This is a genomic window from Gemmatimonadaceae bacterium (genome assembly GCA_016720905.1).
Classification (GTDB): domain Bacteria; phylum Gemmatimonadota; class Gemmatimonadetes; order Gemmatimonadales; family Gemmatimonadaceae; genus Gemmatimonas.
In genome coordinates this window covers 57,672-115,195 of record JADKJT010000030.1, presented here as the reverse complement: position 1 = coordinate 115,195, position 57,524 = coordinate 57,672, and the positions used below count along the sequence as shown (strand labels likewise).

The 57,524-nt window shown below is 64.6% G+C and carries 53 protein-coding genes, 1 tRNA gene and 1 pseudogene (1 of these 55 only partly in view); 33 read left to right on the top strand and 22 right to left on the bottom strand.

What is annotated here, in order from left to right:
* The 13 genes from dnaK to IPP90_19355 all read left to right on the top strand — a co-directional run.
* Positions 1-1,925, top strand: partial view of a molecular chaperone DnaK gene (dnaK, locus tag IPP90_19415; protein MBL0172833.1) — the 3' portion only. 28 nt of this gene lie to the left of the window's left edge; 1,925 of the gene's 1,953 nt are visible here — the last part of the coding sequence; its start codon lies beyond the left edge, outside the window; its stop codon occupies positions 1,923-1,925.
* 184 nt (positions 1,926-2,109) lie between these two features.
* The gene (locus IPP90_19410) at positions 2,110-3,642 is read left to right on the top strand and encodes a trypsin-like peptidase domain-containing protein (protein MBL0172832.1); all 1,533 of its coding nucleotides are present in this window, start codon (positions 2,110-2,112) and stop codon (positions 3,640-3,642) included.
* Positions 3,643-3,781: 139 nt separating this feature from the next.
* Positions 3,782-3,863, top strand: a tRNA-Leu gene (locus IPP90_19405).
* Positions 3,864-3,997: 134 nt separating this feature from the next.
* Positions 3,998-4,894, top strand: a complete 897-nt coding sequence (locus IPP90_19400) for a phytoene/squalene synthase family protein (protein ID MBL0172831.1) — start codon at positions 3,998-4,000, stop codon at positions 4,892-4,894.
* Positions 4,891-5,817, top strand: a complete 927-nt coding sequence (locus IPP90_19395) for a carotenoid biosynthesis protein (GenBank protein ID MBL0172830.1) — start codon at positions 4,891-4,893, stop codon at positions 5,815-5,817. Before IPP90_19400 ends, IPP90_19395 begins: the two co-directional genes overlap by 4 nt.
* Positions 5,817-7,295, top strand: coding sequence for a phytoene desaturase (locus tag IPP90_19390; GenBank protein ID MBL0172829.1), 1,479 nt, complete (start codon positions 5,817-5,819; stop codon positions 7,293-7,295). The genes IPP90_19395 and IPP90_19390 overlap by 1 nt, the downstream gene beginning before the upstream one ends.
* 39 nt (positions 7,296-7,334) lie before the next feature.
* On the top strand, positions 7,335-8,576 hold the full coding sequence (gene tig / locus IPP90_19385) for a trigger factor (GenBank protein ID MBL0172828.1): 1,242 nt from the start codon (positions 7,335-7,337) through the stop codon (positions 8,574-8,576).
* A gap of 41 nt (positions 8,577-8,617) precedes the next feature.
* A complete protein-coding gene (locus IPP90_19380; GenBank protein ID MBL0172827.1) occupies positions 8,618-9,241 on the top strand; it encodes an ATP-dependent Clp protease proteolytic subunit in 624 nt (207 codons plus the stop codon).
* Positions 9,242-9,519: 278 nt separating this feature from the next.
* Positions 9,520-10,782 carry an ATP-dependent Clp protease ATP-binding subunit ClpX gene (gene clpX / locus IPP90_19375; protein ID MBL0172826.1) on the top strand — a complete coding sequence of 421 codons (1,263 nt, stop codon included), beginning with the start codon at positions 9,520-9,522 and terminating at the stop codon, positions 10,780-10,782.
* 71 nt (positions 10,783-10,853) lie between these two features.
* Complete coding sequence (gene lon / locus IPP90_19370; GenBank protein ID MBL0172825.1) at positions 10,854-13,199, top strand: endopeptidase La; 2,346 nt, start codon at positions 10,854-10,856, stop codon at positions 13,197-13,199.
* Entirely contained in the window at positions 13,196-13,588 is a 393-nt protein-coding gene (ysxC, locus tag IPP90_19365; GenBank protein ID MBL0172824.1) for a ribosome biogenesis GTP-binding protein YsxC, read from the top strand. Before lon ends, ysxC begins: the two co-directional genes overlap by 4 nt.
* Entirely contained in the window at positions 13,486-13,827 is a 342-nt protein-coding gene (locus IPP90_19360; protein ID MBL0172823.1) for a hypothetical protein, read from the top strand. Before ysxC ends, IPP90_19360 begins: the two co-directional genes overlap by 103 nt.
* A gap of 30 nt (positions 13,828-13,857) precedes the next feature.
* On the top strand, positions 13,858-14,535 hold the full coding sequence (locus IPP90_19355) for a hypothetical protein (protein MBL0172822.1): 678 nt from the start codon (positions 13,858-13,860) through the stop codon (positions 14,533-14,535).
* Positions 14,536-14,545: 10 nt separating this feature from the next.
* Here IPP90_19355 and IPP90_19350 read toward each other — a convergent pair whose 3' ends face one another.
* Entirely contained in the window at positions 14,546-15,073 is a 528-nt protein-coding gene (locus IPP90_19350; protein MBL0172821.1) for an NUDIX domain-containing protein, read from the bottom strand.
* A gap of 60 nt (positions 15,074-15,133) precedes the next feature.
* Here IPP90_19350 and IPP90_19345 point away from each other — a divergent pair, with 60 nt between their 5' ends.
* Genes IPP90_19345 through IPP90_19330 form a run of 4 tightly spaced genes read left to right on the top strand, consistent with a single transcriptional unit; the run spans position 15,134 to position 20,120 of the window.
* Positions 15,134-16,663, top strand: a complete 1,530-nt coding sequence (locus IPP90_19345; protein ID MBL0172820.1) for a chorismate-binding protein — start codon at positions 15,134-15,136, stop codon at positions 16,661-16,663.
* A gap of 3 nt (positions 16,664-16,666) precedes the next feature.
* A complete protein-coding gene (locus IPP90_19340) occupies positions 16,667-18,202 on the top strand; it encodes an FHA domain-containing protein (GenBank protein ID MBL0172819.1) in 1,536 nt (511 codons plus the stop codon).
* Positions 18,199-18,990, top strand: a complete 792-nt coding sequence (locus IPP90_19335) for a hypothetical protein (GenBank protein ID MBL0172818.1) — start codon at positions 18,199-18,201, stop codon at positions 18,988-18,990. The genes IPP90_19340 and IPP90_19335 overlap by 4 nt, the downstream gene beginning before the upstream one ends.
* Entirely contained in the window at positions 18,987-20,120 is a 1,134-nt protein-coding gene (locus IPP90_19330) for a glycosyltransferase family 9 protein (GenBank protein MBL0172817.1), read from the top strand. The genes IPP90_19335 and IPP90_19330 overlap by 4 nt, the downstream gene beginning before the upstream one ends.
* Here the strand turns inward: IPP90_19330 and maf are convergent.
* Entirely contained in the window at positions 20,033-20,686 is a 654-nt protein-coding gene (gene maf, locus IPP90_19325) for a septum formation inhibitor Maf (protein MBL0172816.1), read from the bottom strand. The two genes, IPP90_19330 and maf, sit on opposite strands and share 88 nt — an antisense overlap.
* A gap of 79 nt (positions 20,687-20,765) precedes the next feature.
* Between maf and IPP90_19320 the strand changes: the two genes are divergently transcribed.
* Positions 20,766-21,956, top strand: a complete 1,191-nt coding sequence (locus IPP90_19320) for a PLP-dependent transferase (protein ID MBL0172815.1) — start codon at positions 20,766-20,768, stop codon at positions 21,954-21,956.
* Between the two features lie 46 nt (positions 21,957-22,002).
* Here the strand turns inward: IPP90_19320 and IPP90_19315 are convergent, their stop codons facing one another.
* Positions 22,003-22,485 (bottom strand): D-tyrosyl-tRNA(Tyr) deacylase, encoded by a 483-nt coding sequence (locus IPP90_19315; protein ID MBL0172814.1) that lies wholly within the window; start codon positions 22,483-22,485, stop codon positions 22,003-22,005.
* 49 nt (positions 22,486-22,534) lie between these two features.
* Between IPP90_19315 and IPP90_19310 the strand changes: the two genes are divergently transcribed.
* Entirely contained in the window at positions 22,535-24,106 is a 1,572-nt protein-coding gene (locus IPP90_19310) for a hypothetical protein (GenBank protein ID MBL0172813.1), read from the top strand.
* A 100-nt stretch (positions 24,107-24,206) separates the two neighbouring features.
* Here IPP90_19310 and IPP90_19305 read toward each other — a convergent pair.
* The 4 genes and pseudogenes from IPP90_19305 to glmM form a co-directional block, all read right to left on the bottom strand.
* Positions 24,207-25,821, bottom strand: a pseudogene (locus IPP90_19305) (peptide chain release factor 3).
* A gap of 18 nt (positions 25,822-25,839) precedes the next feature.
* Entirely contained in the window at positions 25,840-26,727 is an 888-nt protein-coding gene (locus IPP90_19300; GenBank protein ID MBL0172812.1) for a formamidopyrimidine-DNA glycosylase, read from the bottom strand.
* A gap of 131 nt (positions 26,728-26,858) precedes the next feature.
* Complete coding sequence (gene glmS, locus IPP90_19295; GenBank protein ID MBL0172811.1) at positions 26,859-28,685, bottom strand: glutamine--fructose-6-phosphate transaminase (isomerizing); 1,827 nt, start codon at positions 28,683-28,685, stop codon at positions 26,859-26,861.
* A 36-nt stretch (positions 28,686-28,721) separates the two neighbouring features.
* The gene (gene glmM, locus IPP90_19290) at positions 28,722-30,095 is read right to left on the bottom strand and encodes a phosphoglucosamine mutase (protein MBL0172810.1); all 1,374 of its coding nucleotides are present in this window, start codon (positions 30,093-30,095) and stop codon (positions 28,722-28,724) included.
* A 273-nt stretch (positions 30,096-30,368) separates the two neighbouring features.
* Here glmM and IPP90_19285 point away from each other — a divergent pair, with 273 nt between their 5' ends.
* Positions 30,369-31,817 carry an AMP-binding protein gene (locus IPP90_19285; protein MBL0172809.1) on the top strand — a complete coding sequence of 483 codons (1,449 nt, stop codon included), beginning with the start codon at positions 30,369-30,371 and terminating at the stop codon, positions 31,815-31,817.
* Positions 31,818-31,833: 16 nt separating this feature from the next.
* Here IPP90_19285 and IPP90_19280 read toward each other — a convergent pair whose 3' ends face one another.
* On the bottom strand, positions 31,834-32,919 hold the full coding sequence (locus IPP90_19280) for a response regulator (GenBank protein ID MBL0172808.1): 1,086 nt from the start codon (positions 32,917-32,919) through the stop codon (positions 31,834-31,836).
* Positions 32,920-33,085: 166 nt separating this feature from the next.
* Between IPP90_19280 and IPP90_19275 the strand changes: the two genes are divergently transcribed.
* The 7 genes from IPP90_19275 to IPP90_19245 all read left to right on the top strand — a co-directional run bounded on the left by IPP90_19275 (position 33,086) and on the right by IPP90_19245 (position 39,792).
* The gene (locus IPP90_19275; protein ID MBL0172807.1) at positions 33,086-34,255 is read left to right on the top strand and encodes an aminotransferase class I/II-fold pyridoxal phosphate-dependent enzyme; all 1,170 of its coding nucleotides are present in this window, start codon (positions 33,086-33,088) and stop codon (positions 34,253-34,255) included.
* Positions 34,256-34,330: 75 nt separating this feature from the next.
* Positions 34,331-35,335, top strand: coding sequence for a M48 family metallopeptidase (locus IPP90_19270; protein ID MBL0172806.1), 1,005 nt, complete (start codon positions 34,331-34,333; stop codon positions 35,333-35,335).
* A 51-nt stretch (positions 35,336-35,386) separates the two neighbouring features.
* A complete protein-coding gene (gene purD / locus IPP90_19265; protein ID MBL0172805.1) occupies positions 35,387-36,742 on the top strand; it encodes a phosphoribosylamine--glycine ligase in 1,356 nt (451 codons plus the stop codon).
* Entirely contained in the window at positions 36,726-37,562 is an 837-nt protein-coding gene (gene mutM, locus IPP90_19260; GenBank protein MBL0172804.1) for a bifunctional DNA-formamidopyrimidine glycosylase/DNA-(apurinic or apyrimidinic site) lyase, read from the top strand. Before purD ends, mutM begins: the two co-directional genes overlap by 17 nt.
* Positions 37,522-38,838, top strand: coding sequence for a GIY-YIG nuclease family protein (locus IPP90_19255; protein ID MBL0172803.1), 1,317 nt, complete (start codon positions 37,522-37,524; stop codon positions 38,836-38,838). The genes mutM and IPP90_19255 overlap by 41 nt, the downstream gene beginning before the upstream one ends.
* Before the next feature lie 181 nt (positions 38,839-39,019).
* A complete protein-coding gene (locus tag IPP90_19250; protein ID MBL0172802.1) occupies positions 39,020-39,610 on the top strand; it encodes a sigma-70 family RNA polymerase sigma factor in 591 nt (196 codons plus the stop codon).
* A complete protein-coding gene (locus tag IPP90_19245) occupies positions 39,607-39,792 on the top strand; it encodes a hypothetical protein (protein MBL0172801.1) in 186 nt (61 codons plus the stop codon). Before IPP90_19250 ends, IPP90_19245 begins: the two co-directional genes overlap by 4 nt.
* Before the next feature lie 10 nt (positions 39,793-39,802).
* Here IPP90_19245 and IPP90_19240 read toward each other — a convergent pair whose 3' ends face one another.
* The 6 genes from IPP90_19240 to IPP90_19215 form a co-directional block, all read right to left on the bottom strand.
* The gene (locus tag IPP90_19240; GenBank protein MBL0172800.1) at positions 39,803-40,300 is read right to left on the bottom strand and encodes a metallophosphoesterase family protein; all 498 of its coding nucleotides are present in this window, start codon (positions 40,298-40,300) and stop codon (positions 39,803-39,805) included.
* A gap of 8 nt (positions 40,301-40,308) precedes the next feature.
* A complete protein-coding gene (locus IPP90_19235) occupies positions 40,309-40,794 on the bottom strand; it encodes a hypothetical protein (protein ID MBL0172799.1) in 486 nt (161 codons plus the stop codon).
* A gap of 222 nt (positions 40,795-41,016) precedes the next feature.
* A complete protein-coding gene (locus IPP90_19230) occupies positions 41,017-41,619 on the bottom strand; it encodes a UbiX family flavin prenyltransferase (protein MBL0172798.1) in 603 nt (200 codons plus the stop codon).
* Positions 41,620-41,656: 37 nt separating this feature from the next.
* The gene (locus IPP90_19225; GenBank protein ID MBL0172797.1) at positions 41,657-42,628 is read right to left on the bottom strand and encodes a UbiA family prenyltransferase; all 972 of its coding nucleotides are present in this window, start codon (positions 42,626-42,628) and stop codon (positions 41,657-41,659) included.
* The gene (locus IPP90_19220; GenBank protein ID MBL0172796.1) at positions 42,625-44,115 is read right to left on the bottom strand and encodes a menaquinone biosynthesis decarboxylase; all 1,491 of its coding nucleotides are present in this window, start codon (positions 44,113-44,115) and stop codon (positions 42,625-42,627) included. Before IPP90_19220 ends, IPP90_19225 begins: the two co-directional genes overlap by 4 nt.
* A 156-nt stretch (positions 44,116-44,271) precedes the next feature.
* The gene (locus IPP90_19215) at positions 44,272-45,069 is read right to left on the bottom strand and encodes a ubiquinone/menaquinone biosynthesis methyltransferase (GenBank protein ID MBL0172795.1); all 798 of its coding nucleotides are present in this window, start codon (positions 45,067-45,069) and stop codon (positions 44,272-44,274) included.
* 123 nt (positions 45,070-45,192) lie between these two features.
* On the opposite strand from IPP90_19215, the gene IPP90_19210 reads away from it, so the two are divergent.
* The 3 genes from IPP90_19210 (at position 45,193) to IPP90_19200 (ending at position 47,170) form a co-directional block, all read left to right on the top strand.
* On the top strand, positions 45,193-45,795 hold the full coding sequence (locus IPP90_19210; protein MBL0172794.1) for a sigma-70 family RNA polymerase sigma factor: 603 nt from the start codon (positions 45,193-45,195) through the stop codon (positions 45,793-45,795).
* Positions 45,796-45,889: 94 nt separating this feature from the next.
* Positions 45,890-46,477, top strand: a complete 588-nt coding sequence (locus IPP90_19205) for a hypothetical protein (protein MBL0172793.1) — start codon at positions 45,890-45,892, stop codon at positions 46,475-46,477.
* A 12-nt stretch (positions 46,478-46,489) separates the two neighbouring features.
* Positions 46,490-47,170 carry a hypothetical protein gene (locus IPP90_19200; GenBank protein MBL0172792.1) on the top strand — a complete coding sequence of 227 codons (681 nt, stop codon included), beginning with the start codon at positions 46,490-46,492 and terminating at the stop codon, positions 47,168-47,170.
* 86 nt (positions 47,171-47,256) lie between these two features.
* On the opposite strand, the gene IPP90_19195 is transcribed toward IPP90_19200, so the two are convergent.
* From IPP90_19195 to IPP90_19175, 5 genes are all read right to left on the bottom strand, one after another.
* Positions 47,257-47,691 (bottom strand): type II toxin-antitoxin system VapC family toxin, encoded by a 435-nt coding sequence (locus IPP90_19195; GenBank protein MBL0172791.1) that lies wholly within the window; start codon positions 47,689-47,691, stop codon positions 47,257-47,259.
* 4 nt (positions 47,692-47,695) lie between these two features.
* Positions 47,696-47,962 (bottom strand): antitoxin, encoded by a 267-nt coding sequence (locus IPP90_19190; protein ID MBL0172790.1) that lies wholly within the window; start codon positions 47,960-47,962, stop codon positions 47,696-47,698.
* Positions 47,963-48,035: 73 nt separating this feature from the next.
* Complete coding sequence (locus IPP90_19185) at positions 48,036-48,788, bottom strand: SAM-dependent chlorinase/fluorinase (GenBank protein ID MBL0172789.1); 753 nt, start codon at positions 48,786-48,788, stop codon at positions 48,036-48,038.
* A 12-nt stretch (positions 48,789-48,800) separates the two neighbouring features.
* A complete protein-coding gene (locus tag IPP90_19180) occupies positions 48,801-50,042 on the bottom strand; it encodes an MATE family efflux transporter (GenBank protein MBL0172788.1) in 1,242 nt (413 codons plus the stop codon).
* Positions 50,043-50,140: 98 nt separating this feature from the next.
* Positions 50,141-51,307 carry a P-loop NTPase gene (locus IPP90_19175; protein ID MBL0172787.1) on the bottom strand — a complete coding sequence of 389 codons (1,167 nt, stop codon included), beginning with the start codon at positions 51,305-51,307 and terminating at the stop codon, positions 50,141-50,143.
* 277 nt (positions 51,308-51,584) lie between these two features.
* On the opposite strand from IPP90_19175, the gene IPP90_19170 reads away from it, so the two are divergent.
* From IPP90_19170 to IPP90_19160, 3 genes are read left to right on the top strand one after another with little or no spacing between them, the layout of a single operon-like run.
* Positions 51,585-51,992, top strand: coding sequence for a hypothetical protein (locus IPP90_19170; GenBank protein ID MBL0172786.1), 408 nt, complete (start codon positions 51,585-51,587; stop codon positions 51,990-51,992).
* On the top strand, positions 51,992-52,522 hold the full coding sequence (locus IPP90_19165; protein MBL0172785.1) for a hypothetical protein: 531 nt from the start codon (positions 51,992-51,994) through the stop codon (positions 52,520-52,522). Before IPP90_19170 ends, IPP90_19165 begins: the two co-directional genes overlap by 1 nt.
* Positions 52,523-53,596 carry a hypothetical protein gene (locus IPP90_19160; protein ID MBL0172784.1) on the top strand — a complete coding sequence of 358 codons (1,074 nt, stop codon included), beginning with the start codon at positions 52,523-52,525 and terminating at the stop codon, positions 53,594-53,596. It abuts the gene before it with no gap.
* Between the two features lie 28 nt (positions 53,597-53,624).
* On the opposite strand, the gene IPP90_19155 is transcribed toward IPP90_19160, so the two are convergent.
* The 3 genes from IPP90_19155 to IPP90_19145 form a co-directional block, all read right to left on the bottom strand.
* The gene (locus IPP90_19155; GenBank protein ID MBL0172783.1) at positions 53,625-54,665 is read right to left on the bottom strand and encodes a bifunctional oligoribonuclease/PAP phosphatase NrnA; all 1,041 of its coding nucleotides are present in this window, start codon (positions 54,663-54,665) and stop codon (positions 53,625-53,627) included.
* A gap of 580 nt (positions 54,666-55,245) precedes the next feature.
* Positions 55,246-56,694, bottom strand: coding sequence for an IMP dehydrogenase (guaB, locus tag IPP90_19150; protein ID MBL0172782.1), 1,449 nt, complete (start codon positions 56,692-56,694; stop codon positions 55,246-55,248).
* Positions 56,695-56,869: 175 nt separating this feature from the next.
* A complete protein-coding gene (locus IPP90_19145; GenBank protein ID MBL0172781.1) occupies positions 56,870-57,466 on the bottom strand; it encodes a DUF1232 domain-containing protein in 597 nt (198 codons plus the stop codon).
* Between the last annotated feature and the right edge of the window lie 58 nt (positions 57,467-57,524).

Here is a 57,524-nt window from a genome sequence, read left to right as displayed (position 1 = left end):
TCGGCACCACGAATTCCGTCGTTTCGGTGCTTGAAGGTGGCGATCCAGTCGTTATTCCAAACGCCGAGGGCGGTCGTACGACGCCGTCGGTGGTCGGCTTTACAAAGGACGGCGAGCGCCTGGTCGGGCAGATCGCCAAGCGGCAGGCCGTGACCAATCCGCAGAATACCATCTTCTCGATCAAACGGTTCATGGGTCGGCGCGTCACCGAGGCCCAGAGCGATCAGGGCCGAGTGCCATATCGGATTGTGGCCGGACCAAATGATGTCGCTGCGGTGGAAGTGGGTGGCAAGCGCTACACCCCGCCCGAGATCTCGGCCATGATCCTGCAGAAGATGAAGCAGACGGCCGAGGACTACCTCGGGCATTCGGTGTCCAAGGCGGTAATCACGGTCCCGGCCTACTTCAATGACGCACAGCGTCAGGCCACCAAGGACGCGGGCAAGATCGCCGGACTCGACGTGCTGCGCATCATCAACGAGCCGACGGCGGCGGCGCTTGCCTACGGCCTTGATAAGAACAAGAAGAAGGATGAGAAGGTGGCCGTCTTCGATCTGGGCGGCGGCACGTACGACATCTCCGTGCTCGAGCTGTACGATGTCGACGGCACGCGGCAGTTCGAAGTGAAGTCGACCAACGGCGATACGCACTTGGGCGGCGATGACTTCGACCAGCGCGTGATGGACTGGCTCGTCACCGAATTCAAGCGCGACCAGGCGATCGACCTGTCGAAGGACCCGATGGCAATCCAGCGTCTCAAGGAAGCCGCCGAGAAGGCCAAGATGGAGTTGTCGAGCGCGAACAGCACCGACATCAACCTGCCGTTCATCACGGCCGACCAGTCGGGGCCCAAGCACCTCAACTACTCGCTTACGCGCGCGAAGTTCGAGCAGTTGGTGGATGACCTGATTCAGCGCACCCTCGAGCCCATGAAGCAGGCGCTCAAGGATGCCGGCATGCAGCCCAGCGAAGTCGACGAGGTCATTCTCGTGGGCGGGTCGACGCGTATCCCGAAAATTCAGCAGGTGGTGAAGGACTTCTTCGGCAAGGAACCCAACAAGGGTGTCAATCCGGACGAAGTCGTTGCCGTGGGCGCGGCCATTCAGGGCGCGGTGCTGACCGGTGAACAGAAAGACGTGTTGCTGCTGGACGTGACGCCGCTGTCATTGGGTATCGAGACGCTTGGCGGCGTGATGACGACACTCATCCCGCGCAACACGACCATCCCGACGAAGAAAGCGGAAACGTTTTCGACGGCCGATGACAATCAGACCACGGTCGAGATTCACGTGCTGCAGGGTGAGCGCGATCTGGCGATTTACAATCGCACGATCGGCAAATTCCAGCTGACCGGTATTCCGCCCGCTCCGCGCGGCATGCCGCAGGTCGAAGTCACCTTCGACATCGATGCGAACGGCATTCTGCACGTGACCGCGCGCGACAAGGCCAGCGGCAAGGAACAGAAGATCCGCATCGAGGCGTCGAGTGGCCTTTCGGACAGTGAAATCGACAAGATGGTCAAGGATGCGGAAAAGAACGCCATCGAGGACAAGAAGCGGCGTGAGGAGATCGAGGTGCGCAACCGCCTCGACTCGCAGACGTACGAGGTGGAGAAGAACGTGAAGGAGTGGGGTGACAAGGTGTCGCCCGACATGAAGACCCGCATCGATGCGTCGGTGGAGCGCGCCCGCAAGGCATTGCGCGGTGACGACATCGCCGAGATCCGTGCGGCACAGGAAGAGCTGAGCAAGGCCTACAGTGAAGCGGGCCAGGCCTTCTACCAACAGCAGGCGGCCTCGGAGTCGGCGCCGTCGGACGCCGCCGGCGGCGACGCGGGGGCGGCGGAAGGGGCAACAGCCGGTGCCGGCGCCAAGGCGGATGACGTCGCCGAAGCCGACTACGAGATCGTCGACGACAAGAAGTAGGTGGGGGGCTCCGTAGAAGTGCGGAGCCACGAAAGCGAGCGCACAGGAAACAGCTGACGGCGTTTCGGTGTCTCACGAAATGGGGGTCGACCTGACAGATTTGGGTTGGCCCCCATGTTTCACGCGGGTGGCAAACGCCTCCCGGCACGATCGAACCAACCTCTGAATCGCACGGTTCACACACATGGCAGCTCGATTCTCCCGTTTTCGTTTCGCCGCCACGGCGACCGTCAGTTTTGTCTTCGGCGTCTATTTCGCGTCCGGCATGGACTGGACCCGATGGAGTTGGGCACAGCCGTCAACGACCGCCAGGCCGGTCGCCATGCGCGGTTCCGGCGTGCCGGACGGCGCGTCTTTTGCCGATATCGCCGAGCGCGTGACGCCCACCGTGGTGGCAGTGAATACCACGCGCAACGCGCGTACGCGAGCCGTTCGACCGAATGGTCGCGTACCGCAGGGCATGGAGGATTTCCTCCAGCAGTTTGGCGGTGGTGACCCGACGCCGCGACAACAGCGTGGTGAGGGGTCGGGGTTCATCCTGTCCAGCGACGGTTACATCATCACCAACAACCATGTCGTGGCCGACGCCGATCAGGTGCAAATCCTGCTGAGTGACGGTCGGTCGTTCAAGGCGCGGGTGGTGGGTACTGATTCAACCACCGATGTCGCGGTGGTGAAGATCGACGCGAAGGGATTGACCACGTTGCCCATCGGCAACGACGAATCGACGCGCATCGGTGACTGGGTGCTGGCCATCGGCAATCCGCTCGGCCTCGACTTCACCGTGACGGCCGGCATCATTTCGGCCAAGGGTCGGGGCAGTGAAATCGATCTGCCCCGCTCCGGCGGGTTCACGATCTCCGATTTCATCCAAACCGACGCGGCCATCAATCCGGGCAACTCCGGCGGACCACTGGTGAACCTGCGCGGCGAGGTGATCGGTCTCAACAGCGCCATCGCATCGCAGACTGGCTTCTATTCGGGGTACGGCTTCGCCATCCCCATCACTCTCGTCAAGACGGTGGCCGACGCGCTTATCAAGGATGGCCGTGTCCGGTTGCCGGTAATGGGCGTGTCCGTACAGGCACTGCTGCCTGAAGACGCCGGCATCAACGGCCTGACCCGGGTCGCGGGTGTGAAGGTGGGTGCGTTCAATCCGCCTGACGGCGGACCGGCCAAGACCGCAGGGATGGAAGTGGGCGACGTGATCGTATCCATCGACGGCCGGTCAGTTGACCGCGTCAGTTCGCTGCAGCGCATCGTACGCTCGCGCTCGGTGGGTGAGACGGTCAGCGTGGACGTCCTGCGGTACGGCAGCAAGAAGTCGTTCAAGGTCAAGCTGGTTGAGGCCGAGGCGGTGGCGCGGGTTGCCGCAGCAACGACGCCAGCGCCAGGCACCCCTGCCACGGCCGGCAAACTCGGTATTGCCGTTGAGGCCATCGCTCCGGAGTTGGCCAAGCAGTTTGGTATTTCGGCCGACCGGGGTGTGCGCGTGGGTGAGGTCGCCCCCGACGGACCAGCGCGCGACAAGCTGTTCGCCGGATCGGATGTGATTTTGGAAGTGCTGTACCCGACGCCACGTCGCGCCATCAAGAGCGTCAACGACTTGCAGGCGGTGATCGGTGGGCTCAAGACCGGCGACTACGTGAGCCTGATGGTGCTGGCGCTCGGACCGGGCGGGGGGAATCGGGTGGTGAATCTGCGCGTGGGGGAATAGCAGGAACCGCCCGGCGTCGCGCTTCAACAACCCTCAAAGACCGGCGATCGGACCGCGGAATTCACGTCAGATTCCGCGATCCGATCGCCGGTCTCGTTGTGTGTGGAGTCTGACCCCCTATCTTGCGCAAAGCCCGCCTGCGGACGTGGCGAAATTGGTAGACGCGCCAGCCTTAGGAGCTGGTAGGGCAACCTGTCCCGGTTCGAGTCCGGGCGTTCGCATGATTTACAGATGAGCTCGCTATTGACGAAGCGGGAACTCACGTTGCGGTGAGACGTTCAGATCGATGGCATCTTTCATTTCGATTCTGACCGAGTTGCATGTTCCCCGTCTCTCAGCCACCGCGCATTCCTGCATGATGTTTCGCGACTCCAACGCCGATGTGCGTGAATGCGAACTGATCACACAGGCGCACGCTCGCACCTTTTCGCTGGCCAGCAAGCTGCTGCCGGCCGAGAAGCGTCGCGCGGCGTACGCGCTGTATGCATTCTGCCGGATTGCCGACGATCTGGTCGATCTGGCCGACACCGTGGACAGTCGCGATCTGGCGACGCAATTGGATGAGTATCGCGGCTACCTGAAGGCGGCGCTCGAAGGGCGACCCACCGGTGCGGTGTTTCGTGAAGTGGCACGGGTTGTCCGCGTGTTCGAGGTGTCCCCCGCGCCGCTGTTCGAGTTGCTGGATGGCGTCGGTCGAGATCTCGAATCCACGATGTATTCCTCGTGGACAGAGCTCGAGAGTTACTGTCAGGGCGTGGCCAGTTCGGTTGGCGAGATGTGCACCTACGTATTCGGCGTGCCAGGCGGCCCGATCACGCGCACGCGCGCCGTGGCCTACGCGCGCACGTTGGGCACCGCGATGCAGCTCACCAACATCCTGCGTGATGTCGGCGAAGACGCGAAGCGGGGTCGCTGCTATCTCCCGGCCGATGATCTCGCCCAATTCGGGCTGACCACGAGTGAAGTACTGACCAATCGCGAGTTGCCCGGTGATCCGCGATGGCGCCGGATGATGCAGTTTGAAATTGCCCGTGCCCGCAGTCTGTACACCGAGGCGGTGCCAGGGATCGCCTTGCTCGCCCTCGATGCACAGCGGTGTGCCACCGCGTGCGCCACCGGATACGCCGGAATTCTCTCAGCCATCGAAGCGCAGGATTACGACACCATTTCGGCGCGGGCACGACTGGGCAAGCTGGCCCGCGTCGGCATCCTCTGGAGCGCCTGGCGCTTTCGTCCGGAGTCGGTGGCGTGACGGCACGCGCCTGGATGTCCGATGTGACCGTCGTTGACGAAACCGGCCGGCAGCGCGCCTTGCTGCTGCGCGTGGCCGCCATCGCGCTCATCGCGCACGCCGCCTTGAGCACCTTTTCGGCGTTTGCCTTTGCGACCTTTCTGGTGCCGCCGTATCCCGCGTGGCTGCAGACACCAACCAATCAGGCGGTGATGCGCATTGGATACACCTACGGCGGACAGACCACCGTGGTGCTGGGGGCGATTGCCGGATTTGCCTTTCTGGCGTCGGCCGTCGGCGTCGCGCGCTCCGGCCTGGTATTCGCAGCGGCCTTCACGTTGTCGTTGAGCGCCGAGTTGGCTGGCACCGGAACCGGATTCCCGTTCGGCGCTTACGGCTATTCCGACCAGTTGGGCTACAAGATCGCCGGACTGGTGCCGTTCAACATTCCGACATCGTGGTTCTACATGTTGGTGGCGTCGCTCGCCATATGTGGACGCTTTCTGCCGGCCAAGGATGATTCGCGGTCGAAGTGGTGGTGGGCACTGGTGGGCGGCCTCGTGCTCACGGCGTGGGATGTGTCGATGGATCCGGCCATGGTGAAAACCACACATTGGTTGTGGTTCGTGCCCGACCTCTCACAGGCCTCGGCGTTCGCGCAGTTCATCGGAACGCCGTTCTACTTCGGCATGCCGCTCACCAACTGGCTGGGATGGCTACTGACTGGCGTTTTGGTGGCCCGCACGATGCTGGCGCTGGTTCCGCCATCGATGTGGGCGCGCGCGTTGGCCCCGTCGCCGCTGCCCCTGATGCTGTACGCGGTGAACGGCTTGCTGCCGCTCGCGATCTGCTTTGCGCAAGACATGGTGCTGGCCGGTGTGCTGGGGACGCTCGCCATGGGGTGGCCGCTGATCGCCGCCGTGCACGCCCGACGAACCGCCTGATGCGCATCGTGGTGATCGGCAGCGGATTTGGTGGCATCTCCGCAGCCATGCGCATGCAGGCGATGGGCCACGATGTCACCATAGTCGAGAAGCTCGACAAGCCGGGCGGACGGGCCTACGTCTTCACGCAGGACGGTTTCACGTTCGATGCGGGACCAACCATCGTCACCGCACCCTGGGTGATCGATGAGCTATTCGCGCTCACCGGAAACACGACGGCAGACTATGTGACACTCGTGCCGCTCGATCCATTCTACAATATCCGGTTCGGGGATGGGTCGGTCTTTCACTACAATGGCGACAAGGAAGCGCTCATCCGGCAGGTACGCGCGTTCAACCCCGACGATGTGGCGGGCTACGAGCGTTTTCGCGAGGAAGCGTGGAAGATTTTCAACCTTGGCATGCCGCTCATCGACAAATCGTTCACCACGATGGCGTCGATGCTCAAGGTGGTGCCCGACTTGATCCGTCGTCGGTCTGATCGGTCGGTGGCGAGCATGGCGGCCAAGTACATGAAGGATGAGCGGCTGCGACAGGTGTTTTCGTTCCACCCGCTGCTGGTGGGAGGCAATCCATTTCGCGCCTCCTCGATGTACGCCCTGATTCACAAGCTTGAGCAGCAGTGGGGCGTACTGTTTGCCATGGGTGGCACCGGCGCGCTGGTGGGCGGACTGATTCGCGCCTTCGAGGACTTGGGCGGCACGATTCGCTATGAGAGCGAAGTCGCCGAAATCACGTTGGTCCCCGGCGGCAAGCGCACCAGCGGCGTACGACTGGTTGACGGCGAGCACATCGCGGCCGATACCGTGGTGTGCAACGGCGATCTCGCCCAGGCCTATCGCACGCTGCTGCCAGCTGCTGTGCGTCCGTCCATGAGCGATGCCAGGATCGCCCGCTATCGCTACTCGATGTCGCTCTTCGTGATCTACTTCGGCACGAACCGTCGCTACGAGGACATTGCGCACCACGAAATCATCATGGGCCCGCGCTATCGCGAGCTGCTGGAAGACATTTTCGAACGCAAGATCCTGGCGGACGATTTCTCGTTGTACCTGCATCGTCCCACCGCCACCGACCGGTCGCTCGCGCCGGACGGCCACGATTGCTGGTATGTACTCTCGCCGGTCCCGCACCTGGGCGGAGACATCGACTGGGACGCGGTGGGCCAGCGTTACCGCGACCGCATCATGGGCTTCCTCGAGCAGCACTACCTGCCCGATCTGTCCCGGCATCTGGTGACCGAACGTCGTATTGACCCGCGCTACTTCGAAGGGACCCTCAACAGCTACCTGGGGAGCGCTTTCGGGCCGGAGCCGGTGCTGACGCAGTCGGCCTATTTCCGCCCGCACAACCAGAGCCGGGACATCGGCAACCTGTATTTCTGCGGTGCCGGCACACACCCCGGGGCGGGACTGCCGGGCGTCATTTCGAGCGGAAAGATCGTCGCCGAGATGATCGGGCCCTCCGAACGGCGCTGACGACTGCAGTTCTCCCCGCCGCAGTTTTAGTTTTGTCCAATGAACATCACAATCACTCCGACCGAGCAGACCGGGATTTCGCGCCGTCTGCAGATCTCGGTGCCGACCGAGACGGTCGCGTCGTATGAAGATCAGGCCGCCAAGAAATACGCCTCGCAGGTGAGCCTCCCCGGATTCCGGGTGGGCAAGGCACCGCCGTCGATGGTGCGCAAGAAGTTCGCTGAGGCGATCCGTCAGGAAGCCATCGAGCTGGTGATCAACGAGGCATTCAAGGAAGCGGTTGAACGGGAAAGCCTGAAGTTGGCCTCCCAACCGCACGTGCACAGCCTCAAGTCCGAGCCCGGTCAGCCCCTGGAATTCGAGCTGCACTGCGAGCTGCGGCCGGAACTGTCGCTGACCAAAATCGACGGCCTGGGTATCTCCCGTCGACTATCCGCCGTCACGGACGAGCTGATCGAGGAGCAGATCGAAAAGCTGCGCGAGCAAAAGGGCGACTGGACGCCCGTGGAAGACAAGCCGGCACCCGGCGATATGGTGACCGTGATGCTGTCGACCGCCGACGCGGACGGCACGATGCCCGAAGGTCGCGAGTACCGCCTGGTATTGGGCGGTGGTCAGGCGATTGCGGGCATCGAGGAGCTCATTATGGAGGCCGGTCCGGGCCAAACCATTGAACGCCCGGTGCGTTGGCCCGACGATTTCCCGGATGAATCCCAGCGTGGCACCACCAAGAACGCCCGAGTGGTCGTTACCGACGTCAAGCGTAAGTCACTCCCGGCGCTCGACGATGCGTTCGCCAGGGAAGTTGGTGATTTCGACACGCTGGAAGCCCTGCGCGCGGCGGTGCGTGTGGATATGACTGAGCACGCCAGGCGCGAAGCCGACGCCGACGTTCGCGGTCAGTTGATCGAGAAGATTGTTGACGCCAATGCGTTCGAAGTCCCGAACAGCTGGGTGAATCAACTGATCGAAGGCTACATGCAGATGTACGGGGTGCCGGACGCCGAGAAGCAGCGTTTCGCGGTGGAGTTTCGACCGATGGCCGAGAAGCAGGTGCGCCGTGATCTCGTCATCGACACGCTCGCCGAGCGTGAGTCGCTGGCGGCTAGCGCCGCTGACGTCGACACGCGGATCGAAGAGATGGCGAAGGCACGGAACGCAGACCCAGGGCAGGTGTACGCGCAGCTCCAGAAGGCAGGCCGATTGCAGGAAATTGAGCGCGAACTCACCGAAGACCGTGTGTTTGCGTGGTTGCTCGAGCGCAATCCGGTTTCCGCATAACGGTTCGTCTTCCCACTACTCACGACCAGTCGAGGCGTTACATGGCATCGATCTACATGCCGTACATCATCGAGCGGTCCAGCCGCGGCGAGCGGACGTACGACATCTTCTCGCGGCTGCTGATGGACCGTATCGTGTTCCTGGGGTCGCCAATCAACGACGACGTCGCGAACATCATCATTGCGCAAATGCTGTTTCTGGATGCGGACAATCCGGAAAAGCCCATCCATTTGTACATCAACTCCCCAGGCGGCAGCGTGTCGGCGGGGCTCGCGATGTATGACACGATGCAGTTCATCAAGGCGCCCGTGTATACCACCTGCATGGGCATGGCGGCCAGCATGGGCGCGTTTCTGCTGTGTGCCGGCGCGGCCGGCAAGCGCAGCGCCCTGCCGCATTCCCGCATCATGATTCACCAGCCGTCCCAGAATGGCGGTGGCGGATCGGCGTCCGATATCGAAATTCAGGCACGGGAAATCCTGTATCTGCGCTCGAAGATGAACGAACTGATGGCCAAGCACAGCGGGCGTGAAGTCGAGCAGGTGGAACGCGATACCGACCGCGATCGCTTCATGTCGGCCGAAGAGGCCAAGGTGTATGGGCTGGTGGATATCGTGATCTCGCATCAGGCCGAGCTCACGAAGACCGAGCTGACGAAGGCCTAGCCGAACGGTTGGGGCATTGCCGGGTATGAGGCGGCCAAGGGGTACTCCCTTGGCCGTCTTGACGTCTGCCCCTGATTTCGGCGGCTCACACCGGTTTTGGGCCGGAAATGGGGCTGTCGGCTGTCGATTTCCCGTCCCGCTGCCGAGACTCGTCTGGCAGCAGCTCCAGGGTCCTCAGGTATGGATCACGGATTCGCTTGACCCTGCCCGTACGGATGGGTTAACTACGAGAGGGGCAGCCTGTTCGGTCTGCCCGATGCCCACCCGCTTGGACCGACATGTCCCACGACAAGCACCTGCGCTGCTCATTCTGCGGAAAATCCAAGGACGCGGTCCGGAAATTCATCTCCGGACCGTCGGTCTACATCTGCAATGAGTGCATCGCGCTCTGCAACGAGATCCTGGCGGAGGACGAGGAGCGGGAGGTCGCTGAAGCGATCACGCAGGTACCCACCCCTCGCGAGATCAAGGGCATCCTCGACCAGTATGTGATCGGACAGGAGTTGGCCAAGAAGGCGCTGTCGGTGGCCGTGTACAACCACTACAAGCGCATCAACGCCGCCAGTTCGGCGCGGGAAGACGATGTCGAGCTCGACAAATCGAACATCCTGCTGATCGGCCCCACCGGCGTGGGCAAGACCCTGTTGGCTCAGACGCTGGCCCGCATTCTCGATGTGCCGTTCACCATTGCCGACGCCACCACGCTGACCGAAGCCGGTTACGTCGGTGAGGACGTGGAGAATATCCTGGTTCGATTGCTGCAGGCGGGTGACTTCAATGTCGCCGAATGCGAGCGCGGCATCGTGTACATCGACGAAATCGACAAGATCGCGCGCAAGTCGGAGAATCCGTCCATCACGCGCGACGTGTCAGGCGAGGGTGTCCAGCAGGCGCTGCTCAAGATTCTCGAAGGCACGGTGGCCAGCGTGCCGCCGCAGGGCGGTCGCAAGCACCCGCAGCAGGAGTACATCCAGATCAACACGAAGGATATTCTGTTCATCTGCGGTGGCGCGTTTGACGGTCTGGAGAAGATCATCGAGGCCCGCACGGGTCGGCGCCAGATCGGGTTTGGTGACGAGAAGGGTGATGGCAAGGTGACCCCCATCAAGCAGACCACCGTCAAGACGCCATTCGCCGAAGTCGAGCCGGATGACCTGCTGCGCTTTGGCATCATTCCGGAACTCGTAGGTCGCTTGCCGGTGTGCGTGCCGTTGGAAGCGCTGGACGAGGATACGCTGGTGCAGATTCTCAAGGAACCGAAAAACGCACTCACCAAGCAGTACCAGCGTCTCTTTGATCTCGAAGAAGTCAAAATCACGTTCGAGGAGACCGCACTGCGCGCGATTGCCGCCAAGGCCCTCAAGCGGGGCACGGGCGCTCGCGGGCTGCGTGCCATCCTTGAAGAGACGTTGCTCGACACGATGTTCGATCTGCCGACGCGCGATGATGTGGTTGAGGTGCGGGTGACCGAAGCCTCCGTGCAGCATGGCGGTGCGCCGCTCCTCGAGATCGCGCCCAAGCGACAGAAGAAGGAAGCCTGAGTCCGCGTCAGACCCCGAGGACCGGTACGAAGCGCCCACGTGAGCGCCTGCCGGTCCTTCCGCTTCGCGATGTGGTGTTGTTCCCCCACGTCGCCATGCCCCTGCTTATCGGTCGCGCCGGCTCTTTGGCGGCGGTCAGCGAGGCCACCGAGGGTGCCAAGGAACTGCTGATTGTGACGCAGCGCTCCTCCGACGTGCACACGCCGTCGGCGGCGGATCTGCATCGCATCGGGGTGGTTGGGCGACTGCAGCAAGTGACCCGACTGACCGGCGGCACGACCAAGATTCTCGTGGAAGGACTTTCGCGCGTCAAAGTGCAGCGCTTTGTCACCGCGAAGGGCAGCCCGCTATTCGAAGCGCGGGTGATTCCCTTCCCGCTCGAACACAGCGACAGCGAGACGACACACGCGCGGGTGCGTCATGCCATGACGCTGTTCGAGGAGTATGCGGGACTGCAGCGTCGATTGCCCCCGGAGGTTGTGGGATTATTGCAGGGGCTTGATGACGAGGAGCGGGTCGCGTTCGGTATCGCGGCGCACATGCAAGTCACCATCGAGCACCGTCAACGCCTGCTGGAATCGCCCACGCTCGATGTCCTGAGCGATCGATTGGTGCAGTTGCTGGGGAGCGAGCTGGAGCTGCTCAAGCTTGAACGCAAGATCGACGAACAGGTGCGGGGTTCGCTGTTCCAGAACCAGCGCGAGTTTTTCCTGCAGGAGCAGTTGCGGGCCATCCACCGGGAGCTGGGGCAGGAAGACGGCGACGAGGGCGAGGAGATGGCCCGCCAGATCGCCGAGCGCGGACTGCCGGAACCGATCGCGCTACGGGCGCAACGGGAACTCCGCAAGCTACGGCGCACCTCGCCCATGTCCCCGGACGCGGCGGTGGCCCGCGGGTGGCTGGACTGGGTGCTGGGGTTGCCGTGGACGGCGCGCAGCGACGATACGATCGATATCGAACATGCGCGGGCCGTGCTGGATGGTGATCACTACGGACTCGAGGAAGTGAAGGATCGCATTCTCGACTACATCGCCGTCCTCGGCAAAGTCGGCGCGATTCGCGGCCCCATTCTATGCCTTGTCGGTCCGCCCGGGGTCGGCAAGACGTCGCTGGGTCGCTCCATCGCGCAGGCGCTGGGTCGTCGATTTGTGCGGATGGCGCTGGGCGGCGTGCGTGATGAAGCCGAGATTCGCGGACATCGCCGCACCTATATCGGTGCGATGCCCGGGCGAATCCTGCAGGCGATGCGGCGCGCGGAAACGGTGAATCCCGTCATCCTGCTGGATGAGGTGGACAAGCTGGGCAGCGACTGGCGCGGCGATCCGGCGGCGGCATTGCTGGAGGTGCTCGATCCGGAACAGCATCACGCGTTCAACGACCACTACCTCGAGGTGGACTACGACCTGTCGCAGGTCCTGTTCATCACGACGGCGAATACGATCGGATCGATTCCCGAGGCGTTACGCGATCGGATGGAAATCATCCGGCTGCCCGGGTACCTCGAACCGGAGAAACTCGCGATTGCGCGGCGATTCCTGCTGCCGCGGCAACTGACGGCACACGGCATCAGTCCGGAGCTGGTGTCGGTCGCGCCCGACGTCCTCACGGCCATCATCCGTGGATGGACCAAGGAGGCGGGTGTGCGCGACTTGGAGCGTCGACTGGGTCGATTGGCCCGGAAGATCGCGCGGCAATCGCTGAGCGGCGTTGGTGCGGGCACCAAGGTGGATGGTGTGACGGTCATCAGTCGCGAGAATCTGCACGGCATGCTGGGGCCGGCACCGCACGATCCTGACGAACTGGTGTTGGTGGATCAGGTGGGCGTGGCGTCCGGGCTCGCGTACACAAGCGTCGGCGGCGAGCTGCTGGAAATTGAAGTCAGCGTGGTGCCGGGGCGCGGGCGACTGCAATTGACAGGGACACTGGGCGACGTGATCAAGGAGTCGGCGGCGGCGGCGTTGAGTTATGTGCGCTCGCGTGCCCCACAGTTGGGCCTTTCGCCGGACTTCCACCGCACGCGTGACATTCACGTGCACCTGCCGTCGGGTGCGACACCAAAGGACGGTCCGTCGGCGGGGATCGCTATCGCGACGGCGCTGACCAGCGCGCTCACTGGTATTCCCGTACGCGGTGATGTGGCGATGACGGGCGAAGTCACGCTGCGCGGTCGCGTGTTGCCCATCGGGGGTTTGCGGGAGAAGGGTGTGGCCGCGCATCGCTATCACATTGCCCATGTGATCGTGCCGCAGGGCAACTTCAAGGATATTGCCGAACTGCCGGAAGACGTTCGCGCGGCCGTGACCTGGCACCCGGTGCGGACCATGGACGAAGTGCTGGCGCTGGCCCTTCGCACGCCGATTGTGGCCGGTCGCACCGACGTCACCACGGTGGCCGACCGCGTGGACCGGCCCACGTGACCGACGACCCCCTCGTCATTCGGCACCTGGAATACCTTGGGCCGATGGCGACGAAAGAGGGATGGAAGCCGGAAAATGTGCTTCCGGAAATCGCTTTCGCCGGGCGTTCCAATGTCGGCAAATCGTCCTTGCTCAATCGGCTGATGCGTCGCAAGTCGTTCGCGCGCGTCAGCAACACGCCCGGCCGCACGCGCGAAATTCACTTCTTCAACGTGAACCACACCTTTGTGCTGGCGGATCTGCCCGGCTATGGCTACGCCCGCATTTCAAAAGCCCGAAAGGCGGAATGGCGTCCGCTCATCGAGGGTACCTGTCGGAGAGCGCGCACTTGCGCGGTGTGGTGTTGTTGCTGGACGTGCGACGGGACCCAACCGAGGACGATCGGGTGATGCTGGATTTCCTGGCGGATCTCGGGGTACCAACCATTCTGGCGGCCACCAAAGTCGACAAGTTGCGTGCGGCGGAAGTTGGACCACGGATGGCCGCGCTGGCGAGTGACATCGGCACGGAAGCCGATCAGATCGTGGCGTTCAGCGCAACGACTGGGGCCGGCCGCGACGACCTCGCGGCGGCGTTGGTATCATTGCTGGCACAACCGGACTGGAAGTCCTCGGAACCGGCCGAGTAGGCATTCACCCCGTAACCGATGAGGCGCGCGATGCACACCACGCGCAGACTGCTGTGGTTGCCCCTGATGGCGCTGACGGTCGCTTGCGCGACGGGCCACCCGGCCACGGCGCAGGTGCCGCCAGCCGGGCAAACCGGTGCCGCCGGCGATACGCTCGACCCCAACTTCGTGCCCGCCGGTTTCGGGTCGCTCAAACAGGATGATATTGCCCTCAAGGTCGCGCCGTCATCAGGGCTGCAGGTGCGAGCCATTCCGCTGGACGAGCGTCTCATTCGCCTGCTCTCACCGGACTCGTATCGCGCACTGCGCGACCTCGTGGCCAGCAAGCAGCAGGCGGTGCAGACGGTCAAGGAACGCAACCGCCTGCCGTCCTACTCAATCTGGTACGTCAGTTTCTTTGCGCTTGAGCAAGGCGAAACGCGCTTTTCGCCACAGGAGTTCATCATCAGCAACACCGGGCGCGACTTCCGGCCCCTGGACGTTCTTCCACTGAGCGCTGGCTTTGGGGAGTACCGCTTGCGACAACGCGAAGTGCAGTCCGCGCTGTTCATCTTCGACGGTCAGATCGATGTGAACCAGCCGACCACCGCCATGATGGAAGGCACGCCCAGCGTCACCGATTGGAGTCGCGTCCTGCAGGCAATTGAACGCGAGCGATCGCTGGTGCGCAGTCGCGCGGCCGCCATGAGCAAGAAACCCAGTCCGTAAGACGCTCCCCCTACGGCACCAGCAGCACGTCTTCCGCGGCACCCGCGTCGCCGCCCCGCAGCAAATGCATGGTGTAGCGAATGGCCTGGTGCTCCCGTGGCCAGGCCAACACCTTCGTCGCGGCGCGCGGAGATCGCCACGCGCAGTCGTCGTGTTCCGGTCCCAGCGTGACAGTGCATTCGGGCGTCACAATCGCGGCAAACACCAGCGCCATTTGCAGTGTGTCGGTCTGGTGAAGATAGAACGGATTCACCGCAATGCTGTACAGGCGCTGCACGCCCAAACCGGTCTCTTCCCATACTTCACGACGCGCGGCATCCGCGGGTCGCTCGCCAGTCTCGATGCTGCCATGCACCAGTTCCCAGGCGCCAGTGCACCGGACGCCCGGTGCGCGACGCAGGGTCAGCACACGCCAGCGAGCCTCGCTGCGCGGCCGTGACAGTGCCTCGGCCGCGTTCGTAAGGGACACGGGCGCCAGAACGACAACGTCAATGACGCCGGCATCAATGCGTGTGGTGCGGCCGTCGAGCAGGTGCATCTGCCAATGTTACGGACTCGCTTGCCTCGGTGCGAGTAGGCCTGCGAACTTCCATCAACGATGACTCCGCTTTCCGATTTTCTCGCTCGAGCCGCACCCTGCCTCGCGGACGGTGGCTTGGTGCCGGTGTGGCGCGATTGCCTTCTCGACCAATGCTCCCCGGTCGCCGCGTACGCCAAGCTGCGGCGAGGCCCGTTCGGGTTCCTGCTGGAATCGGCGCCGGCCGGCGAAACGTGGGCCCGCTATACGTACCTCGGGACCGAACCGCGAGGTGCCTGGCGGCTGCGGGACGGCGTCGTGGAGGACTGGACGCCAACGGACAGCTGGCATGCCGCGCGCACACCGGCGGACCCGATTGCCGACCTTCGCGACATTGTGCGCGATATGCGTCCGGTCGACGCGCCGGAACTGGGTTCGTTCTGGAGCGGCGCGGTTGGATTTTTCGCCTACGATGTGGTGCGGCACATCGAGCGCCTTCCCCACGCACCGCCGCGCACGTTGAACGCGCCGGATGCGTGCTTCGTCTTCACCGACGCGCTGGTGGTGATCGACAACTGGCGCGGTCAGGCCCGCGTCATCGTGTCGGTGCCGATTCCGCCCGGCGCGAGCACGGACGCGCTGGAACGCTTGCATCGACATGCCACGGCCACGCTCGATGACACGATCGCGCGGTTGCACGGACCTGACGTCCTCGAGCCGCTGGCGCTCGATGCGGGTGCTCCACCTGCGGTGCCGACATCGCGATACACCCGTGAGGCCTTCGAGCGCGACGTCGACCGTATCAAGGAATACATTCTGGCGGGCGACGTCTTCCAGGTGCTGCTCGCGCGACGCATGGAATTGCTGCTCGATTTCAGTCCGACGTCCTTGTATCGCGCCTTGCGGGCGCTGAATCCGTCGCCCTATATGTACCATCTGGTGCTCGATGGTCTGGAATTGGTGGGCAGTTCTCCCGAGTTGCTGGTTCGCGTCGCTGACGGGCGTATCACCGTGCGTCCGATTGCCGGCACCAGGCCGCGTGGTCGGACGGCCGAGGAGGATCAGGCGCTGGCGTCGGAACTGCTGGCCGACGAAAAGGAGCGTGCCGAGCATGTCATGCTGGTTGATCTGGGCCGCAACGATGTCGGGCGCCTCGCGCGGTACGGTACGGTCCGTGTGACCGATCTGATGACCGTCGAGCGGTATTCTCACGTCTTTCACATCGTCAGTCAGGTGGAGGGAGAACTGTCTGACGGTTCCAGCGCCCTGGACGCGTTCCGCGCCGTCTTCCCCGCCGGCACGATGACTGGGGCGCCCAAGGTGCGTGCGATGGAGATCATCGACGAACTGGAACCGGAGCGGCGTGGCCCGTATGCCGGGGCTCTTGGATTCATCAGTGCGGGCGATACGCGCATGGATCTCGCCATCACCATTCGCACCTGCGTCATCGCCGATGGGATCGCTTCCATCCAGGCCGGCGGTGGCATCGTGCATGACTCCATTCCGGCGCGCGAGTGGGAAGAAACAGAGAACAAGGCACGGGCATTGTTGACGGCGATCGGCCGTGTGCGCGCAGCGCACAGCGGCGTGGCCACTGCCTCAGGGCGCTGACCGGTGACCTTCGTCCTCGTTTCCACCTCCGGCGATCGACGCTTTCTGATTGAGGATGGCGTCGTGTTGGTGGCTGGTCGGGACATCTCATGCGAACTCCCCATTCTCGATGCCGGTGTCTCCCGGCGTCAGGCCGAGCTGCGCGCCGATGAAAGCGGTATCACGATCGTCGACCTCGACTCGCGCAATGGCACGTGGATCAACGGTACGCGGGTCAAGACAGGTCGAGCCGTGCCAGGCGACGCCGTGGCCTTTGGCACCGTGGTATTCACCGTGCTCGAACGGACAGACGCCGATCGCCGACCGGCGATCACCGGCAGCACGCTGGACGGCTCGGCCACCGTCGTGCTCGAACGCGCCGTCCCCTCACGGGACACTGCGGTGGCGGAGGTTGCCGGTCAGCGACTGGCCAAGCTGGTGACACTGGCGCAGCGACTGGGCGGCCTGACCAGCGTCGAACAGTTGCTGCCAATCATTGTGGACGACCTGTTCGGCGCCTTCGATGCAGATCGCGTCGCGGTGCTGTTGCAGGGTCCCACGGGCGAGATGGAACTGCGCGTCGTGCGCGACGCGCCGGGCGGTGATGTGGAGCGCTCGGTTCCCCGTGCCATCGTCAACGGCGTGTCCGAGCGACAGGTGGCATTGTTGACGCATGACGCGCTCGAAGACACCCGCACCGCCGGCGATTCCGTGGTACGCCAGGCCGTTCGCTCGGCCATGGCCGCTCCGCTCCTCGGCGATGGTCAAATGACGTTGGGGGTCGCCTATGTGGACAACGTACGGAGTGCGCGCGCGTTTTCAGAAGACGACCTGCATTTCCTGGTGGCCTTCGCCGGAATTGCCGCCGCCGCCGTCGAGCGGGAGGCCACCGCCTCGCGCCTGCGTCACGCGGCGCACGTGCGCGAGAACTTCGAACGGTATTTCTCGCCGCAGTTGGCCGAGCGCATCGCGGCCACCAGCGGGTCGATGGCTCCCGGTGGTCACCGGCAGCCAGTGGTCGTGCTGTTCAGCGATATTCGCGGATTCACGGCGATCGCCGAGTCACTCCCGCCAGTCGCCATGGCCGCGCAGCTGAACGAGTACTTCGGGGCGATGGTTGACTGTGTCTTCGAGCGTGATGGTGCACTCGACAAATTCATCGGCGACGCGCTGCTGGCCTACTGGGGTGCGCCCGAACCGCGCGATGACGATGCGATGCGCGCCGTCCACGCGGCGCGTGCGATGCAGGAGGGATTGCGGTCGCTCAATGCGCGGTGGCGCTCCGAAGGACGTCCCGAGTTGCAGGCAGGGATCGCGGTGCACTGCGGCGAGGCATTTGTCGGAAACATCGGCTCGCCGCGACGGTTGGAGTACACGATCATCGGCGATACGGTCAACCTGGCGAACAAGTTGTGTGCGCGCGCCCGCGGCAGCGAGATCCTGATCACCGATGCGATGCGGGTGGCGCTCGTGGACGGTGCGACGCTGGTCGCGCGCGAGGACATCGTGCTGGAACGACGTGCCGACAATGCGATGGCGGTCTGGGAGGTGTTGCCGTGAACCATCCATCGTTGGCCGCCCTCCCGTTGGTGCGCCGACGTATCGGCGAAGCGGAGGTTGCCGCCACGCCCGCCATCGTTGACGACCTCGCCGCGCTGGTCGCCTCGCACGGCACCGCGTACGAGTGGGCCGCTCAGCAGCCGCAGCCGCGCGCGCTGCGCGGTCGCGCCCCGGTCTACGTGGCCGCACTCCCGGCGTCAAACGATCTTGTCGTCGTGCGCCACGCATGGCATGGCGGCCTCCTCGCCCCCCTCTCGACGGATCGCTTCCGCAATACCCGTCGCGCCGAAGCGGAGTACGCCACGTCGGTCCGGCTCCGTCAGCATGCCGTCCCGACCACCGACGTGCTGGGATTCGTTTCCTATCCGGCCGGGTTCGGTTGTGTTCGCGTGGACGTGGTGTCACGATTGGTCCAGGACGCTTTCGATCTGGGTATGATCGTGGCCGGCCTGGTTCCCGAGATCGACCGCGATGACGCACTCGCCGCCACCAGGACACTGTTGCTGCGATTGGCCGCTGAAGGCGTGGTCCACCCTGACCTCAATGTGAAGAACATCCTCGTGGTGCGCGCGAGTACCGGCCACCTGACTGCGATGGTGATTGATGTCGATGTCGTGCGATGGGACGCCGGCCGGACACCGGCGGACACGATGGAGGCAAACGTCGCGCGATTGATCCGATCGATGCGCAAGTGGCGTCGTCAGTTCGGCTGCCCGTTGTCGGACGACCTCCTGGAGCAATTCGCGCGCGCCGCACGCGCAGGCACCGATGACGGTGCGCGCCGATGACCCACGATACCAACCTGTCGCCATCGCTTCCGCCGACCCGCCTCGATCGTATCGGCATCGTGATGATGAGTGCCGTCGGCGATGCGGTGCACGTCATGCCGCTGATCCACGCGCTCAAGGCCCATGCACCCGCCAGTGTCGTGACGTGGGTGCTGCAGCCGGGACCGGCAACGCTGGTACGCGGCCATCCCTTGGTCGATGAGATCGTGCCCTTCGATCGCGCGCGTGGATGGAGGGCGTTTATCGACGTGCGTCGGGCCCTCGCCGATCGTCCCTTCGACGTGGTGCTCGCTTTGCAGGTGTATTTCAAAGCCGGTCTGGTGACGGCGTTCACGCGCAGCCCGATCAAGCTGGGATTTGATCGAGCGCGTGCACGTGACATGAATTCCGTGTTTACCAGCCATCAGATTCCCCCGCACGTCGGCCAGCATGTCCAGGATCAGTACTTCGAATTTCTGGACGCACTGGCCGTGCCGCATGGCGCGCCGTCATGGACGCTCGGCCCCTGGAACGAGTCGGAACGCCAGTGGCAGCAGGGGTTCCTGTCACAGTTCGATCGGCCCATCGCGCCGATCGTGGTGGCGACCAGCAAGGCGGAGAAGGACTGGATGCCGGAGCGCTGGGCACAAGTGTGTCACGTGTTGTGGCACGAATTCGGCCTGCAGCCCGTGCTGGTGGGCGGACGATCGGCGCGCGAGCTCGCTGCGGAGGCGACCATCCTGCGCGCCGCACCGATGGCCCACTCCGCACTCGGCAGCGGATTGCGCCGTCTGGCCGCCATTCTCGACGGCGCGGCCGTGGCGCTGTCACCCGATACCGGGCCCCTGCATCTGGCGGTGGCCTTGCGGACACCGGTGATCGGGCTCATGGGGTATACGAATCCCAAGCGCGTCGGCCCCTACGACTTCTCCCGCGACCTGCTGATCGATGCGTACGGCGATCCTGGCGAAGATTATCCATTGGACATGAGCTACCGACACGATCGCATGACGCGCATTACGGTCGATGATGTCCATGCGATGTTGGTGCGATGGCAGGAACGTTACTCGGCCGGACGAACGCGCAATGCAGGTGGCTCACCGCCAACCCAGGCGCGTGCGCCGATGTTGCACCGCAAGGGTCCGAAGTGATATTCAACGCCCAGTTCGGCCATGAGTCGAACCAGTCGGCCCAGTGCGAGACCCATGACCGCGAAGTAGTCGCCATCGATGCGTTCCACAATCGTGGCGCCGAATCCCTGGATACCATAGGCGCCCGCCTTGTCCATCGGCTCGCCCGTCGACACATAGTCGGCCATCTGCGCCGCATTCAGTGCACGAAAGGTGACCGACACCGACTCGACGCCCGATCTCGTTCGTCCTTGGTACACTACAGCCACCGCCGTATGCACGATGTGCGTCCGGCCGTTCAAACGCGCCAACATGGCGCGCGCCTCGTCTTCCGAGCGCGGCTTGCCCAGAATGTCACCGTCGATCACCACGATCGTGTCCGACCCGATCACCAGCGCGTCGGGCTCGGTGGCCGCCAGCGCCCACGCCTTGGCGCACGCCAACCGTTCGCAGTGGGGGATAGGTGCTTCGCCGGGGAGCACTGTTTCGTCGACATCCGCAGGGCGTACGTCATGCGGAATGCCGATCAACGTCAGCAGGTCACGACGGCGTGGCGACTGGGATGCCAGGACAACACGCACCGGCATGGTGGAGGGGTAATCGGCAGGGGTCATGCCACTAAGTTACGACGTCGTGCAACGCCCCCGCACCCCACGAGACCGCTTTATGTCCGACGCGCCGCACTTCGAAACGCTGGCCATTCGCACGCAGGCACCAATCAGCCCTGAGCGCGAGCATTCGGTGCCGTTGTATCTGACGTCGAGCTTCCGTTTTGACGACGCGGAGCATGCACGCGCGCTGTTTGCCGAGGAAGTCAGCGGCAATGTGTACAGCCGGTACGCGAACCCGAACACGGATGAGCTGGTCCGGAAGCTCTGCCTCATGGAAGGTGGAGACGACGGGATTGCCACCGCGTCCGGTATGGCGGCGGTGTTCACGGCCATCGCGTCACGGGTTTCGGCCGGAGATCATGTGCTGGCCGCGCGCGCGTTGTTTGGGTCGACCCATCAGATCTTCACTCGCATTCTCCCGAAGTGGGGCGTGCAGAGCGATTACGTCGACGGGTCCGATCATGACGCATGGATTCGCGGCATACGCCCCAACACCAGAATGCTGTTCATCGAGACACCGTCCAATCCCGGACTCGAATTGATCGATCTGGAGTGGTTGGGTGCCCTGGCTCAGGATCGCGGCATTGACCTGGTGGTGGACAACTGCTTCGCCACACCGTACCTGCAGCGTCCGTTGTCGTACGGCGCCACGGCCACCGTGCACTCAGCCACCAAGTACATCGATGGCCAGGGGCGTGTGCTGGGCGGTGCGATCATCGGTGCCGAGGCTTTCATCGCCGACTGTCGGTTTTTTGCGCGGCACACGGGTCCCGCCATGAGCGCGTTCAATGCCTGGGTGCTGTCCAAGTCGCTGGAAACGCTTGCCGTGCGGATGGACCGACACTGCGACAACGCACTCGCCATCGCCAGGCACTTTGAGCATCACGAGTCGCTGGCGTCCGTGCGATATCCCTTCCTGCCGTCGCATCCGCAGCATGCGCTGGCGCGCCGCCAGATGTCACAGGGAGGCGGGATCGTGGTGCTGGTGGTGAACGGCGGCCTGGAGTCGGGACGTCAATTCCTTGACGCGCTCACGATGTGTTCACATTCGCCGAATCTGGGCGATACACGCACCATTGTCACGCACCCTGCGTCGACCACGCACAGCAAACTCTCCGCGGCCGAGCGCGCGGCTGTCGGTATCAGCGATGGCCTGATTCGCGTCAGCGTGGGGTTGGAAAATGCGAGTGACATTATCGCCGATCTGGAGCGTGGGCTTGCCGCCGTCTCGGCCGGGCTCCGTTGACCATGCTAATCGGGGAACATGGCGTTACACCGCTGGCACGCGCCAATCATGGCGGGTCACGATCGACGGCCTCTCGTTCAAGCCAAATCGTTACTGGGCCGTCATTTATCAGCTCAACGTCCATGGTGGCCCCGAATTCGCCGGTCTCCACCGGCAACCCCTGGTCGAGGAACAGCGTGACCAACTGACCGTACAGACGTCCCGCCATATCTGGCGGCGCCGCGCCAATGAAGCTTGGACGCCGTCCTTTGCGGGCGTCGCCGTACAGGGTGAATTGCGACACCACAAGCAGCGCCCCGCCTATTTCGCGCAAGTCGCGGTTCATACGGCCTTCCGCATCTGGAAACAGCCGCAAAGAGGTTATCTTATCCACCAGCCACTTCGCCTCGCTGATGGTGTCGCTTGGAGCGATGCCAACCAGCAGGAGATAGCCCACTCCGATGCGCCCCGAAACCCGGAGCGCCTCATCCGACGACTCATCACGGATTCGCACTTCAGCACGACGCACTCGTTGCAGTAGAATTCGCATAAGTCCGACAGTTTCGCACTCTTTTGTTCTTGCCGAAAGAGCTGAGCCAATGTCAATCCATACGACCGTGCAACCACGCCTTGCGCTTCATTTCGATCTGGTGCCGCGCAGCAGCGCCACCAATGCCGACGCCGCCTTTCTCGATGCCTGTGTCGCGTGGCTGGGGCTTGATTCCAGTCAACAGCTAAGCTGGGAGTCCCCGTCCAATCACACGCTGGACGGTGGTCGCATCCTTCGCTGGGCGCCGTTCATGCACGAAGGCGCGGCGCTGGCGGACATCGTGGTGCACGCACCGGATCCGCTCGACCGCGGCCTCCAGTGGTCAACACATGTGACCTATGTAACCACCTCGGCGGCCAGCGGAGCCGTGCAGCGTCAGTTGTACATCCGGGTGGGAACTGACGGCGGCGTCGGCAACGGCGCCCCGCCACCGGTCCGGCCGCCGCGCCTGTTGTCGGAACTCGATGTGCCGTTCACGCTGGTGTCCAGCGACGGGCCATTGCAGCGCATCCCGACGCAATTGGAAGCGGGTACCCTCGACGCGTTCGTGCGCTTTGTGTTGTGTGATCCTGCACGCACCATGCCGGTGTTGTTGCTGACCGAGTTGCCTGACGGGGGATACGTTCTGCCACCGGAGCAGTTCGCCAGCGAGGTCTTCGGACTCGGCCTGTGCTTCATGCTGCGCCATAGCGACACGTTCGCGCTCTCGGATGCCGTTGGTGGACATGCGCGTTCGGTGTTTCTCGGCAGCGCGCGCGCGTACCTGCCCGGATTTCATCTCGAGGCCGATCCATTCCAGCATCCGCTCGTGCTCGCCCGCGCCCTGGCGCTGCCCGGCGAGCGCCGCCGACTCGTGCAGCGGCTTGCTGAAGTCTCGGTGCATCGTCCGATGTCGGATTCGGTTCTGGTCGAACGCATGCGCGACGAACGCGCGTCCGCGTACGGCAAGCGACCGGATGCATCCAACGCGTTGGCGGCTGCGGAATCCGGATCGGAACTCGATCGCGGGCAGTTGGTTTCGCTCGTTCGTGATTTCGAAGAAGCACTGAAGCAGTCAGAGGGCGAGTTGATGCGCGTCCGCGAACGCTTGAACGAATCCCGCGACCAGCTGGAGACCGAACGCGCGCTCGCACGATCCCTTCGCACCACGCTCGCCGCGCTGAAGGAGCGGCAGCCCATCTCAAAACCCGCCAGCGACGCGCCGGAATCGGTGCTGGAAGCGGTGGAGCGCGCGCAGGCCATGTACGCAGACGCACTGCGCTTGCTGCCTACCGCGTTCGTCGCAGCGCGGGAGTCGGAGTTCCCCGACCCGGACACCGCGTGGAAGTATCTCAAGACGCTGGGCGAGGTCGGCCGTCGACGTCAGGACCGCGCCCTCAGTCGCCCGCTGACCGAGGTCTTCACCGATCTTGGCGTGGACTACACGCCCGGCTCAACCGATTCCGCGTACAAGACGCCGTACGTGTTCCCGGATGGGTCGGCCGAGATCGAGTGCCCCGATCAGCTGCGTCGTGGAAGCAACCCCGACACCGGACTGCGGATTTACTTCTCGTCGTCAGATGACGGGGGATTCGTGATCGGGCACGTCGGCCGGCAAATCGAGATCGCAAAGCAGGTTTGACTGAGTACTGAGTACCGAGTACTGAGTACCGAGTACTGAGTACCGAGTACTGAGTACCGAGTACTGAGTACCGAGTACTGAGTACTGAGTACTTCGTCCGTCAGGGCTGCGCCTCGTGGAACGTGACGCTGGTCTCGTGTTGCAGGGCGCGCCGTAACGCCCAGGCGTCCTGGAAGAGCACCACCACGTTGCCCTTGTGGTCGTAGAGTTGCAGGCGACCCTGACCGTTCGCCACGCGTTCCACATCGGCCTTGGGGCCGGTGAGCCAACGTGGCCAGCGGTATGTCATTTTCTCGAACTTGCACGGCGCGGCGTATTCGTGCTCCAGACGAAACGCCATCACGTCAAACTGCAGTTGCCCGACGGCGCCGACGATTGGCTGTGAACCGAACGACGTTTCGGCGAAGAACACCTGGGCGGCGCCCTCCTCCGTCAGCTGTCGCAGTCCACTGTCAAATTGCTTGCGTTTGAGCGGGTCAGCCGGCACGGCGCGCGCAAAATGCTCGGGAGGAAAACGCGGGATCCCCTGGAACTCCAGCGTCCCGTCGCCTCCCAGCGTGTCACCAATGCGCAGGGTGCCACGATCCATGATGCCGATCACGTCACCCGGCCACGCTTCTTCGATGGCCACCCGATCTCTGGCCATGAACTGCTGCGGGGCAGCCAGACGTATCGGTTTGCCGCTGCGCTGGTGCAACACCTGCATGTTCGCCTCGAAGTGCCCGGACACGATCCGCACAAATGCGATACGGTCCCGGTGCTTGGGATCCATATTCGCCTGAATCTTGAACACGAATCCCGTGAAGTCCGTGCGCGCGGGGGCCACTGGACCAACCGTTGACTCCCGTGGCCCCGGGGGCGGGGCCAGCTCGAGGAACTCCCGCAGGAACGGTTCGATACCAAAGTTGGTCAACGCCGAACCGAAGAACACCGGCGTCAGCGTGCCGTCGATCACGCGCTCATGTTCATAAGTGTGCCCCGCCGCATCCAGCAACTCGATGTCGGTCATCAGCCGATCGAACGCGCCCGCACCCATCGTGTCCAGCAGCGACGGATCATCAATGCCCACAATGGTCTCGTCGGCGCGCGACGCCCCTCGATCGCCGCTCCGCTCGAACAGATGCACTTCGCGCTTGAGACGATCATACACGCCCACGAAAATGTCATTGTCGAACACGGGCCAGGTGGCGGCATAGCAGTCGATGGACAGGTCGGCCTCGACGTCCTGAATCAGCTTGAGCGGATCCTCGCCGTACCGGTCGCATTTGTTGACCAGCGTGAAGATCGGTGTGCGCCGCAGCTTGCACACGTCAAACAGTTGCCGGGTGCGTTCCTCAACGCCTTTTCGATTATCCAGCAACATGATCGCGCTGTCGGCAGCCACCAGTGTCCGATAGGTGTCTTCCGAGAAGTCTTCATGGCCCGGGCGTGTCGAGCAGGTTGAGTTGGTAGCCCAGATACTCGAACTGCAGCACCGACGAGGTGACGGAGATACCACGCTCCTGCTCGAGCTTCATCCAGTCGGACGTGGCGTGACGCGTGGCGCGGCGGGCCTTGACCGAACCGGCCAGATGAATCGCGCCGCCGTACAACAGCAGCTTCTCGGTAAGTGTCGTCTTGCCGGCGTCCGGATGCGAGATGATCGCAAACGTGCGGCGTCGCACGATCTCGCGGGCGAGGGCCGTTTCAGCGGGGGGCAGTACAGCATCTGTCATCCGCCAAAATTAGTCGATTCACCCCTCCAGATCTTCGAGCCGCCTCGGGAAGTCCTTCTTGAGGAGCCGAGACAGCGCCCGATCGGCCAGAATCCGGCCGCCGGTCTGGCAGCGTGCGCAGTAGTTCGTTTCGTTGTCGGCATAGCGTATCCGCTGGACCGGGGCGTGGCAGTCCGGACACGGCTGGCCGAACCGTCCATGCACGGCCATACCATCGTGAAACGCCGTCACGGTCTCCGGAAATGCATCGCCCACTTCCAACCTCAACCGGCTCGTCCATGCGGTCAGCGTGGCCCGTGTGGCCTCACGAATGCGCGCAATCTCGTCGTCGGTGAGCTTGCCGGTGAGCTGTAGCGGCGACAACCTGGCCGCATGCAGCAGTTCGTCGGAATAGGCATTGCCGATGCCACTGAACAGCCGGGGATCGGTGAGCGAGCGCTTCAGCGTGTGATTCTCCCGACGCAGTGCCTCCGCATAGTCGGCCGCAGACGCCTGCATCGGATCAATGCCGCCGCGATCAAAGCCGACCAGTGACGCCTCACCTTCCACGACGTGCACCGACGCGCGGCGCTTCGATCCAGCCTCGCTCAGGAACAGCGTCCCATGCGCAAAGTCGAATGCGAACACGGCCAGCTTTCCCGGTAACGATTTGCCTGGAGGCCGCCATCGCAAACGACCGGCGATCATCAGGTGGATCACGACGAAGCAGTCGTGGTCACAGGCCACCACCAGCCGCTTGCCAATCGCGCGGATACCCACCACACGCGAATTCGCGAGCACCAAGACGTCCGGCCGGACGGTACGCAGCACGAAGGGATTGAGCACACGCACGCCCTGCAACACATGGCCGACTATGTAGGCCTCGAGGCGCTCGCGGTAGACGGCGATATCCGGGTACTCGGGCATAGGCGGCGCGGTGGGTGCGTGAAGACGGGACAGGGGAGAATGAAGACGGGAGACGCCCAATCGGCAAGCCAGTGGCTGCCGCGCGGACGTCTCCCGTCTCCCGTCTCCCGTCTTCAGATCCCGTGCGCCGCCTACTCCACCGTGACCGACTTCGCCAGATTGCGCGGCTGGTCGACGTTGCAGCCACGCTTGACCGCGATGTAGTACGCCAGCAATTGCAACGGGACACTGGCCAGGATCGGCGTGAGCAGATCGACCGTCTCCGGAATGCGGAACTCATAGTCCAGCTTTCCCGCCAACGACGGCTCATCACGCGTGGTGATCGCGATGATCTTGCCCTTGCGCGCTTTCACTTCCTGGATGTTCGACGTGATCTTCTCGAACACGGAATCATGTGGCGCAATACACACCACCGGCATCATTTCGTCGATGAGCGCGATGGGTCCATGCTTCATCTCTGCGGCCGGGTATCCCTCGGCATGGATGTAGCTGATTTCCTTGAGCTTGAGCGCGCCTTCCAGGGCGGCCGGGAAATTGTAGCCGCGACCCAGATACAGGAAATTCGTGGCGCGCTTGAATTCTTCCGCCAGTGCTTCTACTTCATCGGCACGGTCGAGTATCGACTGGATCTGCTCGGGAAGCTTGGCCAGCGCCTGCGCGATCTCGCGACCCTGCGCGACCGACAGGTTGCGCAATCGCGCCAGCTTGAGCGTGAACAGCGCCAGTGCCACCACCTGGCTGCTGAACGCCTTGGTGGACGCGACGCCGATCTCGGGGCCCGCGTGCAGGTAGATGCCGCCGTCATCCTCACGGGCAATCGTGGAGCCGACGACATTCACCAGGCCCAGCGTGCGCGCACCGCGTCGTTTGGCTTCGCGCATGGCAGCCAGCGTATCGGCCGTTTCGCCGGACTGCGATATCACAATGCACAGCGTGGTCGGGGTCACGATCGGATTGCGGTAACGGAACTCCGACGCGTATTCCACTTCCACCGGAATGCGGCACAGCTCTTCGATCATCATCTCACCGATCAACGCCGAATGCCAGCTGGTGCCGCAGGCGGTGATGATGATGTTGTCGACCTTGAGCAAGTCTTCCTTCGAGATGTTCAATCCGCCCAGCTTCGAGAAGCCTTCCTCGAGAATCAGTCGGCCACGCATGGTGTTTTCCACCGTCGTGGGCTGCTCAAAGATTTCCTTGAGCATGAAATGCGGATACCCGCCACGCTCGATCTGTTCGAGGTCCCAGTCGATGCGCGACACCGGCTTGTCCAGCAGCACGGAGTCCAGATCGAGCACCTTGTACCCGTCGCGCGTGATCACCGCGACGTCACCGTCGTCGAGATAGATCACATTGCGGGTGTAGGCCAGAATGGCCGACGCGTCGGAGGCGATGAAGTACTCGCCGTCACCCAGGCCAACCAGCAGCGGGCTGCCTTTGCGGGCCGCCACGATCTTGTCCTTCTCCTTGGACGAGATGACCGCGATGCCATAGGTGCCCTCGACCTGACGCAACGCCTCTATGACGGCGGCTTCGAGGTTGCCGGCATAGGCGGCTTCGATGAGATGCGCAAGCACTTCGGTGTCAGTATCCGACGTGAACACGAACCCGCGCGCTTCCAGACCGGCCTTGAGGACGGTGGCGTTCTCGATGATGCCGTTGTGCACCACGGCGATCGAGCGATCGGTGCTCACATGCGGGTGCGCATTGCCTTCGGTCGGCGGGCCGTGCGTCGCCCAGCGCGTGTGACCGATCCCCAGCGTGCCCCGCGGCGGATTGGCATCGATGACCGACTCCAGACGCGAGATCTTCCCCGCCGCCTTGCGTGTCTCCACGCCCTTGCCGTTCATGATCGCGACGCCCGCCGAGTCGTAGCCGCGATACTCAAGGCGCTTGAGGCCGTCGAGCAGGACGGGGGTGGCGATCTTGTCGCCGACGTATCCAACGATTCCGCACATGGTAGGAGTAGGTCTGAGGAGTCTTGCGAACGTCGGTCAGGTGCCCGCGGCCAGATCGGCCAACGGCTTGCGCGCCTGGGCAATGAGCTGTCGGGCATCCGCTTCCGCAGGCGCCTCGGCAATCACACGAACAATCGGCTCCGTCCCCGAGGGGCGGAGATGCACCCAGCGATCGGCCCAATCCAGCCGAAGGCCATCCTGCGTATCTGCGACCGCGTCGGGGAACGCGGCACGCAACGCGGCATACACCGCGTCGAGTTGAACGTTCGGACGGTCGAGTTTGTCCTTCACGATCACATAGCGCGGCTTGTCCGCCCGCAGGTGCGACAGCGGGCGACCTTCTTCGAGCATCAGTTGCAGCAGCAGTGCAGCACCCACCGGCGCATCACGACCCAGATGCAATTCCGGAAGGATCACGCCGCCGTTTCCCTCGCCCCCGATTGTCGCGCCAAGATCACGCATGGCCATCGCCACGTTGACCTCACCCACCTTGGCAAAGTGGAACGGAACGCCCGCTTCCGCCGCCACATCAGCGACCACCTTGCTGGTGGACAGGTTCGTGACGACCGGCCCCGGTCGATGCTTCAACACCGTGCGGGCCGCGAACGCGAGCGTGTAGTCCTCGCCCGGCGCCTGCCCATCATCGAGCACGAGGGCCAATCGATCCACATCAGGATCGGTGGCAAATCCCACGTCGGCCCCGACGTTCCGCACCAGGGTCGCCAGCTCGCCAAGGTTCTCCGCGACCGGTTCAGGCGGTCGAGGAAAGACACCGTCCGGCGTCATGCCCATGGCGAAGACTTCGCAGCCCAACGCGGTGAGCAACTCGGGCATGATCACCGCACCGGCGCCATGACAGCAGTCCAGGGCCACGCGAAAACCGCGCGCCCGAATTCCGGCCACGTCGAGATAGGGCAGCGCAAGCACTTGATCGATGTGTCGACGAACGGCGTCCGGATCACCGACAACGTCGCCAAGCCGATCCCACGTGGCGCGAGGCACGCCGGCGTCCATGAGCGCGCGCATGTCGCTGCCTTCGGACGCGGAAAGGAACAGGCCGGATGGACCGATGAACTTGAGGGCGTTCCACTCGATCGGATTGTGGCTGGCCGTGATGCCGAGGCCGCCCGCGGCGTGATGATATTCCACGGCAAGCTGAATCGTGGGCGTCGGCACCATGCCGATGTCAATCACCGTGCAACCGACAGACTGCAGCGCGCCGTGAACAATGCGCGTGAACATCGGGCCGGACACGCGGCTGTCACGACCGACGACAATCGTGCGCACGCCATTGCGCGACGCCCACGCGCCGAACGCCGCAGCGAATGTCGCCACGACCTCCGGGGTAAGCCCCGCGCCAACCCGGCCGCGCACGCCGGACACACTCACCATCAGCCCTTCAAATGCCATGCCGTCCCTCATCAGATTCGAATGGCCTGCCAGATCTATCCCGCAGATCGATCGCTGTTACGCATTTGGTATTCGGTGCTTCACTCGTCCTTCTACTGCTATCACGAAACCGGCGTGCAAGTTAGGCGGCCTCTTCCCCCCTACCAATAGTCCCAAGGAAGGGTGTGGCCATGGACCCAGTGGCTGACAGACGCATCTCCATCGCATGGACGATTTCATGGGCGGCCCGTTACGGAGATGGCCCCCGCTGGCACGGTTGGATATGCTCCTCCCATGGCTGATCCGCTTTCCATCCTCCCTTTGGCGCTGGCGGCCGCCGGTGGTCGCGTTGACGACGCACCGTGCCAGCAGCTGATCGCGGCCGGCCTGACGCTGCTACAGCGTTCAGCGCCGCTCGTTCGGGCGCTGGCCGGTCGACGCGCGGCGATCCTGCTGCCGACCGGGCCCGCGTTCCTGACCGCGCTGGCGGCGTGCGATGGGCGAGGAGCCGTACTTCTCAATCCCCTCGCGGCGCCGCCGGAGCTTGCCTGGCAGCTCCAGGATGCGGAAGTCGGCGCGGTCATTACCATTGCCGCGCTGGCAACCCACCTGCCGGCCGATACCCCGATGGTGCTTATGGACGACGTACCGCGCACTGCACGGGTGGTCATTGAAGGCCGAGCAAAAGATGTCGACCTCGGCTCGCATCATGGCCTGGCGCTGTCTGGCACGCGCGACGTCGAGGGACACCACGAAGAATGCGTCATCGTCTACACGTCGGCCATGGCCGGTCGGTTGCGCGGTGCGCGCCTGTCACATCGAAACCTGCTCGCCAACGCACGCTCCGCTGTGCTCGCGATGGGACTCACACCAGATGACCATTCCCTGGCGTTGCTGCCTTTCGCCCACCTCTTCGGGTTGACGGTGAGTGCCGCCGCCCCGCTGCTGGCCGGCGGCCGCATCACGACGATGGCTCGCTTCAACCCTGTCAGAGCGCTGGAACTGATTGAACAGCAGTCGATCACGCGGCTGATCGGGGTGCCGGCGATCTTCGCCGCCCTGGTGCAGGCGATCGAACGTCGCGGCGTCCCCGCGACCAAACATCGGCTGCAGACGTGCATCTGCGGAGGGGCGCCGCTCTCCCCCACGCTGCAGGAGCAATTCGCCGAACTCACCGGTGTGGAGTTGCGGCAGGGGTACGGACTGACGGAGGCGGCGCCGGTATGCCTGGCCAACACCATAGCGCACGACAATCGACGCGGGACGTTGGGCGTGGCGATGCCCGACGTGGCCGTGACGATCCGCGATCCAGCGACCGGTGCCGTATGCCCGACCGGCGTGGACGGCGAGATCTGCGTGCGCGGTCCCAACGTCTTCATGGGATACGTCAGGGGTGCGACCGACGGACTTGCGATCCGCGACGGATGGTTGCACACCGGCGATCTGGGGGCGGCCGACGCCGACGGCGTGATCGTGTTTCGTGGATTGCTCAAGGCGATGTTCACCCACAACGGTTTCAACATCTACCCGCGCGAACTCGAGCGCGTGATCGGTGAACTCCCCGGCGTATTGCAGGTGCGCGTGCAGGCGATTCCGGATCCGGTCCGTGGCCATGACATTGGGGTGGACGTCACCGGCCGCGTCAGCGAATCGGACGTGCGGCGGTGGTGCGAAACGCAGCTGAGCTTGTACAAACAGCCCTCGCTGGTACACGTGCGGTCGCCAGACGATAGTCCGATCTGACTCTCGCGAACGGCAATCAGGCGACGATCTGCAGGCGCACCGCCGGTTGCGGCGAGTGCTCGGGACGCGGGAATCCCTGTTGCTCCAGCGCTCGCTCGAATGCCGCCACACACACCGGATCGAATTGCGATCCGGCACACCGTCGCAATTCGGCGACGGCCACCTCGACACTGAGCCCCGATCGATAGACGCGTCCACTCGTCATCGCGTCGAAGGAATCGGCCACGGCGGTGATACGCGCTTCAAGCGGGATTTCGTGGCCGCGAAGCGCATCGGGTGTGCCCCGACCGTCGAAGCGCTCATGATGCGATCGCACCACCGCCAGCGCGTGCGGCATGTCGCGGAGCAACGGCGCCAGCAGGCGCCAGCCGATGACCGGGTGTTCCATGACATGCGCGTATTCGTCGGCGGTCAGCGAACCATCCTTGTTCAGCACGTCCTCTCGCACGCCGATCTTGCCGATATCATGAAGGCGGCTGCCCAATTCCAGCTGTTCCTGCAACGCCGCGGGCATCCCCAACTCACGGGCAATCGCCATCGCATAGCGCGAGACGCGCGTTGAGTGTCCCCAGGTGTACGCGTCCTTCACTTCGAGCGCCTCGGCCAGCGACTGCAGTGACGCGAGAAACAGTTCCTCATACTTCCGCGCCTGCAGGGTCACCCGCTCCTCGAGCTCCGTGCGATACGCGCGATTCTCGAGCAGCAGGCGTCGTTTGTCCAAGGCCTGCGCCACGCGCGCGCGAACTTCCGTAATGCCAAAGGGCTTGGTGAGATAGTCGATGGCTCCCGCCTCGAGGCACCGGACGGCGATGTTCACGTCGGACACGGCGGTGACCATCACGACGGCGGTATCCGCCCAACGGCGATGGATTTCGCGGAGCAACACCCCGCCATCCATACCCGGCATATGAAAGTCCGAGAGCACCAGCGGTACCGGCTCCGCTTCCAGCAGGGACAGTGCCTCGTCGCCCGAGGACGCTTCCCGGCAGGAGAATCCCTCAGCTTCCATGAGGCGCCGGAGCAGCGTTCGCAGCGGTGCTTCATCATCGACAATGACGCAGCGTCGAGCGCTATCGTGTAACGCACTGCCGGAAGGCGTCACGTCAGGCGGCCGGCCTGGGATCGCGAGGGCCGTCGGGCCAGTGACCGCTGGGCGCCCGATGCGAGACTCTGGGATCGTGTGTTTCGCGCACGCCGGCTCGCCCCACCCGCAACGGGCCGTTACTTTCAGCCTTTCCCTCCTCGCCCGAACGCACCAGCCGAAGACCATGACGCGCATCTACGACGAAGATCTTGCGGGCGGACTCTCCACCCGAGCCATTCACGCCGGTCAGCGCCCTGATCCCCTGTCGGGTGCCATCATGACGCCGGTCTACCTGACGTCCACGTACGTGCAGGACGGGATCGGACTCAACAAGGGATACGAGTACGCCCGCGGAAAGAACCCGACGCGACAGGCGCTCGAACGTAATGTCGCGACGCTTGAAGGCGGCCGGCATGGGCTCGCGTTCGGCAGTGGCATGGGCTGCCTCGACTCGATCATGAAGCTGTTCCGCGCCGGCGATCACATCGTCTGCGGCGAAAACGTCTACGGGGGCACCTTCCGACTGTTCGACCGGATCCTGCGTCATATGGGTCTGTCGTTCTCGTACGTGGACACACGCGATCCGCAGATCGTCGCGGATGCGATGACGCCGACCACGCGCGCACTGCTCGTGGAGACGCCGACCAATCCGCTCATGTGGCTGACCGATTTGGCCGCCATGAGCGACATCGCCAAGCGGCACCAGGCACTGCTCATCGTGGACAACACCTTCGCCACTCCGGTCTTCCAGCGACCGTTGGAATTCGGAGCGGATATTGTGTGGCACTCCACGACGAAGTACCTGAATGGTCACTCTGATATGATCGGCGGGATTGCCGTCGTTCTTGAGGATGATCTGGCCGATCGGCTGCAGTTCATCCTGAATGCCGCCGGCGCCGTCCCCGGCCCGTTCGATGCGTGGCTCGCCCTCAGGGGAACCAAGACGCTGCCGCTCCGCATGCGCCAGCACGACGCCAATGGGCGGCAGATCGCCGCCTGGTTGCTCAACCGCCTCGGCCCCGAGCGCATCATCTACCCCGGACTTCCCAACCACCCTCAGCATGCGCTGGCGGCATCACAGATGTCCGGGTTTGGGGGCATGATGACGCTGGAACTGGGGTCGCAGGACAACGCCAACCGGTTCCTGCAAAAGGTGCGGGTCTTCTCGCTGGCGGAGTCGCTGGGGGGGGTCGAGTCCCTCACCAACCATCCCTTCACCATGACGCACGGCTCCGTACCGGCGGAGGTGAAAGAGGCGATGGGGCTTACCAATGGGATGGTGCGACTCTCCTGCGGCATCGAGGACGTCGAGGACCTGATCGCGGATCTGGACGGGGCACTGGCTGGTCTGTAAGGCGGGCGCTCTGGAACCTCCTGAGCATCCCGCCGTAGTCACGGGTAACCGACCGGTCCCCCAACCCGCCCGATCATGTCGCGCATTTCGCTCACGCAGATTTCCTCCGTCAGCTGGGAGCATCCGGCCGACCGCGCCGCCCTGAATACCCTTCGCTCCATTCCGGGCTTCGACGAAGTGATCCGCCGGATCGCCAGCGTGTTCGGCGAAGCCGGCGTCCGTAACCTGTTTCTGGGTGACGCCGTCCTGATTGGCCCGACGCAGCGCCCGCAGTTGCATGCGATCTATCAAGAGGTCCTGCAGGCACTCGACTGGCCGCAGACCGGGCATCCCGTCCCACAGCTGTATGTGACGCAGACCCCGATCGCCAACGCGGGAGCCGTGGGGTTCGGGAATCCGTTCATCGTGATCAGTTCCGGTACGCTGGAATTGCTCGAGCCCGATGAACAGCGCTTTGTGCTGGCCCATGAAGTCGGCCACATCATCACCGGCCACACCACGTACCGGACCATTGCGTTGATCGTGCTCTTCTTCGGCATGAGCGCGCTGCCTCTGCTCGCCTCGATTGCGTTGTTGCCATTTCAACTCGCGCTGCTGGAGTGGTATCGCAAGTCGGAGCTGTCGGCTGACCGGGCGGGAATGCTGGGCACGCAGGACCCTCGTGGCAGTCTCATGACGTTTCTCAAGCTGGCCGGCGGTCGATCGATGGGTGACGCGATCGACCTCGACGCATATCTCGCCCAGGCGCAGGAGTACGATGTGGGCGGCACCACGTGGGACAGCGTGCTCAAAGCCATGAACACCGCGTTGCGCGAGCACCCGTTTCACACCGTCCGCGTGGCCGAGTTGCAGCGATGGGAACAGTCGGGTGACTACGCCCGGATCATGGCGGGTGAGTACACCAGGCGCGGCGCGGAAGGCGAGCGGCCCCTGCGTGACGATATGCGCGAAGCGGGCGACTACTACACCGAGCAGGCGAAAGCTGCGGCGCAGTCGGTGGGCGATGCCATCGGGCGGGCAACCGATGCCTTCAAGGAGGCCTTCCGATCGGCATCGGGCACGGGCGGTTCAGGGGGCTGACCAGTCTGGCGGTGGCCGGATTCCGTGCGGCCTCCGCGTTAGTTTTGCCGTATGAAGATCCTGCTCATCGGCTCTGGTGGCCGCGAACACGCCCTCGCTGACGCGCTCTCACGCGAGAATACGGCTGTCGAGCTGATTGCCACGCCCGGCAACCCCGGGCTGGCCGAGCTGGCACGCATCGAGCCGATTGGCGTCACCGATTTCCCTGCCCTCATCGCGTTGGCGGAATCGGAGGCGGTGAATCTGGTGGTGGTGGGCCCGGAAGCGCCGCTCGCGGCTGGCCTCGTCGATCAAATGCGATACCGTAGCATCCCGGTGTTCGGTCCGACGATGGGCGCCGCCACCGTCGAAACGTCAAAGGCCGACACGAAGGCCATGATGCTCGCCGCCGGCATCCCCACCGCACACGCGGAAACGCATCGCGTCGCGAGTGAAGCCAAAGAGGCCGTGCAGGCCCGGTTCGGCGCCCCCGTCGTGATCAAAGCGTCAGGCCTTGCAGCCGGCAAAGGTGTCATCGTCTGTCATACCATTGCCGAGGCGTACGCGGCCATCGATCGCATCCTCGATGACAAGGCGTTCGGCGACGCGGGCAACGAGTGTCTGGTGGAGTCGTTCATGACGGGTGAGGAGTTGTCGCTGTTCGCGCTCACCGATGGCACGGACGTGATGCCGATGCTGGGCGCGCAGGATCACAAGCGACTGCTGGACGGCGATGACGGTCCGAATACCGGAGGCATGGGCGCGTACACGCCGGTGTCATTCTGTACGCCCGCGTTGGTGGACGACATCACCGACCGCGTGTTTCATCCGACGCTGCACGCGCTGCGCAAGCGGGGCACACCGTTCACGGGCCTGCTGTATGCTGGCCTCATGATGACGCCGGACGGTCCGAAGGTTGTGGAGTTCAATTGTCGGTTCGGCGATCCGGAGACGCAGGCGATTCTCCCGATGCTTACCAGTAGCCTGCTCGAACCCCTGATGGCCATCGCGCGCGGTGCCCGCGTCAGGCACTGCAGCCCCCTTATGTGGCGGGAGGCCGCGTCGGTGACGACGGTGGTGGCGGCCAGCGGGTACCCGGACGCCCCCACAACGGGTTCGCCCATCGAGCTCCCTTCGTTTGGCGATGACATCCGCGTGTACCACGCCGGCACCACGCGTGATCGCGAGGGCGTGCTGCGCACGAGTGGTGGCAGAGTCTTCGCTGTCACGGCCATCGCCGCATCATTTGCCGATGCGCAGCAGCGCTCACGCGAGGCCGCAGCCCGCATCGGTTTTGACGGGGCGATGTATCGCCGCGACATCGGCTGGCGGGAAGCCGAGCGACGTGATGGCGCCCGACGCGACCTCGAACGTGATGCATGGCAGGCGGACGCCGCGCGTTCGGCCACGGATGCCGGAGCTTCCTGAAACCGAAACGATTGCCCGCGATCTCGATGCGGAGATTCGCGGTGCGATGGTCACGCGTGTCACGGTGTTGCGCGGCGACGTGCTCCGCGAAGGCACCGCAAAGGAGCTGGGTGACCGCCTGCCGGGGATGAGGGTGGTGCGCGTGTGGCGACGCGCCAAGCTGGTCGTGATCGATCTCGAATCGGCAACCGGGACATGGCATCTGGTCGTTCAGCCGCGATTCACTGGCGGTCTGCTGATTGCCCGCGACGCGACGCCGGACGTGCTCGGTGCCTATGTCTGCCTCAGCGTATCGCTGGCAGACGGCCGTCAGCTGCACTATCGCGACATGCGCCGGTTGGGGACCGTCACCCTTATGTCAGCGGACCGCTTCCACGAATACGCAGGCGACCTTGGCGTCGAGCCTCTTGACCCAGCGCTCGGCGACGCCGAGTTTTCGGTTCTTCTTCGGGCTTCCCGGCAACCCGTGAAAGTGATGCTGATGGATCAGCGTCGACTGGCCGGGGTGGGCAACATCTACGCCAACGAGGCACTGTGGAAAGCGGGTATCGACCCTTCACGCGAGGCACGGTCAGTGAGCCCGACCGAGGCGGCGGCGCTTCGACGGGCCCTGTGCGACGTGTTGGAGGCGTCGATTGCGGCGCGCGGCACGAGTTTCCGCGACTACCGGGATGCCCGCGGTGAGCGTGGAGGTTTCGTCGAGCAGCTGGCCGCCTACGGCCGCGCCGGCGCGCCCTGCCGGCGATGCGGGCGCCGTCTCGTGGGGACGCATGCGATCGATGGCCGAAGTACCGTCTTCTGTCCCACGTGCCAGCACTAAGGCGACGGCGCCGAAGTCGTCCGCCGCCACATCACGCGCGAAGGCGCAGCGCGCGAAAGCGCAGCGCGCGACATCGGTGCCGCCGGAACAACTCGACCTCGCCGTGGGGTCGTCCAATGCCGACGTGGCCCGATTGCGTGAGCACGTTCGTCTCAGTGCCCGCAATGTGCCGGGGGTCTATCTCATGCGGGGCGCGCACGGTGACGTGTTGTACGTGGGCAAGAGCACGCAGTTGCGCACCCGACTGTTGTCGTACTTCCGACTGCCATGGCCTGCGCACCGGCATGCGCGGATGTTGCGGGAGACCGCCAGCCTGGAATGGGAAGAACAGCCCAGCGAGTTCGCCGCGTTGCTCCGCGAAGTGCGCCTCATTCGCGCGCACTTGCCGCGCTACAACATCAAGTCCGCGCGACCGCTGCATCGCTGGTGGGTGATCACCGTCAGTGACGGCATCGCACCGCGCCTGCGCGTGCAACGGGCCAGTGCCGCCATGCGTGATCGGCGTCAGGGTCACACCGGCATGGTCGGGCCATTCTCCAGTCGCGCCCCGTTGGTGGAAGCGTTGCGCGTGCTCAACGATGCCCTGGGGTTGCGGGACTGTCCGGATCGCGTGCGTTTGATGCTGCGGGATGCCGCGGAGTTGTTCGACGACGTGCAGTATCCGCAACTGGCGCGCACACCGGCCTGTCACCGGTATGAAACGCGACGTTGCCTGGGCCCGTGTGTCGGCGCGTGCAGTGCCGGCGAGTATCGCGCACAGCTGACGCGTGCCCGTGCCGTGCTCGAGGGCCGTGACGATACGCCGCAACAGACGCTGGTGCGCGAGATGGCCGTCGCCAGCGCCGCCCTGTCGTACGAGCGAGCGGGATGGCTTCGCGATCGTCTCGCCTCGTTGCAGGAACTGGAGGTGCAGCTGTTGCGAGTGCGAGAGGCCGTGGCGCGGCCCAGCGGCGTCTACGCCGTGCCGGGGCGGGACGGCGATGATCGCGTGTACCTCATTCGCCATGGCCGCGTGATCGCTGAAGCGCGCTGCAACGACCTGGTCGCGATGTCCGCGCTGCACGCGCGCGCCACCTCCCCGGACACGACCGCCAGCGGCATCGCGCCCGATCATCTCGACGAAGTGATGATGATCGGTCAGTGGTTCAGAACGCGGCAGTCGACCACCGACCACATCCAGCGAAGCGTGGTCGACGCCCTGTCCTGCCTGCGAGACGTCGTCGCCGAAGGCTCAGGCCGGGCCGAGGGCACCGAATCCGAGGGTGAGCCACGCTGAGTCGGAATTGCGCGTGGTGAGCATGACGACTCCCGCCCTGAACCTGCCCCCACATGCGTTGCGCGTGACGACATCGGCTTTCCCGTGCATATTCCGATGTACAACGGGACAGCCGGGACGGGCGGCACCTGCCGACCCCACCTCGCGACCATCTGTCCGCCGTCTGTTGCAGTGGAGTCCCATGCCGGACCGCACACCTGGCCCTGACGCACGTGAACCGGTGGCCGTGAAGGCGTCTGCGGCCGACGGCGAGACGCGCGCGAGGTCCGCGCTGTCGCTGGAACAGCTGCTGGAAGACGTCTATCCGCAGTTGCGCGCGCTGGCCGGGCACCTGATGCGGAACGAGCGTGAAGAGCACACGCTGCAGCCGACGGCGTTGGTCCACGAGGCCGTCCTGCGCCTCCTCGAGCAGGAATCGGTCTCGTACAACAACTCGCGTCACCTGATCGCCATCGCCGCATCCGCCATGCGTCGCGCACTGGTGGATCATGCACGTCGACGGCGGTCCACCAAACGCGATGGTGGCGTTCGGGTCCAACTCAGCGACGATTTGCCGGCTGCAGCCGACCGCGACCTCGATCTCATTGCGGTGGATACGGCGCTTGAACGATTGGCCGCCATGGATCCGCGTCAGGCCCGCATCGTGGAGCTCCGCTATTACGCCGGGCTCGACATCGACGAGACGGCCGCCGCACTCGACATCTCTCCCGCGACGGTCAAACGTGACTGGGTGCTCGCCAAGGCCTGGCTGCAACGGGAGATCGGGCCGTGACGGCGCGTGACGGCGAGTGGGACTCGGTGAAGCAGTGGTTTCACGCTGCGCTTGAGCGCCCGGCACCAGACCGGTCCAACTACCTCGACGACGCGCTGCGCGAACGACCAGCGCTCCTGCGCGAAGTGCGAAGTCTGCTGGCCGCTCACGAGGAAGGTGCCGCCAGATTCGAACGCGGGTAACCCGAGGTCGTTACGCGTCCGGAATGATCACGTCGTCCGGAAGCAGCTGGATCAATTCCGCATCCACCTGCCGCGCATTGATATACAACTTCGCCACGCTCGGCTGCAGCTTGAATCGGCGAGCTCCGGCCGCACCGGGATTGATGACGGTGCGTCGGGCCGCGCGCACAATCAACTGCTGGTGCGTGTGACCATAGACAATCACGTCCGCGTGCATATAGGCGCCCACCAGACGCGGCGGATTGGGACTGGCCAGTTCATGACCATGCGTGACGACCACGCGCACCTGTTCGAACATCTCGTCGATACGCTCGACCAAGTCTGGACGGCCCGGCGCATCGGTATTGCCCCAGACCGCGCGCACCGGCGCGATGGTGGCGAGCTCGATGAGTACCTCGGGCGGGCCGACATCGCCGGCATGGAGGATGAGATCGACGCCCGCGAGCGCGTCGAAGACTTCGGGGCGCACGAGGCCGTGGGTGTCGGAGATCAATCCAATAGTGAGCACGACGAAAGCTAACCCTGCCCTTCCACTCGACGGCGCTTGAGCTCCGCCAACGCGCTCTGTCCGTCCAGTGTCTCCGGAAAGCGATCGGCCATGCGACGCAACTCCACCATCACGCGGCCGGGATCGTTGAGCGATCCCAGATACAGGTCGATCAGCCGATGGGAGGCATAGAGTTCATCCCCGGGCTGGGCGTCGGGCGCGCGACGAATGCGCTGGAACAGGGCTTCTGCCCGCTTTGGATCTCCGGAAGACATGGCATGCAGTTCCGCTTCGGCGCGCAGCGAGGCCACCGTGTCACCCAATTTCTCGCGCGTCGCTTCAAACTCGGCGGTTGCGTCGTCGAGCCGTCCCGCAGCGACCAGCGCCTCGGCTCGCGAATGCCCGTTCGGTCCACGCGCCCGTCCTCCCGGACTGACGATCGACATGACCAACTGACCGGACAACCATTGCACGAGCTTCGTCGCGCTCAGCCCCGCCACGAGCAAACCCGCCACGATGGTCGGGAGACATCCACAAACGCTGCGTACCCTCAAGTCCCATCATGGTGGCCAGCGCATACCCCACGGGTGAAAGCAGCACGACGGCAAAAACAAACCCGATCAGGCTCGATCGACGCTTCCTTGCGCGTTCACCGGCTACTGCCTGCTCAATCAATTCGGTGTCGGTCACAGCGCAGAATCGTTTTGAAGAGTGGCTCGCATACGAAGTGAAAAGAGTCAGTGGTCGCCGGACCAACGCCGGCCCAGGGAATGCTCAATATCCAAATGGTCGAGAACTCTCGCCACCATGAAGTCCACCAGATCCGCAACCACTTGGGGCCGATGATAAAATCCTGGCGCGGCCGGAATGACGATGGCACCGGCCCGCGTGATCTGCGTCAGGTTCTCCAGATGGATCAGGGACAGCGGCGTTTCGCGCGGCACCACAATGAGACGACGCCGTTCCTTGAGTACCACATCGGCGGCGCGCTCCACGAGGGACCGCGACGTCCCGTGGGCGATGGCACTGACCGTCCCCATCGAGCACGGACAGATCACCATCCCGCTTGTGCGCGCCGACCCCGAGGCGGGCGCCGCGCCGCGATCATTGTCGTCGAACACCGTCACGCAGGCGTCAAATCCCTCCGCGCCAACGTGCTCGCGCAGGGCCGCGCGATCCGCGATATCCGATTCGGTTCGCAACAGACGAAACCCGTGGCTTGATACAATGAGCCAGGTCGGGACACGGTGCTCCACCAGTTGCTGCAGCAGGCGAACCGCGTAGGGCGCGCCCGATGCGCCGGTGATCGCCAGCACGATGGGATGACGCGGTGACGTCATCGGCGCGCTCCCGACGGCGAAATGCATGCCGAGCCGATCACCAGGTCACACCGGTCAAGCGCGCCACCAGCACGACTGCGAAAAATCCAATGGAGATGACGCCATTCATGGTGAAGAACGCCGCGTCAATCCGGCTGAGATCGTCCGCCTTTACCAGACGGTGTTCCCAGACCAGCATGCCGGCCATCCAGAGGACGCCTGCCCAGAGCATGGACTGTGCGGCGGGTGACGCCAGGCCCAGAGGTTGGGAGTAGATCACCGCGGTCAGGCTCAGCACCGACACCACATGGAGCACGCGGGCAAGACGAATGGCCGCCGGCACACCAATCGCCGAGGGAATGGAATGCAGTCCATTCACACGATCGAACTCCGCGTCCTGCAGTGAATACAGCATATCGAAACCGGCACTCCACGTGACCACCACCATGGCGAAGGCGCACAGTTGCCACCACGGATCGCTCCACGTCCCGGTGACGGCCAGATAGCCACCCACCGGCGCAATACTGAGGCCAAGCCCCAGCCACAGGTGAGACCATCGGGTAAAGCGCTTGGTGTAGCTGTACGTCAGCACCCACAACAGGGCTACCGGTGACAGCCACGCGCACAGGGTGTTCAACTGATACGAGGCGTAGACGAACAGCAGTGAGGCCACCACCACCGATGTTTTCGCCTGCCCCACCGTCAGCGCGCCACGCGGCAATTCCCGATTGGCGGTGCGCGGATTCACCGCGTCCACGTCGCGATCGACAATGCGATTGAATCCCATTGCCGCAAACCGCGCGGCGGTGAAGGCCACCAACACCCAGCCAATTACCCGGCCGGTTATCGGAACGACCGTGCTGGCAAACAGCAGTCCCACGAGGGCAAATGGCATCGCGAACACGGTGTGGGGCAACTTGACGAAGTTCGCCAACCGTATCGCCAGCGACGAGCCATCTATGAGTTGCCCGTCCCGCGCGCCCTTGGGTGGCGTGATCGGCGCGTTCACCTGCGGCGCGGCATTCGTCATCGGTGGTCCGTCGCGGGAAGACCCAGCGCACTCCACATGGCGTCGACACGTGTCTTTGTTGCGTCATCCATGCGGATCACCTTGGGCCAGGCCCGCGTGAATCCTTCCTCGGGCCATTTGCGCGTCGCATCGATTCCCATCTTGCTGCCATACGTGAACGCCCGGCTGGCATGATCGAGCACGTCCACCGGACCCATGGTGAATCGCACGTCACGCTCGGGATCCATGTTGTTGAGCGCCGCCCACCACGCCTCCACCGGATTGCGCACGTTGACCTCTTTGTCGACCACCACCAGGACTTTCGCCAGCGACATCAGCCCCTGTCCCCATAACGCGTGCATCACCTTGTCGGCGTGACCGGGATACTTCTTGTCGATGGACACGAATACAAGATTGTGGAACCCGCCCTCGGCCGGCATATGGTAATCCACCACTTCCGGCGTGGTGAGCTTGAGCAGCGGAAGAAAGATGCGCTCCGTCGCATGCCCCAGATAGAAGTCCTCCATCGGCGGCCGTCCCACAATCGTGGTGACGTACACGGGGTTCTTGCGCATCGTCACTGCGGTGACGTGCACTTTTGGGTACAGATCGGCTTCGGAATAGAAGCCCGTGTGATCGCCGAACGGCCCCTCCACCACCAGGTCCTCTGACGGATCGATAAACCCTTCGATGACGAATTCGGCATCAGCCGGCACGTCCAGATCACAACTCACCGCCCTGGCCAATCGCACGGGTTCGCGTCGCAGGAACCCGGCAAACAGGAACTCGTCGATATTCGGCGGCAGCGGCGCGCTGGCCGAATACATGCTGGCCGGATCGCTGCCAATCACGATGCACACCGGCATTTTCTCGCCACGCTCGGCCATCTGCCGCATATGCTCGGCACCCGTCTTGTGACGCTGCCAGTGCATCGCCACGCTCGTCTTGTCCAACTGCTGCACCCGGTACATGCCCACGTTGCGAATACCACGCACCGGATCCTTGCTGATGACGGCCGTCATGGTGAGAAACGGACCGCCATCTTCAGGCCAACAGTGCAGCACCGGAATCTTGTCGAGATCGATGTCGCTGCCGCGCCACACGATGTCCTGACATGCCGGCGTGCCACTCTTCACGCGCGGCGGAAACTTGGAAATCTCCAGCAACCTCGGCAGCAGCGACAGCTTCCCGAGGAACCCATCGGGCACTTTGAGATCCATCAACTGCGTGATGCGCGCGCCAATGGCATCGAGATCGTCAACGCCCAGCGCCAGCGCCATGCGCCGCATACTGCCGAACAGGTTGATGGCCACCGGATACGGCGACTTCGTGCCATCTCGCAACACGGGATGTTCGAACAACAGCGCCTGACCGCCTCCGGATTGCTTGGAGACGCGATCGGCGATTTCCGTGATTTCGAGATGCACCTTGACCGGCGCGGCGATGCGATGCAGCTCGCCAGCGCGATCGATGGCGTCGATGAATTCCGAGAGCGTATTGAGGGGCATCAGGTGGGCCGCGACCCGAATCGGGAAAGACGTCGATTGAAGACTGGAGACTGAAGACGGACGACGGGAGACGGCCAGCCCGCCGGATGTCTTCCGTCTCCCGTCTCTCGTCTCCCGTCTATCCACAGCACAAGCGCCACACGACAACTCACCATTTCAAGCTCCCCCCACGTGAATCGCCGCGATGCCGAACGTGAGCGGTTGCCAGGTGACTGTCGTGAACCCCGCCCCGCGCATGCGCTCGGCGAGCGCGTCGCCCGTGGGAAATTGCGCCACCGACATGGGCAGGTAGGTGTACGCCGAGCGATGCCCGCTGACCATGCGGCCGATGAACGGGAGGACGTTGTGGAAATACGCGTGATAGCCTACTCGCACGATCGCGCTGGAGGGGGTGGAGAATTCGAGTATCACGAAGCGACCCCCCGGACGTACGACGCGTCGCACCTCTTGGAGCCCGGCGTCGAGGTCGGCGACATTGCGAATGCCAAACGCCACAATCGCGCCGTCCACACTCGCGTCGGCCAAGGGCAGCGCCAACGCATCGGCGCCCACCGGAGCCAACACGTGTCGCGCGGCTTTGCCATTGCCGTGTTGCAGCATGGGGACGGCAAAATCGGCGCCAACCACGAATCCACCGAAGCCCGGCTGCCGGGTGAGCATCGCCCCCACATCCAGCGTGCCGGCGCACAAATCGAGATACGTGCCCTGAGGCTGCGCGTGCCACGCCAGCGCCTGCAACGCCTTCACGCGCCAGGCGCGATCGATGTTGAGCGAGAGGACATGGTTGAGCAGATCGTACCGCGGGGCGATGTCCGAGAACATCTGCTGCACGTATGCGCGCTTGCCGTCTCCGCGCGCCGCACGGGCAGCCGCACCGATGGATGCCGGCGCCAGCGTGGCGGACGGCGAATCTGGGGGGGCGTTGGTGGAGCGGTTGTCGGTGGCTACAGGCATCACGAAACATCTCGGACCGGATGAAGACCAGCAAGCGGCCCCGTCGTGAGGGGCCGTGGGGGCTAACGCGAAAAGCCCCCGGTATGGTCCCGAGCCGTCCACGGGACTAGCTTGTCACACCGCATGATGACCTCCGACGAGCTGGCCGCACTACCAGACGCCGACGTCGTTCGTCTCGCCCAGCAGGGGCGCGAACTCGCCTTTCGCGAACTCGTGCGCCGCTACGAACGACCGGTGTTTTCGCTCGTCTACCGCATGGTCCGTGACCGTGAACTGGCGGAAGATCTGTCGCAGGACTCGTTCATCAAGGTCCTGAATCACATCGATCGCTACAGCCCCGAGTTCAAGTTCTCGAGCTGGCTGTTCAAGATCGCGAACAACGTCGCCATCGATCATCTGCGCCGACGGCGGATCGAGACGATCAGCATGGATGGTTCCCCGCATGCCTCCTCGGCGGCCGAGGTGGAGGCGACCACGCTGAACCTCGAGTCCGAGCAGGAAAGCGCGCTGGACGAAATGGAGGCGAAGGAGCTCGGATCGGCCATCGAAAAGGCCATCGCCAAGCTGCGGCCGGAGTATCGCGCCTGTATCATGCTGCGTCATGTAGAGGGGCGCGCGTATGAGGAAATCGCGGCCACGCTGGATCTGCCGCTGGGCACCGTGAAGACCTATATCCACCGCGCGCGACACGAGCTCCGGCAGGCGCTTGAGCCGCTCCGCGAGTGACCAGAATCACCCCGATTGGCGTTCCCGAGTTCTTTCTCAAATCACCCTGAAACTCCCCTCTGGAGGGCCGCGTAGGCCCCGTGGAGGCATCATCATGCAAGAACGACACCTGCGACCTGACGAGATCGAGCTCCTCCTGGATGGGGAGGAGGGCTTCGGCGTTGCGCCCCTACGGGCCCACGTCCGACAGTGCGCGTCCTGCGACGCCGAGTTGGACAAGGCGAGGGAGTTGATGTTGGCGCTGGATACACTGCCCGACTTCGCTCCGTCCCCGGCATTCGCCGATCGCGTCATGAGTCAGGTGCAGGTGTTCGAGCCTTGGCATGCCGCCGCCCTCAATACCGCCCAGCAATTCGTCCCGGCCACCCGCCCAGCCCGCATTGCGGCAGGCGTGTCCGTCGCGATCTCGGCGGGGTTGCTGACAGCCGCCGGTACTTGGGCGCTAGCCCGGGCGGACATCGCGATTTTCATGACGCAGCTTGGGCTCGAACGCATTGGCGACCGCGTGGGTGCCGCCACCAGCGACTTGGCCAGCACACTGCTTGGCCAGCCAGGCGTGGAGGCCATCCAGACCAGCACCCCGGAGATGATGGCACTGTTCATGGGTGGGTTCGTCGCAGTCGCCGGGCTGGGTGTCGTAGGGCTTCGCGCGTTGGCCACGGCCTCCCGCCGCGCGCGCTAAGGGGCGACGGCCATGCTCTCTCTGGCCAATTCAGGACCGTTCGCGGTCGCCGGGATCTTCGGAATCGGGTTGGTTGTCGGCCTGATTGTGCTCACCACCGCTGAAGATTCGCTGATGGCCGTGGCCAAGGCCGCGGTACGTGACATCAGTGCGAGTTTCTGGGTGGGGCTGCTGTGGCAGGCCCTGGCCGTGCCGCTCCTGGCCGTGCTGGTCATTGGTTGCGTTCTCACCATCATTGGCATCCTTGCCATTCCCATCGTGGTGCTGGCGTGGGCGCTCGCGTACGCTGGCGCATTCACGCTGGGCCTCTTGGCGGTGGCCCTGGTCATTGGGCGCGCCTTGGTGGGTCGAGGCAGTGGGACGGGTGTCCGGGCGGCGGCGCTTCGCGGATTGGTCGTCGGGCTCTTCGCTCTGAGTCTCGTGTGGCTGGGCGCCTCACTGCTGGCGTCGGTGCCGGTAGCTGGTGTCTTGTCCCGACTCATTGCGCTGAGCTTCACGTGGGCCGTGGCGACGGTTGGGTTGGGCGCCGTGGTGACGTCGCGCGGCGGTATTGCGAAGATCCGAATGGAAACCACGATGACCGAGATCGCGACGCCCTCGTGGCAGACGCCAACGCCAGTGCAAGGCGTCGTGGCTGCGCGACGGCCGGTCGCCAGCAGTGCGTCATCCAACCCCACGAGCGGCGAACTGTAGTTCCTACGACCGCATGTCCGGGATTCGCCGGTTCATGGTGCTGTTCGACGTCGGACATCGAACGCGCACCTGTGCGCGTTCACCCGCTAAAACGCGCGCAGTGGATTCGCCCAGCGCAGACCGCGAAAGCGCGAGAAGTCGCCGTCGGCGGAGTGCAGCGTGGCGCCGCGTTCAATGCACAATGCGGCGAGGTGCGCGTCGTTTGTGAGGTTGCCCGCCGTTCCCGACTCGCGCAGCAGATCGCGCAAGATCTCCCAGTGCGCTGATGACGGTTCGATGATGGTCACCAAACGATTCCCGAGCCAGCCGTCCACCGTGCTCAGGGCCTGCGCGAGCGTGATGGGTGCGCGATAGACACGCGCATTGGTGGCGATGCGCACGAATCCGACCAAAACGAACCACGAGAATCCGACTGGCTCATCGCCGCGCATGAGATCCGTAAGCCACCGCAGTGCGCGCTCGTGTTGCGGCACGTCACGGTTCGTTGCGTACAGCAGGAGATTCACATCGGGAACGATCATCCGTTCAGCGACCCTGCGTCATTTTCCGAATGATCTCTTCGTCTTCCAAATCCCCGGCCAGTTGCAGGGCCTTCACGAGATTGATGCCCTCTCGAACCTGACCCATACTGAAACTGGGTGCCTTGTACTCGAACTGTTTGACGGGCGCCGCCGGCTCCAGGCCGCGCAGGATCACGCGGTGTAGCAGCGCGCGGAACGAGACCCCCTCGCGATGGGCCTCATCGCGGAGTCGAGTGAGCAGGACGTCGTCGAGATCGATTGTAGTGCGCATGACGTATGCTACTGCACAGATAGGTTGATGTCAACGCATCATTTTATTGCATCAGATGTCGAAATCCTGCCGACTAGGCCGAGTGGAGCACGGCCAGCTGACCCCGCCGGATGTGCCATTCAGCGGCCGCGTTCCCTTCGCGCACCGCGATCTCGATGAAACCGCTCGACCCCACCAGCGCCACCAACTCGCCGGGCTCCGCCTCCCCATAGGTGCGCACAACGCGCACCTGCTGGCCGGCAATCGCCACACGCGTGGCGTTTCGCGCCACGAGGTTGGTGATGACGTTGCCGAAGCGGTCGATGGTGAGCACCTCGCCTTCCAGCGAGCCGTTGTCTTGGCGACGCGGCTGCGGCGTGCGCCGACGCACAGGTTGATGGTGCGGTTCGCCAAGCGAATGAAGTTCAGCACCCATCGCGAGCCGAGCGGCGGCGGGTGCGAACACATCGCGGCCGTGGAATGTGGGTGATGCGCCCGGATCGACCGGCAGCGTGATCACCCGCGCGTCGAGCGCAAAGAGCGCCGGCGACAGCACACCATTGTCAGGACCCACGAGGAACCGGCCATCGCTCTGCACGGCAATGGCCGCGCGCGACGTGCCGACACCAGGGTCGACCACCACGAGGTGCACCGTGCCCACGGGGAAGCGACGCCAGTAGCGCGCGACGGTAAGCCGCGCGTGTTCGACATCGTGTGCCGGCACGTCGTGCGACATGTCGAGCAGCGGCACGCCGGGCGCGCACGACGCCAGCACGCCCTTCAGTTCGGCGACGTAGCCGTCGGCCGTGCCGAAGTCGGTAAGGAGGGTGATCGCCGGCGCAGACATGAGAGGAAAGTACTACACGACGACTCGCCGCCACCGCCCGCTCCCCCACAACAGCGCCATCAGCACCCCGCGCGCCGCCGCCGTCAACGCAAGCGTCCACCATAATCCTGTCGTACCGAACTGCGTCGCTGCCCACGCGCCCACTGGAATGCGCAGCGCGGTGATTGCCGTGCTCCCAATCATCGGCGGCAGCGTCCACCCTGCCCCACCCATCGCGCTCTCCAGCACCACCTCGGCGCCCAGGAACAGCTGCGAGAACGCGGCGATGCGCAGGTACCGCGCGGCTTCGGCGATCACCGCCGCGTCGGTGGTGAACAGCGCCGCCAGTTGCCCGGGAATCAGCACGGTCACGAGCGCCATCATCGCGCCCAGGACACTCACCAGCTTCACCGCGCTCCAGCCGGCCCTGCGCGCACGCTCGACATCTCCCGCGCCGAGGCTCTGTCCAACAATCGCCGCCACCGCGGCACCGGCGCCAACCGACACGACGTACACGATCCCCTCGACGCGAAAGCCAAGACCGAGTGCAGCCAGGGCGGGCGTGCCAAACTGCGTGGTGGTGCGCGTGAGCAGCACGTAGATGAAGCTGAACACCACGCCCGTGGTCGCCGCCGGCGCACCGATGCGCGCGATCTGCCACCACACCGCCAACCGCGGCGCCGCGAACGTGATCATGGCCCGACGACGCAGCAGCCACACACCGATTACGCATGCTATGCCGCGCGGCACCAGCGTGGCCAGTGCAGCCCCGCGCACGCCCATCGCTGGCACTGGGCCCGCACCCAGGATGAGCAACGGGTCCAGTATCAGTCCAGCCACCGTCGTGACGAGCAGAATGTACAGCGGCGTGCGCGTATCACCGGCTGCGCGGAAGGCCGCATCCACCGCGAAGAACGCGAAGATGAGCGGCATGCCGAGCAGGTACATGCCGAGGTAGTGCTCGCCGATGACGGTCACATCGCTGCCGGTCTGCATGAGCGCGAAGAGCGACGTGAGCAGGAACGGGCTCGCGAAGGCGATGACAAGCCCCAACGAGAAGCCGAACACCACGCCGTCGCCGACGGCATGCGCCGCTTCACGCGGCCGTCGCTCGCCATGTCGGCGCGCCGCGATCGCGTCGACTCCGATACTCACCATCTCGCCGATCGAGATGACCAGCCAAATCCAGAACACACTGCCGGTCACCGCCGCCAGTGAGTCAGCGCCGAGGTAACGGCCAATCCAGAACGTGTCGACGGTGTGGAAGGTGGTCATCAACAGATTCGCCGCGATCGCAGGAAACGCGACGCGGCGAATCGTTTGCGGCAGCGGCTCGGAAACGAGCGCGCCTACCGGGGCATTCGGTTCATGGCTCAGCTGGGGTACCGCTCGTCCATGCGCTCGATCACCCGCTGCGCGATGTGTTCCAATTCGCGCGCGGCCTTGGACGCTGGCTCGGCGACCACGATGGGACGGCCGGAATCACCACCTTCCTGGATGCGGGGATCGAGGGGAATCTGCCCCAACAACGGCAGGTCGCACTCCGCGGCCAGACGCGCTCCACCGCCGGTGCCAAATACGGCAATCGGCTTGCCTGTTTCGGGATTCTCGAAGTACGACATGTTCTCGACAATGCCAAGCACCGGCACGGCGGTGCGCTCGAACATCTTCACGCCGCGCAACGCATCGCCCACCGCGACCTGTTGCGGCGTGGTGACGATGACGGCGCCGTGCACGTGCGTGGCCTGCACCAGCGACAGCTGCGCATCACCGGTGCCCGGCGGCATATCCACCAGGAAATAGTCCAACTGCCCCCAGGCGACATCGCGCAGAAACTGCGTGATGATCTTCATGACGATAGGTCCACGCCAGATGGCCGGCTGATCCTTCTCGATGAGGAAGCCGATGGAGATGACCTTTACGCCGTGTGCTTCCAGCGGAATGATCTTCTCGTCGCGCACCGCGGGCGCGGCATCGACACCCAGCATGAGCGGGAGATTCGGGCCGTAGATGTCGGCGTCCATGATGCCCACGCGCTTGCCCAGCTTGGCGAGAGCCAGTGCGAGGTTCACCGCGACCGTGCTCTTGCCGACACCGCCTTTCCCGGACGACACGGCAATGATGCGCCCGAGATTCGGATAGGGCACTGGTTCGGGCACTTTGGGCGGGGCTTTCGCGGGCGCCGAGTCCATGACGGGCAGCGGCTTGCGGGCGCCGCCCATCGAGGACGCCGCGGGGGGAGCAGAATCAGACACGTTGGAATTTCCTGGACGCGCCGGAGTGGGCGCGCGATAGGCTTGGCGGGAGTCGCGCACATCGACGCGCACGTCGATGACGCCGGGAATGGCCTCGATGGCCTGTCGAACGTCACGCACAATGGTGGCGTCGTCGGCCGCGCCCAGCAGCAGCGTGAGGCGGACCTTGCCGTCGGTGGTGGTGGCGATGTCCGTCACCATTTCGGCGGCCAGGACATCGGCGCCGGTGCGGGGGTTGAGGACGGCGCCGAGGGCGGTTGTGATGTGCTGTTGAAGCGTTGGCATGGGAGAAAGGTAGACGGGGACTGGAGACGCGAGAAGGGAGACGGGAGACGTTCCTCGGCCCACTTGGCGAACGGGATGTCTCCCGTCTTCCGTCTCCCGTCTCCCGTCTTCGATCACCGCAATAGCCGACCACCGGATGCAAGGAATCGGTGACGGTCCGCTGACGCTCCGGTGCTATGCTGGCCCTGTCGCCGACGCCTGCCTCCACGTGATGGCCGCCGCGACCGGCGCGCAGCAACCCGCAGCGCGCCATTTCACGGATAGATCGCGAGGATTCATGACCACCAATTTCAATCGCCTGCTGGCCGGCGCAGTGGCCCTGCTGGCTGGCGTCGCCGCCCTCGATGTGACGGGCCTGCTGGCTCAAGCGCTGCCCACATCCGACGGCGCCATCACATCGACCACTTGCAGCGTGGGCACACTCACGGAATGCGGTCGCGAAACCATTCAGAAGTGTGAATGGAAGTTCGACATCAATCTCAACATTCTCGGTCGCTCCGGCGGCTTCAGCGGCGGGCGTTTCGAGTGCCGGGACTACGGATTCAAAACGCTGTACAAAGACAAGAACTCGTCGACCTCGTCCACGTCCTGCCCGACCGTCGGCGGGGGCAGTCAGGGCACCGGGTTGACCGGCACGCGGGGCTCGGGCGACGAGTTGTCCGACGACCTGTTCTGTCTCGAGTGATGGACACCGTGCGCCCACTGGCTCGATGGGCCGGCGTGGTGCTGATGATGCTGCTCGCCGGCGTCGCGGTTGACGCCGTGCGGGCAGCGCCATCGCGCACCATCACGAGCGCCATGCTGCCCTTTTCCACGGGGGCCACTCGCGTCATTCCCTTCAGTCGGCCGCTCGAGGCGGCGGTGGTGATCCAAGCGGCCGACTGCACCAGTAACCTGCGCATGTTGCACTTGCTGCATCGGCCGACGGTTCGCGATGCCGTCCAGCTATCTGTGGTCTGGTTTGTCGGACCAGCCAGCGACTCGCTGGTTATCCGGCCTCTCCTGCCCTCGTGGGCACGAGCAACCCCGCTCCGTGTCGCCCCGCGCGCGTTGCTGCGCGAACTCGCTCGACTGGGTCACACGAGCACGCCCACGCTGGTGGTTCTCGACCAGACAGGACGGGTTCGCCTGGCCAGCCAGAGCCCCCGGTCTTCACGCGAGTACGCCGGCCTCCGCCGCGTCGTCGAGGGACTCACCTGGATTGAGGAACTGTAGATGCATCGTTATCGCCGTTCCATGACTGGCGTGACCACGTTGGTGCTGACGCTCATCGACCCTGTGACGACCCTGCACGCGCAATCAACCTCCAGTCCGCGCGAGGGGCGGCGATTCCGCGCCGATTCCTTCTGGGTCCGCAGCTGGGTTCGCGGAGGGCCGGTCGAGCCGGAGCTGTTTGTGGAGCCGCGACAACTCCGCGTCGCGGACGGCGTGGTGTTCGTCCTTGACCTGGGAACACGGGAAGTCATCGCAATGGACGTTGACAGCGGCCGAACGCGCTTCTCACTCTCCGCTCGCGGTGAAGGGCCTGGCGAGTTCAAGCGTCCGGCGCTGTTGGTTGGGAACGGTAGCCAATTTGGCGTGCTCGATCATGCCACGTCCCGACTGACTCTGTTTGGCGCCAACGGTGCCATGATGCGGAACTTTCCGATTCCTGATGCGGCCAACGTGGAAAGTGCTTGCGTGCTGTCAGGGGGCCATGTGCTCGTGAAGGCCACCGGCGTACGCGAAGCCGTGCGTCTGATTGACAGTGTCGGCCGCGTTCAATTCAAACACTCACTCCCCGTGGCCGATCCGAATATCGTGCCGCCCACTTTCCTCATGTCGGCGAATTACGCCGGACCGACGGCGGATGACCGGTGCGCATTGGTGCCGCTTTACGGACGCCGGTGGTTCACCGTCGACACGCGCGGCTTGCTGGTGCCGCACCCGTTCATTGAACCGGGCGCCGATCCCACTGCCCGTGTCGACACCAAGGCACTGGACAAGTCCTGGCGCGGTGAAATGCGCAGGCAGATTCAAACCAGTACCATGTCGCCCATTAGCCGAGGTGCACTTCAGGTGGGTGATACCCTTCTTGTGCCGGCCGGTGCGACGCGCCGTAGCCCGCATCGATTGCTGGACTATTATCTGATTTCCAGTGGACGCTATCTGTTTTCGCGCCGACTCCCCACGACATTCACCGCGCTTGCCGTTGGCCCCAACGGCACGTTCTTTGGCGCCGTCATCGGTGATGAAACCTCATGGGTCATAGCGCTGCGGCCGGCGAAGCACGCCGCGAAGCGGCGTTGAGGACGCCGCGCCCGTCTCCCGTCTCAATTCACGGCAGCGCCCCTGTCTGCAAGTACGCCCGCGCATCCGCCACCACTCGGTCGCGCACATCCACCAGTGCGCCGGTCAGCATCGCGCCCGACGCTTTCGCGTGACCGCCGCCGCCGTAGCGGCTGGCCAGTTTCTGCACGTCAACCGATCCCGTGCTCCGGAACGACACTTTCACCTTGCCGTACCCCAGATCGCGAAAGAACAAGGCCAGCCGCGTGCCGACAATGCTGCGTGGGTGCTCGACAATACCGTCCAGCTCTTCACTGGTAACGTCGTAGCGCTCCATCACACCCGCCTCGACCGAAATCCAGGCCATGCCCAGGGCCGCGTCGACATCCAACGACGCCAGTGCGTCGCGCAGCAACTCCATGCGGCCGACGCTCACCTGCGCATAGATGCGGCGATACATCTCTTCCGGATCGACGCCCGACGCCAGCAACACCGACGCGACGGCGTGCGCCCTCGGAGACGTGTTGCTGAACCGGAAGCTGCCCGTGTCGGTGAGGATCGCGCAATAGAGCGCACGGGCCACCAGCGGCGTGATCTCCAGGTCCAGCGTCGTGGCGAAATTGAACACCAGCTCACCGGTGGCACAGGCAGCGGTGTCGGCCACCACGAGGTCGCCAATCGGCATCTCACCCGCCACGTGGTGATCAATGACGCCAACGGGAACCGTCAGCGCGCGCACCTTGTCGGCGAGCACGCCCACTCGACGCACGTCATTAATATCCAGCACGATCAGCGCATCGATGTCGTCAAGCGCCGCCACGCCGCGGGCGCTGGCATTCTCGATGCCGCCCTCCAGCAGGAAGGCGAACATCGACGGCCACGGCGTCGGATTGACGATGCGTGTCTTGATGCCCCGCTGCGCCAGCAGATGTGCGAAGGCCACTTCCGATCCGCAGCCATCACCGTCGGCATTGATATGCGTTGACAACGCCACGGTCATGCCCGGCTGCAGCATCGCCGCCAAGGCCTTGATCTGGCGAACCCGCTCGTCGGAAACGGTCAGCAATTCGTGCATGGTCAACGCAGGCATCGCGGGAAAATAAGTCGCGGTGCGCATGCGCCGATCAGCATCCAGCCGCAGGCGGGCGCACGCCGAGGATCAGCGGTGTGCGAAACGGGCCGGCAACGGGGGGGGGGGGGGGGGGGGCCCCCCCCCCCCCCCCCCCCCCCCCCCCCCCCCCCCCCCCCCCCCCCCCCCCCCCCCCCCCCCCCCCCCCCCCCCCCCCCCCCCCCCCCCCCCCCCCCCCCCCCCCCCCCCCCCCCCCCCCCCCCCCCCCCCCCCCCCCCCCCCCCCCCCCCCCCCCCCCCCCCCCCCCCCCCCCCCCCCCCCCCCCCCCCCCCCCCCCCCCCCCCCCCCCCCCCCCCCCCCCCCCCCCCCCCCCCCCCCCCCCCCCCCCCCCCCCCCCCCCCCCCCCCCCCCCCCCCCCCCCCCCCCCCCCCCCCCCCCCCCCCCCCCCCCCCCCCCCCCCCCCCCCCCCCCCCCCCCCCCCCCCCCCCCCCCCCCCCCCCCCCCCCCCCCCCCCCCCCCCCCCCCCCCCCCCCCCCCCCCCCGCCCGACGTTGAGTCCGGATCGGATGATGCCATGTGGCTCTCCATCGGGGAACGCGGAGCTACAGCGAATAGTTGGGCGCTTCGCGGGTGATCGTGACGTCATGCGGATGCGACTCGCGCAGTCCGGCGGTAGTAATACGCACGAACTCCGCATCCGTTCGCAGTTGCTCGATGGTGCTGCACCCGACATACCCCATACCACTTCGCAATCCGCCGATCATCTGGAAGAGTACATCACCGACCGGTCCCTTGTACGGCACGCGCCCCTCGATGCCTTCGGGCACCAGCTTTTTGGGCGACATCTCCCCGTCCTGGAAGTAGCGGTCGGCGCTGCCGTCCTGCATGGCGGACAACGATCCCATCCCGCGGATCATCTTGAAGCGACGACCCTCCAGCAGGAACGACTCGCCGGGACTCTCTTCGGTTCCCGCCAGCATCGAGCCCATCATCACGCTGGACGCACCCGCCGCGAGCGCTTTGACAATATCGCCCGAGTACTTCACGCCACCGTCGGCAATCACCGGCACATCGCCGGCGCCTTCGACCGCGTCCATCACCGCCGTCAGCTGGGGAACGCCAACGCCAGTCACCACACGCGTGGTGCAGATGGAACCCGGGCCAACGCCGACCTTCACGGCATCCACACCGCGCTCCACCAGTGCGGCCGCGCCCGCACGCGTGGCCACATTGCCAGCCACCAGTTGCACCTCGGGGAACGCCTCGCGCACGCGCGACGTCGCCTGCAGCACGCCATCGCTGTGTCCGTGCGCCGTGTCGATCACAAGGACATCGACACCCGCCTGCATCAGCGCGCGCGCGCGATCGAGATAGTCACCGCCGGCACCGATGGCCGCGGCCACGCGCAGTCGTCCATGCAGATCCTTGTTGGCATCGGGGAACTGGCGGCGCTTGTGAATATCCTTGACCGTGATGAGTCCCTTGAGCACCCCGAGTTCATCGACCACCGGCAGCTTCTCGATGCGATGCTTGCCAAGGATCTTCTCGGCTTCGTCCAGCGTGGTCCCGATCGGCGCCGTGACGAGATCGTCCGCCGTCATCACATCGCGCAACGGACGGTCGAGGTCACGCTCAAACTGCAGGTCGCGATTGGTGAGGATGCCTACCAGCAGGCCGTTCCCGTCCACGATCGGCACGCCGGAGATCTTGAAACGCATCATCAACGCAACGGCTTCGCGCAGCGACGCCGTCGGCGAGAGCGTGATCGGGTTGAGGATCATGCCGCTCTCGGATCGCTTCACCCGATCGACCTCAGCGGCCTGTCGGTCGATGGACATGTTCTTGTGCAGCACCCCGATGGCACCGGAGCGAGCCATCATGATGGCCATCTCGCTTTCCGTCACCGTATCCATCGCCGCGGACACCAGCGGGACATTCAGGGCGATGCCCCGGGTGAAGTGCGAGCGAATGCTGACCTCCTTCGGATGGGTCAGCGAATGACGCGGTGCCAACAGCACGTCATCGAAGGTGAGCGCGAGCGCTTCACGGATACGCGAAAGCCCGCTGCCGGAAACGGATCCGGCGGCGGGCTTTGAGGATTCAGTCGTCAGGGGTGCCATCTTGAAACATAGAACGGTGTGGGCGGGGAGTCCAGCGGAGAGGAGACGGGAGACTGTAGACGGGAGAGGGGAGACTTCCCAGTCCCCACTCCCTGGCCCCTGCTCACTACCTTCGACTCCGTCGCGCCATCCTCGTCAGTCGCCGCCGGATGCCTGCCGGGAGGAAGAACCCGGCCGCGCTCACCATGCCCGCGAGATTCACGTCGGACAGGTCATCCGGATCGCCACGCCAGTAGTCCATGAGCACGCGTCGCCCCGTGTTTTCCACGAGTCGCTGCAGCGCCAGCATGAGCAGGAAGATGTCGTCCACCTCGCCCAGGAACGGCACGAAATCCGGGATGAAATCGAGGGGCGAAATGATGTAGGCGGCAGCGGCCACCACCAGAAAACGGTCAATGCGCGATACGCGCGAATCGCTCATCAACCCCAGCAACAGGCGCACATAGGCCGGAATTTTTCGGATGACGTGAAGCACCGACCGTTTGGCGCCGACCCGCGGACGCGGACCTGGTTCGATGTCTTCGTCGTCCGATTCCCGGCCATCGATTGCCGACATCTCGTCGGTGTCGGGATAACGATCGTAGCGCGAGGGCTCACTGCGACGCGAGCGTCCACGACCCGTGAAGAACCCGCGTTCCGGGCGTCCGGACTCGCGGTCGTCCAGGCGATCACGCGCCATTTGTGCCAGGCGGCTGGTTTCCATTTATCAACGGGTTGGGGTTCGCCGGCGTCGCCGACGGCGGAGTCGGCGGAGTTGGTGC

What these genes read in the sequence shown, in the direction of transcription:
- maf (MBL0172816.1), bottom strand. Translation starts at nt 20,686, where the DNA reads ATGCCGGTGCGTGTTGTCCTGGCATCCCAGTCGCCACGCCGTCGTGAC.
- IPP90_19285 (MBL0172809.1), top strand. Translation starts at nt 30,369, where the DNA reads ATGGCTGATCCGCTTTCCATCCTCCCTTTGGCGCTGGCGGCCGCCGGT.
- purD (MBL0172805.1), top strand. Translation starts at nt 35,387, where the DNA reads ATGAAGATCCTGCTCATCGGCTCTGGTGGCCGCGAACACGCCCTCGCT.
- IPP90_19160 (MBL0172784.1), top strand. Translation starts at nt 52,523, where the DNA reads ATGCATCGTTATCGCCGTTCCATGACTGGCGTGACCACGTTGGTGCTG.
- mutM (MBL0172804.1), top strand. Translation starts at nt 36,726, where the DNA reads ATGCCGGAGCTTCCTGAAACCGAAACGATTGCCCGCGATCTCGATGCG.
- IPP90_19400 (MBL0172831.1), top strand. Translation starts at nt 3,998, where the DNA reads ATGATGTTTCGCGACTCCAACGCCGATGTGCGTGAATGCGAACTGATC.
- IPP90_19210 (MBL0172794.1), top strand. Translation starts at nt 45,193, where the DNA reads ATGATGACCTCCGACGAGCTGGCCGCACTACCAGACGCCGACGTCGTT.
- IPP90_19310 (MBL0172813.1), top strand. Translation starts at nt 22,535, where the DNA reads ATGTCAATCCATACGACCGTGCAACCACGCCTTGCGCTTCATTTCGAT.
- IPP90_19330 (MBL0172817.1), top strand. Translation starts at nt 18,987, where the DNA reads ATGACCCACGATACCAACCTGTCGCCATCGCTTCCGCCGACCCGCCTC.
- IPP90_19345 (MBL0172820.1), top strand. Translation starts at nt 15,134, where the DNA reads ATGACTCCGCTTTCCGATTTTCTCGCTCGAGCCGCACCCTGCCTCGCG.
- IPP90_19170 (MBL0172786.1), top strand. Translation starts at nt 51,585, where the DNA reads ATGACCACCAATTTCAATCGCCTGCTGGCCGGCGCAGTGGCCCTGCTG.
- IPP90_19195 (MBL0172791.1), bottom strand. Translation starts at nt 47,691, where the DNA reads ATGATCGTTCCCGATGTGAATCTCCTGCTGTACGCAACGAACCGTGAC.
- IPP90_19155 (MBL0172783.1), bottom strand. Translation starts at nt 54,665, where the DNA reads ATGCCTGCGTTGACCATGCACGAATTGCTGACCGTTTCCGACGAGCGG.
- clpX (MBL0172826.1), top strand. Translation starts at nt 9,520, where the DNA reads ATGTCCCACGACAAGCACCTGCGCTGCTCATTCTGCGGAAAATCCAAG.
- IPP90_19230 (MBL0172798.1), bottom strand. Translation starts at nt 41,619, where the DNA reads ATGACGTCACCGCGTCATCCCATCGTGCTGGCGATCACCGGCGCATCG.
- IPP90_19190 (MBL0172790.1), bottom strand. Translation starts at nt 47,962, where the DNA reads ATGCGCACTACAATCGATCTCGACGACGTCCTGCTCACTCGACTCCGC.
- IPP90_19270 (MBL0172806.1), top strand. Translation starts at nt 34,331, where the DNA reads ATGTCGCGCATTTCGCTCACGCAGATTTCCTCCGTCAGCTGGGAGCAT.
- tig (MBL0172828.1), top strand. Translation starts at nt 7,335, where the DNA reads ATGAACATCACAATCACTCCGACCGAGCAGACCGGGATTTCGCGCCGT.
- IPP90_19215 (MBL0172795.1), bottom strand. Translation starts at nt 45,069, where the DNA reads ATGCCTGTAGCCACCGACAACCGCTCCACCAACGCCCCCCCAGATTCG.
- IPP90_19200 (MBL0172792.1), top strand. Translation starts at nt 46,490, where the DNA reads ATGCTCTCTCTGGCCAATTCAGGACCGTTCGCGGTCGCCGGGATCTTC.
- IPP90_19355 (MBL0172822.1), top strand. Translation starts at nt 13,858, where the DNA reads ATGCACACCACGCGCAGACTGCTGTGGTTGCCCCTGATGGCGCTGACG.
- IPP90_19410 (MBL0172832.1), top strand. Translation starts at nt 2,110, where the DNA reads ATGGCAGCTCGATTCTCCCGTTTTCGTTTCGCCGCCACGGCGACCGTC.
- IPP90_19300 (MBL0172812.1), bottom strand. Translation starts at nt 26,727, where the DNA reads ATGCCCGAGTACCCGGATATCGCCGTCTACCGCGAGCGCCTCGAGGCC.
- IPP90_19255 (MBL0172803.1), top strand. Translation starts at nt 37,522, where the DNA reads ATGGCCGAAGTACCGTCTTCTGTCCCACGTGCCAGCACTAAGGCGACG.
- IPP90_19225 (MBL0172797.1), bottom strand. Translation starts at nt 42,628, where the DNA reads ATGACGAATGCCGCGCCGCAGGTGAACGCGCCGATCACGCCACCCAAG.
- IPP90_19165 (MBL0172785.1), top strand. Translation starts at nt 51,992, where the DNA reads ATGGACACCGTGCGCCCACTGGCTCGATGGGCCGGCGTGGTGCTGATG.
- glmM (MBL0172810.1), bottom strand. Translation starts at nt 30,095, where the DNA reads ATGGCATTTGAAGGGCTGATGGTGAGTGTGTCCGGCGTGCGCGGCCGG.
- IPP90_19350 (MBL0172821.1), bottom strand. Translation starts at nt 15,073, where the DNA reads ATGCACCTGCTCGACGGCCGCACCACACGCATTGATGCCGGCGTCATT.
- IPP90_19360 (MBL0172823.1), top strand. Translation starts at nt 13,486, where the DNA reads ATGGCGTCCGCTCATCGAGGGTACCTGTCGGAGAGCGCGCACTTGCGC.
- IPP90_19175 (MBL0172787.1), bottom strand. Translation starts at nt 51,307, where the DNA reads ATGCCAACGCTTCAACAGCACATCACAACCGCCCTCGGCGCCGTCCTC.
- IPP90_19275 (MBL0172807.1), top strand. Translation starts at nt 33,086, where the DNA reads ATGACGCGCATCTACGACGAAGATCTTGCGGGCGGACTCTCCACCCGA.
- IPP90_19315 (MBL0172814.1), bottom strand. Translation starts at nt 22,485, where the DNA reads ATGCGAATTCTACTGCAACGAGTGCGTCGTGCTGAAGTGCGAATCCGT.
- IPP90_19250 (MBL0172802.1), top strand. Translation starts at nt 39,020, where the DNA reads ATGCCGGACCGCACACCTGGCCCTGACGCACGTGAACCGGTGGCCGTG.
- IPP90_19180 (MBL0172788.1), bottom strand. Translation starts at nt 50,042, where the DNA reads ATGACCACCTTCCACACCGTCGACACGTTCTGGATTGGCCGTTACCTC.
- IPP90_19390 (MBL0172829.1), top strand. Translation starts at nt 5,817, where the DNA reads ATGCGCATCGTGGTGATCGGCAGCGGATTTGGTGGCATCTCCGCAGCC.
- IPP90_19185 (MBL0172789.1), bottom strand. Translation starts at nt 48,788, where the DNA reads ATGTCTGCGCCGGCGATCACCCTCCTTACCGACTTCGGCACGGCCGAC.
- IPP90_19320 (MBL0172815.1), top strand. Translation starts at nt 20,766, where the DNA reads ATGTCCGACGCGCCGCACTTCGAAACGCTGGCCATTCGCACGCAGGCA.
- IPP90_19220 (MBL0172796.1), bottom strand. Translation starts at nt 44,115, where the DNA reads ATGCCCCTCAATACGCTCTCGGAATTCATCGACGCCATCGATCGCGCT.
- IPP90_19205 (MBL0172793.1), top strand. Translation starts at nt 45,890, where the DNA reads ATGCAAGAACGACACCTGCGACCTGACGAGATCGAGCTCCTCCTGGAT.
- glmS (MBL0172811.1), bottom strand. Translation starts at nt 28,685, where the DNA reads ATGTGCGGAATCGTTGGATACGTCGGCGACAAGATCGCCACCCCCGTC.
- IPP90_19145 (MBL0172781.1), bottom strand. Translation starts at nt 57,466, where the DNA reads ATGGAAACCAGCCGCCTGGCACAAATGGCGCGTGATCGCCTGGACGAC.
- IPP90_19380 (MBL0172827.1), top strand. Translation starts at nt 8,618, where the DNA reads ATGGCATCGATCTACATGCCGTACATCATCGAGCGGTCCAGCCGCGGC.